We start from the raw sequence: 57671 nt of genomic DNA, 5'->3' as shown, positions 1-57671 counted from the left end.
CTGGATGTTCAAAAGCATTTCTCCCAGACGGCGCTCCTTCTCTTCCGCTTCCTGCCTTGCGTCATCAGCTTTTCGCAAGGAGGCTTGTCCGGCGAGACATAGATACGTGACGGCTCCCATCATCATGAGAATCGTGACAATACGCATAAGCAAATTGAGCTCCGAAAAATCACCTTCGAAAATCTCGTAGGTTCCCGTATAAAATCCAACAATCGTAACGATGATTTGGGCAATTCCCGCTGTAACTACCAGCTTCCAGTCCAAATAGGCTGCCAAAAAGCCCATGACGATAAAGGCGAGGAAGGTAACCTCCTGGTAATCGGTAAAGTGATCGAAGGAAATAGCATAAAACATAAGTCCGATTGCTACCAGATAACGAATGACATGACTATCTCTGCGAATGAAATAATACGGCGAAACAATTAAAGTGACCAGCAATCCCAAGGACGTCACTTTCCAGAAGTTCACATCCACTTGGTAGGCAATGAGTCCCGCCATCCACAAATGATTCCATAGGATGAAAATCATAAAGCCTTCTTTGTCAGTCAAGGTATTGCGAATCAATTGAATCATAATTGCCCCCCTTTTCCTTTTTACTTATGTATCGGATTCTTTCCCCATTATATAGCCAAACCTTTGCCAAATTTGTGAAAAAAGTGAGAACAGCCAAAAACAATTTCGAATAGGCTATTACACAACTCACACGTACAGGAGGCAAACGGAGAAAAGTGGAACTCAATCAATTGCCAGCTACCGTGCTGACACGGACAATTAGCCGTCCGAACACCACCATTTACTACCCGCAATTGGCAGGCCTAGCCAACCAGCAAGCGGAAAAAGATATCAACCGGGCGATTTATCAAACGGTTCAAGGCTTAATTCACGAGCAGCAACGGGTCCAGGTACCGGGAAATACAGAAATGCAAGGAAGCTACGAAATCAAGACAAACGAACGCGGCATTTTCAGTGTCGTGTTGAGCAACTACGCCTACACACCGCAAATGGCTCACGGCATGACCTTTCTCGGGTCAATCACCGCAGATATCCAAACAGGCAAGCTGTATACGCTGCGTGAATTATTCAAGCCAGGAAGCGATTACGTCAAGGTGATTTCTGAAAACATCAAGCGTCAAATCAAAGAAAGAAGCATCCCCACACTCAATGGCTTTACTTCGATTAAGCCAGATCAAGATTATTACCTAGCCGACAAAGCACTGGTCATCTACTTCCAGTTGTACGAAATTACGCCTTACTACGTCGGTTTCCCCATGTTCCCCATTTCGGTTTATGAACTGGAACCACTCATCAATGAAAAAGGACCGTTGAGTATCTTATCCGCAGATTAATGCATCACCATATTTTTCAGCCAGGTGAGTGTCTTCTTCCATGACACTCGCCTGATTCTATTTGTGTCAGAAAATCCATTATTTCGCCATCGAATAAACGTTTACTTATATGTCTGGAACTGCTAGTATGTTATTGTACATATTTACTTAAGCAATAAAGTGTACGATATATCGAACCAGCTTTCCTGGAGGTATATATTCATGCAATATTATGGTCATCGAATTAGCCAAACCGCAAGAATATTCAGTAAATCGTTAAATGGGACTATGTCTCCCATGGGATTATACAGTTCGCAATGGGGGATTATCCTTTGCTTGCATTACCGTGAATCGCTCACCCAGGTTCAATTGAGTAACTACCTGAATGTGGAAGCGCCAACGATTACCCGGACACTCACCCGATTGGAAGAGATGGGCTGGATTATTCGCTCAGAGGGTGATGACAAGCGTGAGCGCTATGTGTCCTTGTCTCCGCAAGCAGTCGAACGGTTCCCGGAATGGCTGGAAGCTGCCAAAGAGCAAGAGGAACTGGCACTCCGCGGCCTTGACGAAGCAGAACTCGCTATCTTTAACCGCGTACTGAAGAAAATGAACGATAATTTGCAGCCATTGTAGCAAGTAAAAAATGACTTCTCCCAAAAGCAGTTTGGTGAAGTCATTTTTTGTTAGCCATTTTTCCTTGAGCTATGGATGATGGTGTTGAGCTCTTGTTCCAATTGAATCAGTTCAAGCTGTATCTGTTGCTTTTGCAATTGTTTTTTCTGTTGCAGCACTTGTTTTTTCAAATCATTTGATTCTTTGTCATTTACCTCTTTCGCTGTAGAAGTATCCTGGTCTGGTTCCACCTGTCCAGTCGAGCCTATAGCAGCTAGGAAGGCACCCAAAACTGCGATCCACCCGCCTACTGCTACCAGCTCATTCGCCAGATTTTTTTCGATCATTCTTCTTCCCTCCGTTTTTGGATGGTTCCTCCTGTAAATTCTTCTTTATATCTTGTATACTGTCTCGTAATTGAGCAATTTGCTGTTCAATTCGTTTGAATTGCATATCTTCATCATTGTCATTGCCATTCTTATTCTTCCCATTGATTTGCTTGTTCAATTGAATGAGCGGCTGCATCAACTTCTCCTTGTCGCAGGCAGGCTTTTGACTTAATCTGGTTGTTTTATCGATGGCGAGTATGACAAAGCCAATCGAAATGATCCAAAGTGCTATTACAGCGGTATCGTCATTCTCATCACAAAAAAACATAGATACCTCCATGCCAACAAAAGGTCGTGGTTTGATTATTGGCCCTTCTATACAATACGCTTCTGCCTAGTTCCTCGTGACATCGGGACCATCACTTTCCTGATGTTGTTCTGTCATGCAAAAAGGCTCCCCACCAAGCACACTCGTGCCCAGCAAGAAGCCTATTTGTTCTGATCGTATTCGTTATTGCATGCGTTTCGCGATATTGCGAGCCATCCAGACCCCAGCAGCTCCGGCCTGTGCCAGACCACGTGTAATTCCGGCACCATCCCCGCCACAGAACAATCCCTTGATTTCTGTTTCGAATTCCTCCGTCAGTTTCGGACGTGCCGAGTAGAATTTTGCTTCCACTCCGTAGAACAATGTGTGCTCGGAGGCAATTCCCGGTGTTACCTTGTCCAGAGCTTCCACCATCTCGATCAAACTTTTCATCGTGTTGTAAGGCAACACGAGTCCCAAATCACCCGGTACCGCTTCCTTCAGAGTAGGCTCCAGGAAGCCTTCCTTAATACGCGACTCAGTAGAACGGCGACCGCGCAAGATATCGCCGTACTTTTGTACGATGACCCCACCGTTTGACAGATCATTCGCTCGCTTGCAAATTTCTCTCGCGTACTCATTCGGCTTATCAAACGGCTCTGTAAACGTATGCGATACCAAGAGCGCAAAGTTCGTATTCATCGAGCCCAGCGCTGGGTCTTTGTAAGAGTGCCCGTTTGCTGCCATCACTCCACTATGGTTTTCCACGACTACGTGACCGGATGGATTGCTGCAAAACGTCCGTACACGCGTTCCGACAGATGTATTGAAAATGAATTTTCCTTCGTACAAGTGTTCATTGATTTCGCGCATGACGACATCGGACGTCTCCACACGTACGCCTACGTCGACTTGATTGTTGTACATTTTCAGGCGACGCTTTTTCAGGATATCCGTCAACCAAGCGGAGCCATCGCGTCCTGGTCCGATTACCACGTAATCAGCTTCATACTCTTGGCCGTTTTTCAAGACGACACCTTTTACCTGATGTCCGTCTGCTTCTTTCACCGTAATGATGTCCTCGACCTCCGTCTTGAACATCATGTCGACATGCTTTTTCAAATGCTCGAAGATCGACTGGAGAATCTCCAGGTTTTGCTCCGTTCCCAAGTGACGTACCTGTGCTCGCAACAGCTTGAGTCCTGCTGCATAGCCGCGCTGCTCGATGCTCTTGATCGTCTCTGTGGTCGGGTCCGTAATCGAGTGGGTAGCCCCATGCTCCAAATTGATTTCATCTACGTATTTGATCAGCCCAAGTACAGTGGAAGGGCTGAGATAGTCTGTCATCCAACCGCCAAATTCGGTGGTGATGTTAAATTTGCCATCGCTATAGGCGCCTGCTCCACCAAAACCACTGGTAATCGAACAGGCCGGCAAACAGCCTGCGAATTCTTTTTTTCCTGCTGGCGGCGGGCAGAGCTTGATCTTTTCTTCCAAGATCGGACAGCGTCTGCTATAGATGTCATGCCCTTTATCAATCAACAGCACCTTGGCATTTGGTGCTTTTCGCATTACCTCGTAGCATGTAAAAATCCCTGCTGGTCCTGCTCCTACAACGATCACATCATACTTGTTCATTTCGTTCCCTCCCCAAAAAAATGCAAAAAATTCCCGGCCGACGAATAGGGTATACCAAACCTGCCCTATTCGTAGCCGGGAATTTACGGTTCCCTGTAGAGACCCTCAAACCATATTTCTGAGGATATACGAATACAAATCACTATTTCATTCGTCAAGCCTGTGTTGTTCTTCACAACAATATGTATAGTAGCTTATAAGGTGAATCAAGTCAACCGAAAACAGCCTATTTATTCGTCTTTTAAAGTTATTTTTATCGTAAACATGCCTTTACAATCCGCTAATACACCAAAATCCGAACATTTAAAAACGGACATTCGTTATTTCTATATATGACGCTCATCTGCTCAGGAAGGAATCAATCACAAACGAATAGAATAGAAAGAATTTTAAGAAATATTTTTTGATCATTATTTTTCCAAAAAAGGATGAGGCCAGTACATGCGGGATTATCGCTATTATCAGTCTGCCTTTGCCGGTGTTCCCAAGCCGTTCGCTTTCGTCGACCTAGATCTGCTGGAGGAAAATGCGGAGCAAATCAGTTTGCAAAGCAATGGAAAACCCGTTCGAATCGCGAGCAAGTCGATCCGAAGCGTTGCCATTCTCAAACATATATTGCAGTTGGACGATTGCTTTCGTGGTCTCATGTGCTATTCCGCTCCTGAGGTGCTTCACCTGTGCGAGGCAGGCTTCGATGACCTGCTACTTGGCTATCCCCTCTGGGAAAAAAGCTGGCTTTTGTCCATCGCCTCTGAGATTAAAAATGGACGCTCCATTACTTTGATGATCGACTCTCTCCCTCATGTCGAACAGCTCGAACAAATCGCCCGGGAAACAGGAACCAAACTGCCGGTCTGTCTCGATATCGACATGTCGTCTGATGTGTTGGGGCTGCATTTCGGCGTCTGGCGCTCTCCTCTTCGCTCTCTCGAGGCGTCCCTCTCCCTTGCCAAGCGCGTTGCTTCCTCCGATCATCTCTACCTAGATGGTGTCATGGGGTACGAAGCTCAAATTGCTGGCGTAGGTGATCGATACCCTCGTCAATTCCTGAAAAACAGCATCATTCGTCTCCTCAAGCAATATTCCGTGAAAGAAGTGGCTGCTCGACGTGCCACACTGGTGCATGCCATTCGCGAGCTAGGCATTTCTCTGCGCTTCGTAAACGGTGGAGGAACGGGCAGCTTGCACTTGACCGGGAAAGAAGACGCTGTTACAGAGGTGACAGCAGGCTCCGGATTTTTTTCGCCTGGGCTCTTTGACTACTTTCAAGATTTTCGGTTTCATCCTGCTGCCGGATTTGCTCTGGAGATTATCCGCAAGCCCACAGAGCATATCTACACATGTGCCGGCGGAGGCTACATCGCCTCTGGTTCTGCTGGGCGTGACAGACTCCCCAAGCCTTACTTGCCAACGGGAGCAAAGCTGTTCCCCAACGAAGGAGCAGGTGAAGTACAGACACCGATCCACTATCAAGGCATGGAAACGCTGGAGTTGGGAGACCCGATCTTTTTCCGCCATGCCAAAGCAGGAGAGCTCTGCGAACGTTTTACCCGGCTGTATTGCATCTCTGGCGGGAAAATCATCGAGGAAGTGACCACCTATCGGGGGGATGGATTATGCTCACTGTAAAGAAGCACGCGAATCACTGGACCAATTGGACAGGAAATGTACAAAGCCAGCCAAAGCAAATCGCGATGCCAGAGTCCGTAGATGAGGTCGTACAGCATGTCCTTGCTTGCCAAAAGGCAGGTACACGGATTCGAGTCGTCGGCTCCGGCCATTCCTTCACGCGGCTCGTCCAGACAGAAGATTGCTTGCTATCCCTGGATCATCTCCAAGGAATCGTCAGTGTAGATCCTGCCTCTGATACCGTTGAAGTCTGGGCAGGCACCAAGCTCAAGACACTCGGACACCTCCTGCATCAAGCGGGCTACTCCCAAGAAAACCTCGGAGACATTAACGCCCAGTCCATTGCAGGGGCCGTCAGCACCGGAACGCATGGCACAGGCATTCATTTTGGCAGCATCTCCACGCAAGTCGTCGGGCTGACAGTCGTGACCGCCTCCGGCGAAGTCTTGGAAGTATCTGAGCAATCCCGGCCGGAGCTGTTCAAAGCCATGCAAGTCTCTCTTGGTCTCTTGGGCATCATCGTACGCGTCAAGCTGCGTGTCCTCCCAGCCTATCGCCTGCGCTACCAAAGCCGTCGCATGCAGCTAGAGGAGTGCCTGTCCTCTCTGGAGACGTTTAAAACCGAGCATCGGCATTTCGAATTTTTTATCTTCCCGTATTCGGATACCGTTCAGGTGAAATTCATGAACGAGACCAACGATCCCCCCAGCGGCAATCAACGATGGAGCTATTTGAAAAAAATGGTGGTAGAAAATGGGCTGTTTTGGCTCTTGTCCGAGAGCTGCCGATTGCGCCCTTCTCTCACCAAAAGCGTCAGCAGGCTGTCCGCCCAAAGCGTTCCCTCTGTCCACGAGAGCGGCTACAGCCATCAGCTTTTCGCCACTCCTCGCCTTGTTCGTTTTTACGAAATGGAATACTGCCTACCCGCTGAGGATATGGGCGATGCCATACTGGAGCTGCGTCAGGCGATTGAGCAGGAGGGCTTTTCCGTTCATTTTCCGCTGGAATGTCGGTACGTCAAAAAGGACGACATCTGGCTCAGTCCCGCTTACGAAAGGGATAGTGCCTTCATTGCCGTCCACATGTACAAGGGCATGCCGTACGAAGCATACTTTGCCCGGATGGAGGAGATTTTCGCCCGATATGGCGGACGTCCACACTGGGGGAAAATGCACAGCATGACCGCCGAACAGCTCCATCAGGTCTATCCGCGCTTGCCCGCTTTCCTCGCCATTCGCTCTGAGCTCGATCCTGACGGCATGTTCGTGAACCCGTATCTAGCCGAGCTATTCCACATCTCCTGAAGACAAACCTTACGCCACAAAAATGCCCCGACCCTATCATCATGGCAGGGGCATTTTTCTATTGAGTAGGATGGCTTAGCCTTGCGTTGGGAGATTCGGTTGATGCGCCTTTTTGCGTCCATAGCGCACATAATAGAAGGTATAGAACAGCACGAGTGCACCAATTCCGTAGAAGAGTCCAATTCGCTGTGTCGGGTCAAACGCCGGGAAGATCAGAATGAATGTGCATAGCGCCAGACACAGGAGCGGCATCACTGGGTAAAACGGTGCGACGAACTGTAAATCTTCTATTTTTCCACCCTCACGCAAGTATTGACGGCGGAAATTGAACTGAGAGAGAGCAATTCCCATCCATGTGAAGGTAACCGCAATACCTGATACAGACATGAGCAGCACGTATACCGTATCCGCTGCAACTACGCTGGTTAACAGAGACAGAAGCGAGAACGCCAGTGTCGCCAAGAGTGCGTTCAAGGGCACTTTACGCTTGGTCAACTTCCCAAAAACAGGATGCGCCATATTGCTATGGGAAAGGGACCACAACAAGCGAGTGGCTGCGTACAAGCATGAGTTACCGACAGACAACAAAGCCGTCAAGATAACGAAGTTCATGATATCCGCTGCAAAAGGAATCCCCACTGCATCAAATACCGTCACAAACGGGCTCTCCAAGAGTCCCAGCTCACTCGATGGAAAGAGTGCGGACAAGATCGTGACTGACGCCACATAGAACACGAGAATGCGAAACACAACGTTGCGAATCGCCCGCGGAATGGTCTTCTGCGGGTCTTCTGCCTCCCCGGCTGCAATTCCGATCAGTTCAGAGCCTTGATAAGAGAATACGACGTTCATCATCGTCACAAAGACGATCGCAATGCCAAACGGGAATAGTCCTCCATCTGCCGAGAAGTTGGAGAGAAACGGAGCTGGCCTACCTTCCATACTGACAATACCGAATATAGCACCTAGTCCGACAATAATAAAAATAAGAACGGCTAATACTTTAATTCCGGCAAACCAGTACTCGGTTTCTGCAAACCCTTTTGTCGTGAGCGCATTGAAGGTAAAGAGCAAAACGATAAAGAGCGCGCACCAAATCCAGATCGGTGTATCCGGGAACCACCGTTGCATAACCATGCCCGCGGCAGTAAACTCTACCCCGGCCGTTGTAGCTGACCCTAGCCAATACATCCATCCCAGTGTAAACCCACTCGCCGGATCAATATACTTGCTGGCGTAGGCTTGGAAAGAGCCTGTTACTGGCATTTTTACAGAAAGCTCACCCAGGCACGTCATGACCAGATACAGTAAAATCCCGCCGATGATATAGGCGACAAGCGCTCCGCCAGGTCCAGCCTGATTGATCGTGAAACCAGCATTGAGGAAGAGCCCTGTCCCGATCACGCCACCTAACGACAGCATAAACATGTGACGACTTTTCATGGAGCGTTCTAGCTGTGTGTCTCTTTCATTCCCAGTGTTCATATGATTCCTCTCTTTCACCAGCTTATTAAGAGGTCTATCAGGGGTCTATAAAAGAGGAGAGAACTGCCTGCGCTAGAAACGCAGGGACAGGCAGCTCAATCCTCCGTCTTGTTTACGGAATTCAGACATATCCAGCTCAATCACGTTGTAGCCAGCGTCAGTGATTTGCTTTTTCGTGCTCTCAAAGCCTTTTGGAATGATGACGTAGTCGTTGATATGGATGCAGTTCGCAGAGTACTCAACTTCTTTTTCCACGATCAGATGCTTGTATTGGCTAAACACTTCAGAATCGATGAACTCCCCAGCCAGAACCAGCAAGTCATTGCCGAGGTAGGCAATACCTGTTTTCAGGTGGAAAAACTCTTTCAGTGGAACAATCGTGACCTCATATCCGTATTTGGAGAGAATCTCGCGGAACTGGATCGCTCCTTCTTCATTCGTGCGTGTCGACAGACCGACATAAAAATGGTTGTCTACTTGCATAACGTCTCCACCATCGAGGAAGCCAGGGGCCTGAATATATTCAATCGTGTCATAGAAACGAGGAAGCACCAATTTCATATCCTCAATTTCACCATTGCGGCTTTCTGCACCGGGATTGGTGATGACGGCGCACTTTTCCGTGAGGACAGCTGAATCTTCCACAAACGTAGAATCCGGGAAACGCTCGTCCGCTTCCAGAACGGTTACATCCAGACCTGTCTGTTTCAGCGCTTCTACATAAGCGGCATGCTGTTTAAGAGCAAGTTCAAAATCAGGTGTACCCAAATCAGAAGTCGTCAAACCATTTACATAGCTATTTCCCGGTTTTCTTACAATCGCACGTGAAAATTTCATGATGATAGATCTCCCTTCTGTTTTCGAATCTTGCTTTTGTCTAACAGTGGGCGACGGAGAAACGAGCATGTAAACGCTTCCGCTTCTGCTACTTTTGCTTGTTCATCGCCACCATGTTGCATTCATTCTCCTCTGAGCAATCACTCAGAAATATTCCGCATTGTGGAATCGCTTCTGCAATACAAAATTACACTCTTAATGTAAAATAGTTTCAAATTTTTTGTCAACGAATTTTTATCTGGTCTAAATTATATTGATTCGGCTGAAAAATTCTGATAGATTGAGGTCATATTAAGCTGGCGTGACAGTCGAAAAGCAGTCACTATGCAACAAAAAGCCAGGAGGTAACGTACGTTGGTACAATCGATTGACCGGGCGATGAGCATCATCTCCGTCCTGGTATCAGATCCAAACAAGCAGCATTGGTCCATCTCGGAAATTGCTGAACAAACGAACCTGCCACTAAGTACCGTACACCGTTTAATAAGCAGCCTCATCAAGCATGGACTCATCCTCCAGGTTCCTGAGAGCAAGCAGTACAAGGTCGGCTATACGTGGATGGAAATCGGGCTGCGTATCCTCGACAAGATGGACATGCGCGCTGTCGCCCGAACTGTCATGGAGCGATTGGCAGCAGATGTACGAGAAACCGTCTATCTGAACATTCCACAGGGCTCTCATGCCATCGTACTCGAACGAGTGGAAGGTCCCATGTCTGTCAGAAGCATGGATAATCTGGGCGAGCGTATTCCGCTACATATCGGTGCGGCAAACAAAACGATTCTCGCCAGCATGAATCCGACCGAAGCAGAGCAAATCGTGACCGATTTAATCCCGGATGCAGAAAAACGTCGCGAGCTGTTAGAACGACTGCCAGAAATCAGACAAAACGGCTATGCAGTCAGCTACGGTGAGAAAACCGAGGGTACCGCATCCATTGCCGCTCCTATCTTCGGTGTCAACCAAAAGGTCGTGGGCGCTTTGAGTATCGGTGTTCCGAGCTATCGGATCAACGAACAACTCTTGTCCTCACTCATTGAACAAACCCAACAAAGTGCCCAAGAAATTTCCCACAAGATCGGTGCCTTACCTTAATTTTTTTGCCCACTAACCGGAAACAGTTTTCACTATACGGAAAACGGAGGCGTTTTTTATGCAAAAATGGCAAACAAAAGAGCAGCTCGTTGATCTCTTGTGCAATTTGGTAAGCATTCCAAGCATTACAGGATCAGCTGCCGAGAAGGACTTGCCTAGCTACGTCGTCGATCAACTGCGTACCCTGCCTTATTATCAAGCCAATCCCGATCATGTGCGTGCGAATCCGACCGGGGACGGGCGCCATTTTGTCACTGCTCTGGTTAAAAAAGAAGGTGTACGGGACACCGTCATTCTCGTCAGCCATTTTGATGTGGTCGATGTCGAGGATTACGGTGCTTGGATGAAGCATGCTTTTGATCCGAAGACCCTCACTCCTCTCTTCCTGCAAAACCAAGCGGATATGCCAGCAGACGTTCAACAGGATATTCGTACCGGCAACTGGCTGTTTGGCCGTGGCACCATGGATATGAAGTGTGGACTGACGCTGCACATGTCGATGATTGAGCAAGCGATTGCGGGAGAGTTCGACGGCAACATTTTGCTTCTGACCGTCCCTGACGAAGAGGTGAATTCTGTCGGGATGCGTGCAGCAGTCCCAGCACTGTTGAAAATCGCCGAAGAGTTCGACCTGAGCTACACGACCGTGCTCAACTCCGAGCCGATGTTTACGCGCTATCCAGGGGATACGAATACGTACTTGTACACAGGCTCCATCGGAAAAGTGCTGCCAGGCTTCCTCTGCTACGGCAAAGAAACACATGTCGGCGAGCCTTTTGCTGGGTTAAACGGCAATTACATGGCCTCTCAAATTACATGTGAGCTGGAGCTGAACACATCCTTCTGCGAGGTCGTCGAGGGAGAAGCATCTCCTCCGCCGACGAACCTGATTCAAAAGGATCTGAAAAAAGAGTACTCTGTGCAAATTCCGCATCGTGCTGTGACACTGTTCAACCTGTTCCTGCTGGAAAAGCAAATGGAGGATGTCGTAGAGCCGCTGCTGGAATCCGCAAGAAATGTCGCAGAGCGCATGAAGCAAAACTACCTCAAGCACGCGAGCCAGTTTGCCAACTTTGCGCCTTTTAGCCCGCGCGATCTGTCCATTTCCGTCATGACGTACGAAGAACTGTATGCCTATGCGAATAAAACGTACGGGGAAGAAAAGCTGCGCCAGCTGGAAGCAGATGTCATCGCCAACCGCGGCGACAAGGACGATCGCGACACCACGATCGAGCTGGTGGATCAATTAGCGATTCTGTGCAAAGAACTGTCGCCGATGATGATCTTGTTCTTCGCTCCGCCGTTTTACCCGGCAGTCAGCTCGCGCAATCATCCTCTGATCCAGCAAACGATGGAAGAGATGAAAGCATACGCCAGAGATCAGCACCAGGTCAATTTGGTCAAACAAAACTACTTTGGCGGTATCTCTGACTTAAGCTACGTCGGACTCCAATATCCGGCGGCATCCATGAAGCCATTGGTAGCGAACATGCCTTTATGGGATAACGGCTACTCCATTCCGCTTCAAGAGCTCGAAGCTTTTGATGTACCTGTCATGAACCTCGGTCCAGTCGGACGTGACGCCCATCAGTGGACAGAACGTCTGGACATCGACTATGCATTCGATACGTTAAAAGACATGCTTCCTCGTTGTATCCAGTCTCTCTTGCATAATGGGAAAGCATTGAAAGAATAGCAAATAGGAAAAGGTTCCTGTACCGATAGATTACTGTCGCACAGGAGCCTTTTTCCTTATAATGAAGAAAAACCATTTCAAGGGAGGGTTACGCATGGAATTTCAAGCGAAAGAAAATGGCTTTGTCACACAACTGTCCTACGGTGAGCTGCACGTATCTGGTGATGAACAGTATGGCTTTCGCCCCTACCAGCTCTTGGTCTCTTCCATCGCTGTTTGCAGTGGCGGTGTTTTGCGAAAAGTATTGGACAAAATGAGAATGCCGTGCACGGACATGAAAGTAACAGCAGATGTGCAGCGAAATGAGGCAGAGGCAAATCGGGTTGAAAAAATTCACCTCCACTTCATCATTACGGGTGAAAATATGAAAGAAGAAAAAGTGCAAAAAGCCATTGAAGCCGCGAGCAAAAACTGCCCGATGGTCCAATCTGTCAAGGGAAGCATCGTCGTAACCGAGTCCTTCGAATTGGTATCATGATAGGAAATGCAGTGCTAATGCCCACTCCCTTGTTTCTACTTCAAGACATACAGCAGGTCACCTTGTCACCGACAGAAGCATGGGCGTTTTCCGGCGGATCTACCCATGCCGTGCTCATCGTGACAAAAGGATCGGGCCGGATGCTGAACGAGTTGGATCAAGCCACTCTATTAGATGGAAGTGTGCTGGTTCTTTCTCGAGAATCTGCGAGGCAAGTACGCGCTGATACAGATGATCCACTCCGTTTCCTCGTATTTTATTTTGATGCCCTGCAACAGTCAGATCAGGTCACCAACGCGTACAGCCCGAGCCTTTCCTGGCATCTGGACCGCAGCTCATGTTTATTTCACCAGGTCGATCACGGCACGGAGCTTGCCCTCACGCTGTTTGCCCATCGACAAACCAATGATCCGTTGGAAGCTTTTCAAAATCAAATTCGCTTTCAGCAATTGCTGCACCTGATTTGGAGCCATGCAGAACGACAGGCTACCATAGAAACATCAAACGTTGTCGATCAGACTCTTTCTTACATTCATACAAATTATGCGGAGCCAATTACCTTAGACGATTTGGCGAATCGAGCTGGCCTTACCCCTCGGTATTACTCCGAAGTCTTCAAGAAAAAGGTCGGAAAAAGCCCGATCGAATATTTGACGAGCTGCCGGATGGAGCATGCGAAGACGCTACTTCGCGAATCGAATAAACGATTGCGCGAAGTAGCACGCCTGGTCGGTTATGCCGATGAGTTTTACTTCAGCAGACGCTTCAAACAGCAGATAGGCGTGTCGCCAACTGTCTTTGTCCGCATGAATCAGAAGCAAATGGCGCCCGTCACCTTCCACTATGCCGAGTATTTATTGGCACTGGGAATCAGACCAGTTGGCGCTCCCGAAGAGCAGGTCACTTATTTACGCGAGCAATTGCGGATGAAAGAGGCAGATGAGATTGTCAGCCTGCCCGAGAACACGCCAGACTTGATCGAACCATTGCAACCGACGTTTATTTTGACCGAATCGACAGGAGATTGCGCTACTTTCTCCAAGATTGCACCTACTCTTGCACTTCCGTGGCTTGCGCATGATGTATTTGGTCATTTGAACATACTGGCCGATGTGCTTGGCATGAAAGATCAGGCACACATGTGGCTCAGGCAGCATGAACAGAAGGTTTTGAAGGCGAAGCGATGCATCGACGCTCATATCCAAAAGGAAGAAACTTTCTTGATCCTCAATGTGCGCCCACAGAGCCTATTTGCATACGGTGCCAGAAATATCGGGCATGTACTATACAAATCCTTGAAGCTGACGCCACCCAGAATCATTCAAGAAGAGTTGACACGCAACCCCAATTTTTGGGCGACTACAATCAACGAGGATCAATTAAGCCAGTACGCAGCAGATTGGCTGTTCGTTCATATTTTTGATGATGATCTCTCACGGGCACACTTCAAAGAGTTAATGAGACAGGATGTGTGGCAACGAATTCCTGCTGTACAAAAAGGGCAAGTGGTCATTCTCAACCCGATTTGGTTTTCGTATGATCCCCTCTCCCTCGAAATCCAGCTGGAAGAGGCCGTCCGAATTTTGACCCATTCTAACACCACCACATTGTCCAAAGAAATACGGAACATTCTCCATGGATGAAAAGAGTACATTCAGGGTAAGATGAACTTTGTTAATGAGAATCATTTTCATTCATGGAGGATTTACGATGAAACGATTACGCATACAAGCTTGGCTGCCCGGATTCATGATGCTTTCCTTGCTCTTGCTCACGGCATGCGGTCAGACAGCCAGCACCAATCCATCGGCACCTGCACAAGAGAACAAAGATAGCGAAACACGCGTATTGAAGCATGCGAAAGGCGAATCCACCATTCCCTTGAAGCCAAAACGTGTCGTAGCCCTGCAATATGTGGGCTCTATGCTTGCTCTAGGTGTGAAGCCAATCGGAGCATTGAAGGGACATATGGAAGGTGCGGACATGGCTCCGTTGGTCAGTGGCATCGAAGTCGTGGGAGATTATGATGCTTACAATCTGGAGAAAATCCTTGAATTGCAGCCTGACTTGATCCTGACAGGCTCCGATGACGAACAACAAGTATATGAGAAGCTGACAAAAATCGCCCCCGTTGTTGCAATCGATTTTGATCAATACGATGTCTTTGGTCATGTACAGAAGGTAGCAGAAGCACTAGGCATGGAGAAAGAAGGCAAGGCTTGGGAAGAAAAGTACAAAGCAAAGGTGGAAGAAGCTCGCAAGCTCGTACAAGCCAAGGTCGGAAAAAACGAAACCGTGGCAGCTATGAACGTCCGTGCGAAAACAATCAAAATGTACGGCGCTCGTAATATGGGGCATGTTTTGTACAACGATCTACAGTTGACGCCACCTGCACTCATCAAGACCGAGATTGAAAAAGACCCACTGTTCTGGTCAAATGACCTGTCGATGGAGCTTTTGCCAGAATATACGGCCGACCATATTTTCCTGATGCTGTTCCCAGGGGAAGATGCCACCCAATATCTAAAAGAAATCGAGCAAAGCAGTCTGTGGAAAAATTTGCCTGCCGTCAAAAATAACCATGTTTATGTTGTCGACGTGGACAGATGGCTAGGATACGACGCCATTCTGATTGAAAAGCAGCTGGATGAAGCTGTGCAGTATTTGACCGGAACGAAAAAATAACCATGCAAAAACAGCCCGGAAGCTCAGCTTCGCGGGCTGTTTTTTATCAATTGCTAACAGGCTGTTGCTGTGGAACCTTCCCTCTGTTCTTTTTTCCCTCTGGAATGAGCAGATTCAAAAGCACGGTTGCCAATGCCCCTACTGTAATGCCTGACGATAAAATGTAGTTCACGAAATCTGGTACTCCTGCGAGTGCATCTTTTGGCAGGACCGTTACCGCCATTGTCAGCAGAATTGGCAAACCAATCACCATCATTGTCCGATCATCAATCGTAATGTTTTGAATGACTTTGATCCCATTCGCCACAATCGCTACACACACGATCCCAAAAATCCCGTTGATGACTGGCTCCGGTATACAAGTAATCGCCGCCGACAGCTTCGGCACCAGCCCAAGGGCAATCAAGATCAATCCTCCGGCCATAATCGCCATCCGGCTTCCTACTCCTGTCACCGCAATCAACCCTGCATTGGAGGAATAGCCAGTCGTAGGTGTACCTCCGAACAATGCCCCGACAAAGCACCCCAAGCCTTCACCGACAGCACCGCGATTCAGTCTCTCCTCCGTCAATTCACTGTTCGTTACCGTAGAGACGACGAACCAAGTCCCTGTTGTTTCAATCATGATAATCATATAAACAAAAAGCATCGTCAAAACAGCACTGAGATCAAATACAGGAGCCCCATACGGAAACAGCTTCGGCATGGACAGCCACGGTGCTTGTCCAACCGGACTAAAATCTACCGTTCCAAAAAAAGCAGCGGTTACCGTTCCGACGAAAATCGCAATCAGGACAGATACCAGTCTAAAAAACGCACCCGCAACCTTTGCTCTTGTGCCAAGCAACATACAGATGACAAGCACACCAGCAGAAACGGCGGCAATCAAAATGTTGGTCCAAATATTTCCCGGGGAGTGATAAATGTTTCCCATCCCTGTTGGCATCAAAGCAATGCCTACGATGATGATCACCGTCCCGCCGACTAGCGGTGGAATAAACTTGCGAACCGCTTTGGCAAACCACTTCAATGGATACCCCATCAGGGCCACAAACAGCGCTCCGGGAATCATGCTGCCAATCATCGCACCCATCCCCAGCTTACTGCCGATCGCAGCCAGTGCACCGATGGGTACATAGGAAGGGCCTTGCACGACAGGCAAACGCAATCCAAATCCAGTCTGGATCAACGTCCCGATACCCGTCGCAAGAAAACACATTTGAATAAAGAAAGAAGTGCTTGAAGCGTCCATGGTCAGCAGCCCAGCAATAATAATAGGAGCAATGTACAAGTCCATAGCTAACACATGCTGCAAACCAAGTAAAAACGCCTTGCCCACACTGATTTTGTCATCGACGCCCACAACAAGCTGATTGCTTTCTCGATGTTGTTCCACTTTCAAAAGGCCTCCCTAGTGGTAGTTTAGCTAATTACGAACGATATAAGTGGGATTATACCGGATAAATCCGTTTTTAGGCAATTATTCACGTAATAAATAGGTAGTATCGCTTTATAATGTTCGTGTTTTCTGTTGACTTCCCTTCTACTCTCCCGCTACAATGAGTGAATAACCGAAGTATCGACAAAGGGAGTGTCTCATCAATGATCGTGCAAGATACCGTGCTGCGTAATGAGTGGATCGTCGCCTGTCGTTCGGTGGATGTGCAAGACCGCCCCATCCAGGTCACCATTATGGGCGAGCGGGTCGTCCTCTTCCGCAACGAAGAAGGAATCCATGCGTTTAAAGACCTCTGTATTCACAGAGGCGCTGCCCTGTCTCTGGGCTGTGTCCGAGATGGAAAGCTGGTCTGTCCGTATCATGGATGGGAATATGAAGCATCCGGCGCCTGTGTAAAAATCCCTCAGTTGCCTGCCGAACAAGCGATACCCGGCAAAGCGCGTGCTATTTTATACGGCTGTACAGAGCGATATGGATTCGTGTGGGTGAATCTCGCCAACCAATCTCCTGAGTTTTTTGCCCTGCCGGAATTTGAGGATCATCGTTTTCGAAATGTCATCTGGGGGCCACAAACCGTGATGGCCAAGCCTCCACGCGTCGTAGAGAACTTTTTGGATGTAGGCCACTTGGCTGTCGTTCATGAGGGTTATTTGGGTGTCGAAACGCATATGGAAATCGGGGATTACCGCGTTCACCGCGACGAGAACGGTGTTATTCGCACAGATGAGATCAAGATTTTTCAGCCTGACCCGGACGGTACTGGTCAAGCGAAGCACGTCTATTACACGTACGAAATCCTCCGTCCGCTCACGGTAAAATTCACGAAACGCGATGCGGAAAACGGCAATCTGATGTCTATTTTGCTTACTGTGATGCCGCTGGATGAAGCGCGAAGCGTAGCTTATGGCGTACTTTCTTTTAATTATGAGACGAACCTTTCCGATGAGGAAATCATTAGCTTCCAAAACCTCATCTTCGCTCAAGATAAACCGATCGTGGAAAATCAAAAGCCTGAGGACCTGCCACTTGATTTACAAGTAGAGCTATCCTTAAAATGCGACCGTGCGAGCATCGCTTACCGTCAATACTTGACGGAGATGGGTATCACATTCGGTACGGCATAAGCTTCTTAACGAAAATAAAAGGACCTGCCAACTCCGTGATTGCTCACGTAGGTTAACAGGTCCTCTTGTACTTTCTCGTACAGCTTTTATAAAAGCGGAGACAACAGCCGCGTCAACGATTCCAGCAAGCGTAAACGCAGTGGTCGGTTTACATACTCTCCCAGTGTCATCTCCCGGCAATCAGCCAGATCGGAGACAAACAATTCCTCCAGCTCCTCTGCCATCTTCGAATCGTACATAAACGCATTCGTCTCGAAATTCAGCTTGAAGCTACGAATATCAACATTGGCTGTTCCCACAGATGACAACTGGGTATCAACCACGATTGTTTTGGCGTGCATGAAACCTTTTTCGTAGAGGTAGCAGCGAACACCGCTCTTTAACAAATCACCGAGATAAGAGTGAGTCGCCCAGAATACCAACAAATGATCTGGCTTTCCTGGGACCATCACCCGTACATCTACCCCGGACATTGCCGCCATTTTTAGTGCGGTTAGCATACCTTCATCGGGAACGAAATACGGCGTCTGCAAGTAAATCTTTTTCCGTGCCTTGTAGATCATCTTCAAAAATGCATGCTTAATTTGCTCTTTTTCCGAGTTTGGCCCGCTCGATACGATCTGAACGCCAATCGTACCCTCGGACTCATGAATCTCCGGAAAATACGCCAGTGACTCATGCATTCTTTTCGGAGCGGACAAATTCCAGTCCAGGAAAAAGCGTGCTTGCAGCATGTACACCGCTCTTCCCTCTATCAGCAAATGGGTGTCACGCCAATACCCCAGCTTCTTATCCTTACCCAGGTATTCATCCCCAATGTTGAAGCCTCCGATATAGCCAATCTTTCCATCAATAATCGTCAGTTTACGATGATTCCTGAAGTTAACCCGAAAATTAAGGAACGGAATCTTCGCCGGGAAAAAGGAGGCGACTTGTCCCCCCGCCTCTACCAATGGGCGCAGGAACCGGGAGGAGACACCAGAGGAACCTACCGCATCATAAAGCAATCGAACCTCGACGCCCTCCTTAGCCTTCTTCGTCAACAGTTGAATGAGCTGTTTCCCTAGATCATCGTCATTCAAAATATAGTACAGCAAATGTATATGCTCGCGAGCTTCCTCCATCTGTTTGAACATGAGGTTGAACAGACTATGGCCTTCCTTAAAAACCTGAATGGTATTATCCTGCGTATAGTACGCTCCATCACTTACCACGTTCATGAAAATCATGTCGCGGTGTCTCTCCATCTCAGGGTCGTTCACCTGTAGTTCACCATGGGCAAGCAACTGCTTTTGTCTATCGACCGCAGCTCGAAAATGAGAAAATTCCCCTTCCTTGAGCCGATACAGCTTTTTCTTGCTTAGCTTATGTCCAAAAATCAGGTAAACGATAAACCCGATGCCCGGCAAAAACAGCAGAACCATCAACCAGGCCCAGGTTGCCGCGATGTTTCGCCTCTCCATGAAAATAAGAACGGCAGCCAAAATCAGGTTACCTATTGTTATAATCGCAAATATTTTTTCAAACATTGCCATCACACCACATCCACCTCTAGGATTTCTCCCATATTACAACATTTACTATTGGGATTCATCCTTCCTATCCATCTAGTTTGTCCTATGTTGTCAATAGTTTTCCGCTCTTCATGATACATTTATCGTCCAAATACACATCCGGCTCTTTGACAACCAGATCAATATGTACCCCTGCAACAAGTGTCCCGCCAAACGTGTTGTTGCTACCAAAGGCTACATGAATCGTTCCGTACACCTTCTCGTCCTCTAACACAACTCCCGTGATACGCGCCTTATCATTCGTTCCGATTCCGAATTCACCCAGCATCCGCCCGTCTTGGTCCCCAAGCATTTGCAGGAGGCGTTCACCCGCCGTTCCTTCTGCCTCTGTGATCCGACCATTTTGGACCGTCAATAGCAGAGGCGAATCAATTTTTCCGATACCGGCGATGGAGCCATCGACAAGGATTTGTCCCTCTGCTGTCCCTTCCAATGGGGCGATATACGCTTCTCCGGAAGGAAGATTGCCCGATTCTCCAGGATTGACGTACATGCCCGTACTCGGCACCCCATTGCGATCTGCGATGGAAAACGTCAGTGACTTGCCCGCTTTTTCGATCCGCACGGTACTTGCCCGCGTCAGCATTTCGGTCACGCGCTCGGTGAGTGCCTTTACTTGTGTATAGTCAGCGGAAATCGCTCCCGCAAGGAACATGTCTTCCGTAATAGCTGGCATGGTAGCCAGTCTTGTACCATTTGCTGCTGCTTCTTTTCGTGCTTTTGTATGAGTCAAAGAGTGCTGGGTCACACATACCACCACATCTGCGCTCTTCATCGCCGCTGCAACAGCCGCAGGAGGTTCTTGACCGGACTTTTCCCGCTCCTTCATGACCATCAGCATCGCTTCTGCCCCGAGCTGTTTACCCGCTTCCCAGAGCGCCTCACCGATGTCCCGCTTCCGCTCGTCGGCCACCACCAAAAATGTCTCATTCGCCTGTAATGCCAAGCAATTCATCAAAATGCCTTTGCTGGATTCTATCAATGTCACGCCGCATCATCCTTCTCATCTATCTATGGTTAGATTATATCCACTTTTTTCTTGCAAACTCTTCTGTCTTCGCTAGATTAGATCGTTAGTCCTGCCCTTATCAAGTTTATCGGAATCTTCTTGCTTTTGCTGTAAGATTTAGTATGATTAGAATACAAATGAAAACGCTTAAGACAATGAGGTCTTCTACCCGCGCTTTGCAAAAGGCGTGGGGAAGACCTTTTTCTTTTGAAAGAAATGATAACGTTTTCATTTGGGGATCGAGAAAAAGAAAAAGGGGATGACAACAATGTCACACAGAAAAGTACAACCCAAAACGTGGTGGCTGACCATGCTGATGATCGTCGCTCTACTCGCGATGCAAATGCCAGCTTTGGCCAAGGACACCAACGTGCAGATGCTCGACAAGGGGAAATGGGCACCTGCGACTTATCAAGCCGTCCATGAATTGATTGAGAAAAACGGCGTCAAGAGCGCTACCTACAATGCCAAGAAAAAGCCGTATGTCGTTTTTGACTGGGACAATACGAGTATCATGCATGACACCGAAGAAGCTCTGTTTGTCTATCAGATCAACCATTTGGCTTACAAGCTCACACCAGAAGAATTCGGGAAGGTCATCCGCACGAATGTACCAGAGGGACCGTTTTCCGATTCGTATAAAAATGTTGACGGCAAGCCTGTCACACTCGATGCCATCGCGACTGATCTCGTAGCCGACTACACGTACTTATATCAAAATTATCAAGGTCTTAAAGGAACAAAGTCGCTGGAAGAAGTGACAGCAACAGAGCAGTTCGCAGATTTCAAAGCTAAGCTGTTTTTCTTGTATGAAGCAATCAACGATACACACAGCAACTCGATTGGCTATCCGTGGGTGCTCTACCTCTTCACGAACATGAAAGTGGAAGAAGTACAACAGTTGGCGGAAGCATCCAATGATCTCAGCCTCGGTATGTCGATTCAAAAAGTAACCTGGACGAGCCCGAAATCGTTGGCAGGCAAAGCAGGCGTGGTGAAAGCCTCTCATACAACGGGCCTGCGCCTCACTTCCGAAGTCGCAAACCTGATGAACACGCTGCGTGCCAATGGCATCGATGTGTATGTCGTGAGTGCCTCCTTGGAAGATGTCGTTCGTGTCTTTGCCACTCTCCCGAAATACGGCTACAATCTCCCAGCGGAGAACATCATCGGCATGCGTCTGAAAACAGAAAACGGACGGATTACGAATGTGTACCAGCCTGACTACCCGATCACGGTAGCCCACGGCAAGACGGAAGTAATCCAGGATGTATTGGTGAAAAAGTATGATCATGGCCCTATCTTCATCGCAGGCGATAGCAATGGGGATTTCGAGATGATGACTGAACTCGACAGCGTGCAACTCGTGCTCGTCGTCAACCGCGTCAAGGGCGGCAAAATTGGGCAGCAAATTACCAAAGGTGCCGAACAGATGGGCAAAGCAAAACCTACGGTTGTCCTGCAAGGACGTGACGAGAACACAGGCATGTGGATTCCGAGCGAAGCGACGATCCGACTTGGGCAGAAAGAGCCGCAGTTGGTCGCGAAATAACGTAGAAAAACCGCCCTTGTACCGGGGCGGTTTTCTTCTTTATTGATTGGTAACTGGAATTCTCCACTCTAGCGGATATTTTTTCTGAACAGCATCCAGTCGTAGGGTGAGCTTCTCCGGGAGCTTGGTTATTTCTCCTCCTTCCCAATGACTGCTGTCCTCCAGCCGAATTTTGTACGTCGCTCGCTCGCGTCCTGACTGATCAACGGGTCCCTTGGATTGATGACCCATTTTAGCCCGGTAGGTTGTCCCCTGCCCATCTTGAAGTACCCACCAAGGCAAATAAATCCTCGTAATATCTCTGGATTGTATCTCGATCTCCATTTCCATTTGCTGTTTTTCCGAATCATCATCTTTTGCCAGCTTGATGCTTTTCAACGTAAAGATATCTTCTCCCACTTGTTGGATCACTGGCTTCTTGTTCAATTCATCCGGATGGAAGGTGACACTCATATCGTACGGGATTGCCTTATGGAGGCTATTTATGACGAGTGTCGCTGCTTTGCCTTTTGGCAACGGATCGTCGTCATTGATCCAACGGAAATGCCCATAGCGATCCATGGAATAAGAATTATAGATGATTCTTTCCTTCCCCTTGCTACCATCTGCTCCCTCGTAGTAATATCCCAGCCCATATTGCTGATACGGAAGAAATGGAGCGTAATCGGGGTTCGTCGTCTTTCCGGTTAGCTGTTTTGCTTCTTGTTCCAATTGTTTTTTGGCCGCCTCTGTCCATTGTGTTTCCAGCTCAATTCGGGTGGCCGTTGGTGTGTGGACGATCTGGTGCAGGGTCATCTTTAATCCATGCTTCGTCATTTGCGTTTGATTGACAGGCAACACAGTGGTTGCCGCTGTTGTTTTTGCCATCGTGATCGGAACTTGCAGCTTCCAGTTTCCTTTTCTATCACCGATTTCATCAAAATGTATCGACAACGTCTTCGGAAGGGGCTCTTGTTCTTTTTCCCCGAGGATAAACCGGACGACTCCCACATTTTCTTCAAAGGTAGTTCCCCACTTGTCAGTCATGACCTCCCCTTTGGCATCCAGCAATTCAACGGCAGTGGATTCTGCGTTTGTCGCTGACGGATTAGGGAGCAACGGCTTGCCATCCGACTGCTTAATCATTAAAGCAACCATTACCTGCACCGGATCAGCAATGATTTCCTTTACCTCCAAGGTAATCCCCTGATCCGTAACAGAAAGATTCGATGTTTCAGAGAAGCCTTGTCTCGCCGCCTGTTGCACTCCTTCATCGAATCCGTCTTGAGCAAAGATCGATTTGACATAGGCCGCAAATGTTGGGGACACTTGCATGCTTGTGAGCAGAGCGACTACGACTGCGGAAGCGATGCCGATGGATGTCCATTTTTTGCTTCGGAAAACTGAGCGTCTTCTCACTTGCACTACGTGATTCTTGCATGGCATGTGAAAATTCGGCGTCTCGACAACTCCCGCTACTTTCCTAAGCGTCTCTTGGATTTGCCGTTCCTCGTTAGTCATGAGTCATTGCCCCTTCCCGCAAAAAATCAGATGGAATGCAACTCTTGTCCAATTGCTGTGCAATCAGCTTCCTCGCCTTATGCATGCGCGATTTGACTGTCCCCTCGAAGGAACCCGTAATTTTGGCGATCTCCGACACGCTGAAGCCCTCGTAATAGTAAAGAATAATGACCGCGCGATGCTCCGCCTTCATGCTGCGAATCGCCTGCCATATTTGCCGCTGCTCCTCCCGCTGGATCACGTTGTCCAACGGTGTTGTCGCTTCTTCCGGGATCATCTCTTCGTATTCCACCACGGGCTTCTGCTTGCGTACCAGATTCAGAGCCCGAAACGTAATGATCCGGTATAGCCAATTGCGAAAGACCATGCCCCGTTTTTTATCGAGTCGGTCTATGTGCTGATACGCTTCGATGAGCCCTTCCTGAACGGCGTCCTGCGCCAGATGCTTGTCATGAATGATCAAATACGCTGTCCGGTATGCCATCGCCAGATAAGGCTTGACCAATTGTTCAAAGGCTTCTGGCTCGTCCTCTTGGCATTTGGCAATCAACTCCCACTCATCCACAGCAATTCCCTCCCTTCGTTTTTGCTCTACTGTATATTCACGAGAATGCTGAGTTTGGTTCACGTTACATAGGCGAAAAAATACTGAACATGGAAAAACCCGTCCCCTGAACAGAAACGGGTGGATACTATGCGTAAGCAGCTAAAATAAGAAATACAAAATAATAGTGACTACATACAATTGCCATACTTTTATTTTGAACTTGATACAAAACTTTTCCAATACGACAGATAACCATTCGCACCCTTTTAGTAATAGCATAAAAACTCCCATACCGACAACTAAGGCGAAATCTAGTGGGCTAAGTATACTCTCGATATAGTTATACACTTTAGTGATTAGCAGGAAAAGCACAAAGACGAAAAAGGAATAGTATGTCACTGAGGAAACCTCCACTATGTCATTACAACGAAAATAGGGAGCACTTAGCTCCCCGTTTCTTTTGTAATTATCCGTTATCTCCTTTTTCTGTCTACTTCGTAATGATCTTGCTGTTGAGAAAGACTTTGGGGAGCTAATTAGGAGAGGATGCAATGAGTTGTTCAACTTCGTTTCTAAGCTCAGAGATATTTTCTCCTGAATAATTTTCTTGCAGGAAAAAAAGATTATTATGTTTATTACCATGTTCTATTACTTCCAATGAAACTTGGGATACAAGGGTTTCCTCGTCATTAATCTTTATTTTTCCTTGAACTGACCCTACTATGTTATAGACGTCATCTTTATCTTCTGTTAAGAAAACAAAATATTTATTTCCTTCTTTCATAGGAATACTTCCTTCAATCCCTACCGATGTCATTCTGGGTTCACCATTATCATCATTCACTAATTTAGATCCTGGCTTTCCTGCGAAATATTTGGCCGCCTCTCTTTCATCGAATTCCCCTCCAGTTTCCAGTACAGATACTGTATCATCTATCTCTACATCACCTTTATAGACTTTCGTTACTCTTAATTCAGAGACTGTATATACATCTAGTCTTTCATAATTAGGGTTATTTTCTTGAGAAATAACTTCAGCTTCGGCTATGATATCTGCATTTTCAGCTAGACCCTCCACGTCAGTGAATGTCTCGGTAAACATTGCTTCACCAGAAACGATTCTATAATCTGAATCACTGGAATAAAGAAAACTCTGTTTTTTCAAGTCGCCTATATAGTAAAAAGCAAATCCTGCAATTGTTATAAAACCAATAGTAGCTAATGCTATTTTTTTTGTGGATTTTAAATTCTTAATGCTAATCATTCGTATTCTCCTTCCTACAAAATGATAGACAAATTCCTTCGCTTGATGGGCATGGGGTCTGCTCACGATGCAAAAAAATAAGATATGAACCGAACCTTTTTCCGCTAAAGAGGCAATATAGTGTGTAAGCTGCTTATTCAGAGAACAAATAGAACAATCCTATTCTCATTATTTACAACAAAAAAGGAGCGAATTAACTATGAAAAAACGATTCATTGGTGGAATGGTTGCTACTGCGATTTTGATTCCAGCTGCAGCATTTGCGGCTTCTGCCGTGATTGACATGCCTACAAGAACACCGATGACTACTGAACAAGTCAAGGTGGATGAGGTTGGCAAATCAACGCTTGAGAAGCTGTATCTCGCATTTCCTGAAACAAAATCGTTTGAGATTATCGATGCAAGCAACGTTCAAGGTGATGTATCCAAAGGGAAAAATGTAATCAACGTGAACCAAACAAGCATTGTACTACAGGAAAAAGGAGGAACCGGCAAAAAGATTACCCTCCATACAAACGGTAGTACGGGTGAGATCGAACACGTGATTCAAGAGAATTGGGAGCCAAAGGAGAAGTCACTCATTACTTTAACCGATCAGGAAATCAAGGCGAAAGTGAATGATCTTATTGATAAAATGTATGGCAACGTCGAACAGTACGAGATTGCTATAGAGCAAATGGAGAATCCAAATCAAAAAACATGGATGTTGAATTACACCAATGAGATGTTCGAAGAACCGATCTACCAGGTCTTTGTTCAGGACAATACCATTAGTGTTACTAAGATCGTAGGTATTCCTACAGGTCCAAAACCTTCAAACATTAAAGTAGAAGGCCTATTCTCTTTAAATGGTAAGCCTGATTATAGTGCTGATAACTTTTTAAACGATGAAAAACTGTTTGCTTTACTAAAAATAAGCCCGACAGAATTAAAACAAGAATTAGCAAAAGGTAAAACTGTTGTGGAGATTGCAGCATCTAAAAATGTCTCGAAACAACAAGTAATTGATGTGATTGCAGAAACACAGTCTAGAGCACAACTTCAAGGTGATGGAGTACCGATCTCCGAGCATTCACTGAAACAAATGATGAAAGCAATTGAACCAAAATTATTGCCAATCATTGAACACAAAACGGAAACGAAATGGTAGAAAAACCGAGTCAACTGGGTTACACAAATAAAAGAGAAGAGGCGGGAGAACCGTCTCTTTTTTTATGGACTAATTTTTCAGAATTCAGGCCAAAATAAGCCAGATAGTCTAGCTTATTGGACTCGAAGGGTAACATACTTTACTGGACTTTCTTTTGAATCAAACGCAAATCTTAGTAGATTTCCACTATTTTCATATTCCAATATAAACGTATTGTCACCTGTGTCATCCATAAACTCTCTAGAGGGTTCCCCTAAGTTTTTTTTGATTTCCTCAGGTTTTCCAGTCATTCCAACAGTCTTTGGTTCGGCATTCATTAGGACGACTTTACTCGTATCCTTTACTTCATCAATTGAATTAGCATAGTCTTCGAATTGTAAATCAAAACCATCATAATATACTGTGAATCCATACTCAGAATTTCCACTCTCGATGGGGTTTCCGATTTTATCTAGAACCTCTTTTTTTGTTGCTCCAATGCCTATTAAGACACCTTCTAATTGTCCATTTTTTACTTTCTCCAAAGTGTCCGATTGAGCAGAATTAACAGGAATATCTTCAGTTTTTTCAGAAACATTGGAGCAGCCAAATAAAGTTATTGAGCTAAGAACTACAACAAGTAAAGTATTACGACATATTTTAGGCAGATCAATCACACTCCTCATAAATTGATTGGTCAGTGGTAGGAGTGGATCGTAGGCTAGTGATTTATTGGAAATTATTTAAACGCACTTTAATATGGATGCCACAAGAAAAACGAACATGTGGGTTTACAAGGTTAAGGAGTGCTAGACACAAAAAATAGCTGGTTATACTGCTAGTGTTAACCGGCTATCTCGAAGCAAATTCGAGATTATTCTTCCTTTTCGTAATCCCATGTTCCATTGCTTGCATTAATCTTAAATTAAAAGTAACAACAAAATACTTTGATTATATTTTTTTGTTGTATTGTTTAAATTCAACTAATGTATTAGGCATATTTAATGGCCACATTCTTCCCTCAATGAAAATATAGCTAAAAACATACTTACCATTTTGTTCGATTTGATCATATGCCTCTTTAGCACTAAGTCTATTACTCTTTACAGGAGAGGAGCTTAACAAGCTTACCTCATCTCCAATTCTAATCGTCTTCTCATTGCTACAAAATTCAGTTTCGTTATTTAAACAAATATGCTTGATACTAAGAAAATATTTGTCATTTTCTACCCATTTGTTTGTTACTACAACCCACCCATACGTTTTGCTATGTGCCTGAAAATTCATATATAACCCAATCATACTAAGCAAAAACAGGAGCATAATACCTAGTACTACTTTTTTTTCATGATAAATCCGCCCCTTACTAAAAATACAATAGGAAGGGAAGGAAGCCCTCCCTTCTTATTGTATTAATTATTCGGTCGATCATCACCAATTTCAAAACTTTCATCCCATTTCCACTTATAATCAGCGGCATCATTAAATGTAATTCCTGCTGGACCAGTTTTTTACCGAATACCTAGATAATAGTTAATGGAAGGGTCTTGGGAGGCCTTGAGGTGTGAGAAGGACTTACTTTTCCGTTTTCAATCTGTTTTGTGCAATGACAATATATTTATCCAATTGTTGGCTTACAGCCAAAACCTTATCATGTGAGAGACCGTACTTCCCCGCCAATTCCATCATTTCCAGTCGTAGATGTTCGATTCTATTATCCAACTCTAAGTGGCAACCGATTTCCTTTACCATGCCCCGGATCGTACACCTACTTTTAGGGGCTGATGCAGCTTCTCTTTTGGGGGAGCTTTCAGGGTGAAAAGAAACATCCCTATCTAAAATATTTGCGATAGCAGTAATATCCAACGCCCCCTCTCTTTTACAATTTATTACATATAATTACTATACATGGATGTGCAGAAATTCACCGATTAAGAAAAATTGAATAGAAAAAAACATCCCCTTTAGGGATGCTTTTAGGAGTGCAGAAACTAAAATAACAAATCTATGGCTGCAATTTCTCTAGCCATCACTTCCATGCTGATATGCCTTAGCCTTAATTAGACCATCATGGATTGGTTCAAAAGGTATACCGCCAATTAATCCAATCGTTAGTAAAAATGCAAGAATAAGAGCCTTCATTCTCCCATCCCCCTTTTTCTAATTTGTAGCCTCTTTCATGTAATGGTCAGGGTTTATAATTAAGCCCTAGGCATCGTTGCCATGCACTAAAATAACCTAATAAATGACTGTTATATAGTCGCTTCATTTTACCTATTTTGAAAAAGAAGATTAGCAACCATTCCCGTTACAATTCCTTGGTATTGTTCCTCTTGTGCTGTTGATACGTATTGACGGTGCTCTTCAAATAAAGCTACGCATTTAAGAGCATCTTGATATCTGTTCATAGAGTCAGCTAGAGAAAGGCAGCACAAGGTTTCTTCAATCCCGTTCTCTATACGTCCTTTATTAAATTCATAAATGGCAGTTTGAGACCGGAACTGGAGTTGCCTGTCCAATCCAATTGCTTCGTTAAATTGATCAAAAGTAGCAATATGCGAAGAAAAACGTTTAAGTATTTCATCCACACAAAAATGGTAGGTATTCGCCGATTTCATAATGGAAATTAAACCCGCGAGTATTTCATTCGTTGGAAGACTATCAAGATAGTCTGTATACTCTTCTATGATGCTTGTATTGCCACCCAATACTTCTAACGTGTACATGTTAGCCTTCGCCCAGACGCTGAACTTCTCAACCTCTTTGTATCCAACTTCATCAAGCAGTTCAAACCAACTTAGATCTGCATAACCTTGTACATACGTTTTTGCTTGTTCGTATAGCCCTTGCATCTCCAATGCCAAACCTTTAAATAAATGTCCCATACCATAATAAAAGACGAAATGACGTTCTGTTTCCAGAGGTTCACTCTTTTTGTTTCTTTTCAACCTGTCCAACTCATGTATGTAAACCGTTTCTGCAAGAAACCGTAATTCATCTGCATACTGCTCTGATTTCTTCCATTTCTGTAAAGCGAAACAAACCCGCGTTAATTGAAATAAGGCGTCCAACTGGTAGTTTTCAGGAAGCCTATTCCGATAGGGGGAAAACCGAATAACTGCCTCCCCATTTTCTTCAGAATTGGTCCCGAGTGAAGCTCGAAATAATCGATACTGACTCCTTACGAATTGCTCAGAATGTCCATCCTTCTCGCTATCCACGACAGCCTGATAAAAAGGTATGGATTCTTTTTGTTTCCCGCTTTCATATAGCTGTTCCGCCACTAAAAAGAGGGTCGAAATATTTTTAGGGTTGTCCAACAATTTAGGAACAACCTCATCTATACAATCCTGCCGCCCAAACTCTGCACATCGAATCAAATATGGTATCAACCGAGGGCGCGATATTCTCCCCTCTGATATACATTCTTCCGTATACAATTCGTACAACCAACCTGGTTCGCGACCAAACACCGCAGCGAGCGCGTCTAATTGACCAATGGTCATAGCCCGCGGTGGATTTCCGTTCAGAATCTCGCTTAAACTCCCATGGTTGATGCCCGTTAATTCACCTAATTTACTCAAGGTATAGCCGCACTCTCTACGGTGTCTTTCAATCTCTGACCGCAGCGACCAGTGCAATGTCCCTTGCAGCCCCCCCATAAAGAATCATCCCCTAAATTTTTCCTTAATTTTACAATAAAATATATTTTTTTGGAAGATTCGGCTTTACATTTCTTCATATTTCATTAAATTAGTTCGTCACTTTTCGCACAATTCCTCCAATGTCTTACAGGTGTTTGCACTTCGTGACAATTACGCCCTCTTGAATCAGCTTTTATGCGAATACAGCCCCGTAGGAAGAAGCGGATTTCCAGTCCTAGCGCCTCTGGAGCCCTACCCAGCTCCGAAATAAATAGCGGGGGTTTTCAGCTTCAACCTCTGAAAAAACATCCTCCAAGCTCTACTTTTGAAGCGCTCCCGCTATTTATTTCGGAGCGAACAGTACCCGCCCTCAGCAGGGCGTAGGCCGAAGCGTAGACTGGAAATCCGCTTCTTCCCTCCACTATCCACATTGTAAAAAAAGCTCCGCCAAAACATCTGGCGAAGCTTTCATTTTAAACTCGTGCTTATGGCATAGCTACTTTCATAACTGCACGAACGGAATCTGCGGATTTATCCAATGCTGCTTTCTCAGCAGCAGTCAGATCCAGCTCGATGACTTGCTCGATACCGTTTCCACCCAAGAGAGTTGGTACACCCAGGTAGATATCGTTGTAGCCATACTCACCTTGGAGCAGAGCGATGGAAGGCAGGATGCGCTTTTTGTCTTTCAAGATCGCTTCTGCCATTTCTACCAGAGCTGCCGCAGGTGCATAGTAAGCGGAACCGTTACCCAAGAGAGCTACGATTTCGCCGCCACCTTTACGTGTACGCTCTACGATAGCATCCAGACGATCTTGTGGGATCAATTTTTCGAGTGGGATGCCACCTGCGTAGGAGTAACGCAAGAGTGGTACCATGTCGTCGCCGTGACCGCCCAATACGAAGCCTGTTACGTCATTAACAGATACATTCAGTTCCATTGCTACGAATGTACGGAAGCGAGCTGTATCCAGTACGCCGGATTGACCGATTACGCGGTGTTTCGGGAAGCCGGATGTTTTGTAGAATGTATACGTCATCGCATCTACCGGGTTGGACAGGATAAGTACGATGGAGTTTGGTGCATATGTTTTCACTTGCTCAGCAACAGAGCGCATGATAGCTGCATTCGTTGCTACCAAGTCGTCGCGGGACATACCTGGCTTACGAGCAATACCTGCTGTGATGATTACGATATCGGAGCCTTCGATGTCTTTGTAGTCAGAAGTACCTGTAATGTTAGCATCGAAGCCGAGAACTGGGGAAGCTTCCATCATGTCGAGTGCTTTACCCTTCGTTGGGTTTTCCAGTTGAGGGATATCGACCAAAACGATGTCAGCCAGCTCTTTTTGCGCCATGATGAACGCAGTTGTCGCTCCTGTAAAACCACTACCGATGACGGCTACTTTTTTTCTACGAAATGTCATGCTGAATCCTCCTCGTCATGTTACAAGACTAGTTTCACACCACTTGCTTTTTGCTCCAGCATTTTGGAGAGAATGGTCCCGATGTGGGCCCCCGCCTCAACCGGAGAAGTACCTTGACGATGAATATTCGAGATCACTGTACGCTCTGATTCTACCATACCTTTGCGTGGACGGTAGCACATGTACGCACTCATGGAATGCGCCGTAACCAATCCTGGACGCTCTCCGATCAGGAGCACCAATACTTCTGGCTCCAAAATCTCGCCGACGTGATCCATGCTGGCTACGCGTCCGCCTTGGATAAAGAACGGTGTGCCGCAGGTCAGTCCATAGCTTTTCAGAGAGTCCATCAGGGATGGAAGCACGTCTTTCAGGTTCGCATCCACCGCAGCGGCACTCAAGCCGTCCGAAACGACGATTTGTACCTGCGGTTTCTTTTGGCAGCGCTCTTGCAGCAAGCGCACGCCTTCCTCCGTGAGGACGCGCCCCATATCCGGACGCTTTAGATAGTTTTCGGTGTTGTCATACTGCGTTTCCACTGTGAACAAGGAGTACTGATCGAGCACCGCTTGACTGACTTCACCGTATACAGCATCTACAGCCGCAGCATGGTCGCGACGCAATTCGAGCATCGTTTTAGTCAAAGGTCTCACACCTGTACGCCAAACTCCGATGCGCGCTGGCGTGCTGGACAGCAGTTCATCCAAGCCTTCCTTGTACTTCGGATTCGGTACGTGTGATGTTCTCTCAGGCTCTGCTGATGGAGCAAGTTGCTCATTCACCGCTGGAGCTTGCGTCGGAGCCGTCGCCGCACTCGTTACTGGCTCTGCCTTTGGTTCCGATCTCAGTTGAATCAAGCCCGTCTCTGCTTTTGGTGACGGAGCTTGTTCTGTGGCCTCACCCAGCTTCTTTTGCAGCTCTGCTACTACTTTATCTACCAAGAAATCTAATTGTTGTTCCATCCGTCTTTCACCTCCTGATCTTACATGAAGATTGTCGGATCGCCTGCTTTTGCAGTCAGCCTACCGTTTTCCATGATGCCCATTTTCTCCAGCCATTTTTCAAAATCTGGTGCCGGGTGCAGTCCCATCACTTCACGGAACGCGGCAATATCATGGAAGCTCGTCGATTGATAGTTGAGCATGACATCGTCAGCCATAGCTACCCCGATGACGAAGTTAACTCCTGCCGACGAGAGCAAGATACCGAGATTGTCCATATCGTTCTGATCGACCTTCATGTGGTTCGTGTAGCATACGTCACAGCCCATTGGCAAACCGTGCATTTTGCCCATGTAATGGTCTTCCAAGCCTGCGCGGATTACTTGACGGCTGTCGTACAAATACTCAGGTCCGATAAATCCAACTACCGTATTCACGATAAACGGATTGTATTTGCGAGCCAAACCGTAGCAGCGCGCTTCCATCGTTACCTGGTCCATGCCGTGATGCGCCTCGGAAGACAGCTCTGAGCCTTGGCCTGTCTCGAAGTACCAGAAGTTCGGTCCATAGGAAGTACCTTCTTTGCGCATCAGCTCGTCTGCCTCATCCAACAGCGCTACATCAATACCAAATGCATTGTTTCCTTTTTCACTACCCGCCAAACTTTGGAAAATCAAGTCTGCTGGTGCCCCATTACGGATGGCACGCATTTGAGTAGATACGTGAGCCAATACACAGTTTTGGGTCGGGATATCGAATTTGGTCATCACGTCTTTGGTCATGTTCAAAATATCCTTGACGCTGTCCGCTGTATCGATAACCGGGTTGATCCCGATAACCGCATCGCCGATTCCGTAGCTCAATCCTTCGTACAGAGACGCCTTGATGCCTTGTACGTTATCGGATGGATGGTTCGGCTGTACACGAGAAGCCAATACGCCCTTTTGACCAATTACGGTGTTGGCATGCGTCACAACTTTAATCTTGGACGCAGCCGTAATCAAGTCCAGGTTGCTCATGAGCTTGGCAGTCGCTGCAATCATCTCACTGGACAAGCCGCGGCTGATGCGCTTGAGTTCATTATCGCCTGCTTGATGGCTCAAAATGTACTCGCGGAGTTCTGCTACACTCCAGTTTTTGATTTCGCTGTAAATTTTTTCGTTGATGCCTTCTTCGATCACACGGGATACTTCGTCTTCTTCTGCCGGAACCATCGGATTGTTGCGGATATCCGCCAGCGTCAGATCAGCCAAAACTTGCTTGGCAGCTACACGTTCCCGGGAATCAGCAGCGGCGAGACCAGCCAACTGGTCGCCTGATTTATCTTCATTAGCCTTCGCGAAAACTTCTTTCAAATCGCGAAATTGATAGGTCTGTCCAAGCACAGTCGTTTTCGTGTTCATCACGTCCACCCCTTCTTACGTTACGGCCTTTCATCAAACGCGAGTGTTTTGACGACGACGGGAATGATCGTTCCCGAGATCGGCTCACCGAGATCGATGTAATCGCCGTATTCCACACGCACCTGATCGATGCAAATGATTTCCGGTGCCCCTTTACAACGCAGCGCCAAGGCCTGCCCGAGCGCTTTCGCCATATCTGTTTCACAGATCACGACCATGGTTTGACTCTCGGGGAAACTTGCCCGGTATTGCTCCGACAGCTCCTGGGAAAGCGTCTGTAGCAGAGCGTACGAGCAATACCCGATGCCGGAGATCGCGAGTGCGAAAGGAATCCCTGTCGTTTTTTCAAACAGGCGCTCACCCAGTTGGTAGATCGAAGCCACTTCCTGTCGCAGTCGTGTGGTATCTGCCAATTGTTCCTCGGTAAGCTCTAGCTTGAGAATCGGAATATTTTTAATCGGCAACAGTTCCGGCTTAATATGCACGGTTGAACCACTAATCTCCGTACTCTGCATCCCCGCGCCAATTACCGTTGCCCGTACTGTCTGATCCGGGTCTAGCCACTGTACTGGATACGTTCCTTTTACGCGCTCCTGCTGGAGTACATATCCGAGCAGCGGGCCAAAATCGCCATATCGGCTCGCATCCGAAATATTTTGGACGGGAGGTCCGCTCATGAGCAGGCCTACACCACCTGAGACGGTCAATTCAGCAACAGGGATGGAATCGCGCAAATGCGGCCCCAAGACGAGCAAGCCTGATACTTGTCGCTCTTTCCCCGTCAAATAATCGAGCATGCTGCGTCCCAACTGTTCGGCAACCTCTGTGAGCTGCGCGAATCCGATTTCCTGTCCGACTTGAATACGCAATCCTTTTGCCGACAGCCATTGTTGAATGTTCGGCGACACGTATTGAACGACACCTTGCGGACTGAGTCGGATCAGTCTTCCTCCGACGTGGAACGTAACCGTCGCAATCGCTCGACCACGTTGGAAGTAGGCTGCATTCGCTGTTCCTCCGCCAATATCGACATTGACGATCACACCTTGTATGGCTTGCGAGCGTTTTTCTGCGCCAGCGCCCTTGCCCGCCAGCACGCCTTCGAGGTCAGCACCTGCTGTCGCTACCACGAAATCCCCGGAGCGTTCAGCCAGCAGATGAACGATATGCTGTGCGTTCTTTTTGCTGGCTGTTTCTCCGGTGATGATGACCGCCCCGGACTTGATTTGAGACAAGCTGATTTGTGCCTTGTTGTACTCGGCTGCAAGAATCGATCCGATTCCGTCAGCGTCGATTTCATCAAATCCGATGAGCGGTGTGGAATGTACTTCACTCGCATACAGCAATTGTCGCTCCACGATCTGATAACGCGGCAGCGAAAACGTGCTGGACATGCGACCCAATCGCAATCGGCTAACGATCATTTTGGTTGTGCTTGTTCCCACATCGATCCCGACGCTTTGGATCCATTGTTCGTCCATATGAACCTCCTTGAACCATTGGCGTGTCAGACGGGCTTACGAAAAAACGCTTGAACAGCCGGTACCTTGCTCCCGGTCTGATTCAAGCGCCTTTGCTCTCTTCGTATCTACTTGTCACTGCTTTTTATGATAACGTCAGTACTAGCCTTGTGTGGAAATGGCCTGCTCGCCCGACAAAATCTCTTCTGCCAGCTTCACAAGCGGCATGCGCCGTTGCATGCTTACTTGCTGCATCCATTTGTAAGCCGCTTCCTCTTCCAAGGATAGGGCACTCATCAGCTTTCCTTTTGCTTTTTCCACTGCTTTGCGATCCTCGATCTTTTGCTTCAGATCATTGATATCCTTCTTCAGTGAAACGACTTTTTCCTTTTGACTGAGTGCGATTTCTACTGCGGGAATCAAGTCATCCTCCGACACCGGCTTCACCAAGTAAGCCGTCACACCCGCTTTTCTGGCATCCTGGACGAGTTCCTTTTGGCTATAAGCCGTCAAGAGAAGAATGGAACTGTCTGAAAAGGAACGAATGATACTGCTTGCCTTGATTCCATTCAAGACAGGCATTTTCACATCCATGATGATCAGATCGGGCTTGTGACGATGGGCCTGTTCGACTGCCTCTTCTCCGTTTTTCGCCTCGGCAACCACTAAATACCCTTCATTTTCGAGCATCTCGCGCAAATCCATGCGAATAATCGGCTCGTCATCAACCACCATAATCTTCGGCTGTGTCATCTTCATCCTCCTTTTGGATCGGATAGAGGATGGTTACCTCTGTTCCGTTCCCAGTGTTGCGGAAATGCATCGTGCCTTCGAGGTCTTCCCTGACCAGCGTATCGACAATTTTCAGGCCGAGATGGCCCTTTTTGTGGATTTGCTCCATGTCCTCGATGCCTACTCCGTCATCTGTCACAGACAGACTAACGAAGTCTTCCTTGGCAACCAGTGCAATAGAGATTTTCCCTTCATGCAGGTCATGAAAACCATGAATCATGCAATTTTGAATCAGCTCGGTGACGATCAAGGCAAACGATGTTGCTTTGTTGGACGGCAGATATACCGATTCGCCCGTCACCACGACGTGTATAGCTTGCTCAGAACGTCTCATCGAAGAGACGATTATTTTCGATATTTTGGTTAAAATCTCTTTGAAGTCAATCTGCTCCAGACCATCCTGTGCCAAGTATTCGTGAATAATGGCGATGCTGTTGATGCGATTGATGCTTTCCCTGTATACCTTTTCAATCTCGTTGGACTGCGAACGCCGCATTTGCAGGCGCAGTAGGCTAGAGATGGTTTGCAAATTGTTTTTGACCCGGTGGTGAATCTCTTTGATCACCGCGGATTTGATCATTAATTGCTTTTCTTTTTCCCGAATGTCCGATATGTCTCGCAGGAGAATGAATCCCCCAATGATGTCTTGTTTGCGGACGGACGAAACCGCTTTCATCATGATAAAGTGTTTGCCTTTTGACAGCTCCTCCTGAATATAACCCCCGTTGCGTACAAAATTCTCCGGGGAAACTCTCCAGGAAAAAATACGTTCAATGCTCTCGCCCTTTTCCGGCCGTTCAAAGCCAATCAAAGAGAGCAGCTTGTGGGCACGGCCATTGGCGTACGTGATAACCCCACTCTGATCAAACAAAATCATGCCCTCGTGCAAAAGCGACGAAATGGGCAGATCAGGCACAGCGAACTGGATGAGCGTCTCACTTAACTGCTCCGTTGTTTCCTTGAGCATTTCGACGTTTTTTTCCTGTTCCACCTGTTTGGATATATCTTGTTCAGTTATCAAGGTCCCGATTGTTTTTCCAGCCGCATTCGTGATGGGTACGACACTTTGTCGCATCACGACTTGCTCCTGTGAAACCCCACGTGAACCGATGACGGGCTTGCCTGTCGTCAGACAATACATAACGGCCGGCTCATTAATCGCCGTCGCCAAATGCCCTACGACCGATCCACTGTACATAGAGCGTGCCGTACTCGGTGCAGCTTGTGCGACTACCATCGCAGCGCTCCGATCTACCGTCGGACAATCAATAAACATGTCCGCTTGAGACAGATCAGCAAAAATCTGAAGCTTGGAAGCCAGATCCTCCACAATCCGAATGTCGTCATCACTCAACGTCGTGGACGCTTTGCACACTTCTCGTATTGATTGCATGTGAACCTCTTTTCACCTGCTAGGAGTTGATATGACCTCATTTTCTCACAGACGCGCTACGGCGGAAAGGGGTGTAATACTGGTTAATCAAGCTTACTCATTGACAATTTCTTGCAAATGCGTTCGCAATTCTGATACTCCCTCACTTGTGAGCGAGGAGGTCCGGAAAATCTTCGCATTGCCGAGCGATTGACGCAGGAATTGTTCTGCTCTCTCCACATTTGCATCAGGATGATCCGTTTTGGTAATGACCCCGATGCACGATTGCGGAAACCCTTGTGAGAAGCCAGGAGGGAAATAATTGCGCTCCCGCGTAGCATCCTGCACCATCACAATGATCTTCGCCTCAAGAGAGGTAGCCATAAGTGTGCGGTAAAACATCGGGTTTTCGCTGTACTCACCCGGAGTGTCAATTGCCCAGTCCCGATATTCGAGCGCTTGTGTCTTTCTGGCAGGCTGTTCGTCATTGAACAGCGCCCGCACCAGAGAAGACTTTCCTGCTTCGATTGCACCGATAATCATTACACGGCCGGTCATGATTTCGTCACCAATGCCGGTGTAAACCGCAGTTTTTCGCTCAGTACCTGATTGACCGCTTCGACTGCCATTTCAACAGCGGATACATCTCCTACGACAATCAGTGAACCTGTAAAACGATCGAGAAACCCAAGCTCGACGCCAGCAGCCTTCGTCGCAATATCCGCGGCAATAATGGCTGTTTCGGTAGGCGTCAAAGTCAAGATGCCGATCGCACCGGCCTCATTGATACCTAGCTTGGTATAGAGCATTGGGTCAGGGTTTGCGATTACATGAGCCAACGTGACCTGTTTCCCTGGTACGAATTCCTGGATGACTCGTGAACGTTCCTGTTCCATTCCTATTCCTCTCTTCCTGCGGCACCCGGCACCTCAAACGAATCCACAATGCCTACGATGATCGCATCGATCGGCACACTGGTGCCGGAGAAAAGGATTCGGGCAGGCGTCCCACGAGAGACGATAACCTGCTCCCCGATTCCCGCACCGATCCTGTCCGCTGCGATAACGGTTTGTCCGCCTTCTTCGCCACGCCAATCAATCGGCTGAACCACCATGAGCTTGAGATTTTCCATGCCTGCTTCTTTTTGCGTGGCCCAGACGCTGCCGATCACTTTTCCCAAAAACATGCGATCACCCTTTTCCTAAATAGCTGACCGTAATGCCGCGTTCTCTCATGCTGTCATAAGCAAGCGGAGAAACAATTGCACCTTTTTTCACGATCAAAGTCGTATCGCGAAGCTCAGGCTGAGATCTGATCCAATCCGCTGTCAACAGCTTCCCGGAAAAGACAGCTTCTTGCTCATCCAAAGGAGTCAATGTCGGTTGTTCTGTCTTGGTAGTAATCTCCACTTTTTGCAACTGAGACTTCAGCTTAGAAACCACGCGATCAGCCAGACGGCGTTGTTCTGCAAACTCCACACCCAGTTCTTTCATGCTCTCAACGTGACGGTTGAACAGCTTTTCATAAGCAGGTGTCAGTGTCAATGTTTGCAGGGTACGACGGTCTGCGCGCTTGATTCCTGGCACATCGGAACCAGCGATGACGAATTTACCCGTCACCAATGCGGAAAAGACGATTTCCGCTTTGATTGTTCCTTTTAGACCGGAAGCAATTCTCGCTGCATTATCCAAATCGATTTCAGGAATCACGATACCGACATAATCTTTCGGCACTTCCAACGGGGCAGGAGCGTACTCATCTGCTGTAAGGATTCTGCCTGCTCCCCCACATTCGATCTTGTGCATGCCAAGCCAAGAGGAGGTTTCTCCATCCAGGAAGAGAATGTCATGGCAGATCCCGTGGTTTTTCAGTTGGATAAAATGATCCTGATAAGCCTCATGAGCCTGGCTGTCACAAAAGACGTACAGGACACGAGGCGATTCGCTTTTCTTTTCTGTATTCATCGATTGCAAAATTTCTTTCGTAATCGACGCCACCATTTCTCTGATGTCCATCAAGCTCTACCTCCGTTAGCCGGAGTAAAATTGCCCGTTCTTGCCGATCACTTTTACCCGGTCTCCCGTTTTCAAATTAGCGGCATTACCTTCATCCGTATCAACGTGGAAATCAAGTGCGAATTGCGGATGCACACGAACGACTACATCTGGATAGATGATAGGACGATCGCTTTGCGTCGCCAGGATCAGCGTATCGCCATCCTTCACTTGATATTGCTCGGCATCTGCAGGAGACATATGAACGTGGCTCTTCGCTACGATTACGCCTTTGTCCATCACGACTGTCCCTTTTGCCGTAACGAGTACCATACCTGGTGTTCCTTCAATATCTCCTGACATACGCACAGGTGCTTGAACACCTACTGCAAAGCCGTCTGTCCGGGAAATTTCCACTTGTGTCGCGCCACGAGCTGGTCCCAAAACGCGAACCCCGTGGATGCTGCCTTTTGGTCCCACGATGGTGACTGTTTCTTGGCAAGCAAACTGGCCCGGTTGCGACAAATCACGCATTGGCGTCAATTGATGTCCGGCTCCGAAAAGCTTCTCGACATCTGCTTGCGACAAATGAATGTGACGGTTAGATACGCCTAAAGGAATTTCTCGCACTGCCTCGGCAGCTTGATTGGTGGAAGGCTGCTGGTTCTGATCAACTTGTTTCACTTGAATCCCTCTTCCTTTCAAGAAATCTGCCGCTGCTGGTGTTATTTTATCCCCTTTCTCAACGAGAAAGGGGTTTGGAATACCTGACTTATGCATTGCTCTCAAGGATGCTTCTGTAATCACTGCCATAGGGAATTATTATCCTTCGAGTTTAGGCAGGATCAGTTCAATGTCTCCATGAGGGCGTGGAATTACGTGAATAGATACGAGCTCTCCTACTTTTTCAGCAGCAGCGGCGCCTGCGTCAGTGGAAGCTTTTACTGCACCTACGTCACCACGTACCATAACAGTCACGAGACCGCCACCTACGTGTACTTTACCAATCAGTTTTACGTTAGCTGCTTTTACCATTGCGTCAGCAGCTTCTACTGCTCCTACCAAACCTTTTGTTTCTACCATTCCCAATGCGGACATTTCTCCAGCCATTTTCATTTCCTCCTTAATTATATCTCCAAAATTTTAGTGTTTTACGACTCTAAGTCGTCATTTCTGTTAACACCGATTTGATGATGTTTTTGATCTCATCGCGGCTCAAACCGACATTCATGGAAGAGACAGCCTGTAGGACAGCTTCTTCCGCTTGTGTCGCAGGAGCTGCTGATACTGGCGTTGATTGCGGCATTTCTTTGATGCCAAATGCAACACGCTTGATGTTGAACATGTGCTTCGCACCGATGTTATCGGAAGTGATGTTGCCCCCTAAAGAACCGCATCCAAGCGTGAACGCTGGTTGTACGCCAGTCGTTGCACCAATTCCTCCGAAGGTCGTACCCGTATTTACCGGAATTCTGGATGCTGGCATTGCTTGACCATACGCTGCGATGACATTGTCATCCTGGGCATGAATACCCGCTGTATGTCCAAGACCACCATGTTCCAGCAATTCGCGGCAACGAGCAAACGCTTCGCTGTCGCCTTGAACCGTGTAAAGGGCAAGGATCGGTGCCAGTTTTTCAACGGACATCGGATACGCTTTGCCTACATTGTTCTCCTCCGCAACCAGGACACGCGTATCAGCAGGGATGGTAATACCCGCCATTTGAGCGATCACATGTGGAGAGCGGCCAACGATTTTCGCGTTCAGCGAGCCGTTTATCGTGACGATGGCAGCTACCTTTTCCTTTTCTTGCTCGTTCAGGAAGTAGGCGCCTTCACGCTTCAAGGCTGCAATCAATTGGTGTTTGGTGGATTCCTCCACTACCAATGCTTGCTCAGAAGCGCAGATTGTACCATAGTCAAACGTCTTGCTCTGCACGATGCGTCTGGCAGCAGCAGCAAAGTCAGCAGTGTGGTGGATGTAAACCGGTACGTTACCAGGTCCAACACCGTATGCCGGCTTACCGGAGCTGTATGCTGCGCGTACCATCGGAGTTCCGCCAGTCGCGAGAATCAGATTGGTCAGCTTGTGCTTCATCAGCTCATTTGTCCCAGGAAGCGTAGGCTTCGTAACGCAATGGATCAACCCTTCTGGTGCTCCAGCCGCTACTGCCGCCTGTGCCATCAGTCGCGCTGCTTCCAGCGTGCATTTGGCTGCCGACGGATGCGGGCTGAATACAATCGCATTTCTCGCCTTGAGGGAGACCATCGATTTATAAATAACCGTGGACGTCGGATTCGTGGAAGGTACAACCCCTGCTACGATACCAAATGGCTGCGCCACTTCCCACACCTTGTTCTCTTCGTCCTTACGGATGATGCCAACCGTTTTTACATCTTTTACAGATGCGTACACATCTTGTGCAGCAAACAGGTTTTTCATCCGCTTGTCAGCGACGTTACCAAAGCCTGTTTCCTCCACAGCCATTGCTGCCAGTCGATCAGCATTTTCTACGCCCACTTTGGACATAGCTTCGATGATCCGGTCAACTTGCTCTTGGCTGTAGGTAGCGAATTTGGCCTGTGCTTCCTTCGCTTGTGCGAGGTAGGTACGCACTTCCTGTATGGAATACAGATCAGCGTCGAGTGTCATTAGGCTTTGTCACCTCCGCCTTGTTTCTCTTCCAACAGACGAATGAGATCTTCTTTCTTCGCCATGTTAATTTCGTTCGTTGTCAGCGGGAAGTCCGCATACGAACGCGCCATTTTGCGCAGGTCATTGATGGACTGATCTTGCAATCCTGACACTGGCGCTTTAGCCGGCTCTGCCTTACCCTCTTCTTTTACTTCCGGTTTCAGCAGGTTTTTAATCATTTTTGGAATATTTTCGTCAGGACGTGGAATCACGTGCGAGTGCAGCAATCTTCCGACACGTCTCGCAGCGTCAGCGCCAGCATCTACTGCCGCCATAACCGAAGATACATCCCCGATCACGTATACAGTGACGATTCCTGCGTCCGCTCCTTCATAAGAGACGACTTTAACGTCTGCCGCCTTAGCAGCAGCGTCTGCGGCAGCGATGAGAGCAGGCAAGCCCAGCGTCTCGATCATGCCGAGTGAATATGTTGTAGCGCGCATTTACATTACCTCCCCTTCAAGAGAGAAAATCCCTATTATCGTTTGACAGGCTGTTGGGCGACACTTCTTACGGCCTCGGCAAAGGCATCGGCGGCTGCCGTGCATGCCGACTGGCTGCCAGTGAGTAGCGCTCCCCCAAAGTTCGTTTCTGTCGGTGGACCAAAAAATTGAACCATTTGTACATCTGCAGCCTTGAGGGCGGCATCAATACCATACATGGCCTCCAGCGGCGGAGCGATCAAGTAAGCAAGCGGCTCACCTTCGCGGATTCCGGCGGTTTGAGACAAGTAGCTGCCCGTCCGCGACACAACATGGGCGTAATACGCATGCGTCCCTTCATCATTCAAAGAGTAAAAGCATGCTCCGCTTTCCATAAATGCAACGGCTGCATCCAGTCCGCTCTGCACCTCCGATGGCGTCGCGCCTCCGATCATCCCGATGAACTCGCCGGACAACGGTCCAGACGCATGGCCTGAGCCTGCATAAAACGACTTGGCATACACAACTTCTACCGCTGCCTTTTTGGTCGCTTCATCAATGGCCGTATACCCCACATCGTCAATCGTAGAGGTCAATAGCCCCAGACTTCGGATATGAGAAGGCAGGTTCAGCTTCTCCGCAAATTGTGGATCGACATTGGGAATCAGTCGGATCGCAAGCGGCGTCGCTCGAATTGGTTTTTCCATGCGTGTCACTCCTTTCAAGACAACATCCCTGATCAAAAGTAAAAAAAGGTGCCTAAACACGAAAAAATAAGCCGTGTTCAAGGGCACCTTTGCCTTTTGATTATTCACTTGTGGGTAGAAGATTACACGCTATTTACGTGGTCTTTTACCTGTCTCTAATGTAGAACAAGGCACAGAAAAATGCAAGCGTTTTCGGCATTCCGTCACTTTTCCATATTCCGGTCATATTACGGACACACACCCACGTTAAATTTGTGTTGTAGCCGAGACGGGCAAGCCCGCAAGCAAGGCTCACCACAATCTAAAGACCCCCAAGGAGGAATTTTACAATGAAAAAGAAAATGGCAATGACAGTTATGGCTTTGGCAGTATCCGCAATGGCAGGTTCCGCGTTTGCGGCAAATGAACCAGCGAAGACGACTGGTTCTTCTGCTCCACTGAAAATGGTGACCAAAGATGGTACAGATGCTCTTCAAAAACCGATTTTTAACCTGGAGCAAATGGCAAAGGAAAAGGGCATCACTGTGGAAGAGTTGATCAAGCAGCTTGAAAAAGAAGGCAAACTGACGAAAGGAGCAGCTACTATCACGAAAGACGGCGATCTGACAACTAGCTTCTCCTTCATGAAATTCGATGCCAACAGCGATAACATTAAGACGTTCAACCTAGATGAAATGGCGAAAGAAAAAGGGATCTCTGTAGAAGAGTTGATCAAGCAGCTTGAAAAAGAAGGCAAACTGACGAAAGCAACAGCTACCAGCAACCCAGACGGCACCATTCCGGGCTTCGCAGTCATTTCTCTCGATCCTGAAAACAAGGACGGCGGAGCATTCATCGCTCTGGACTCTACTATGAATCTGGAAGAAATGGCGAAAGAAAAAGGCATCTCCGTAGAAGAGTTGATCGAGCAGCTTAAAGAAGAAGGCAAACTGGCAACGAATGTTTCCATGACAACAACTATCAATCTGGAAGAAGTAGCAAAAGAAAAAGGCATCTCTGTGGAAGAGTTGATCAAGCAGCTTGAGAAAGAAGGCGCGATCTCCACTGGTGAAGCAGCTTCCTTTACTCAACCTGCAATCAGTTTGGAGCAAATGGCAAAAGAGAAAGGAATCACCGTTGACGAATTGATCAAACAGCTCGAAAAAGAAGGCAAGATCACAAAAGGTGCAACAGTCTCAGTAGCTGCCATCAAAAAATAAGCGTTGCCTTTCAAGCACACACAAAAACCTCTGACAGGAAACTGCCAGAGGTTTAGTTATGCCCTTCGCCATTTAACGGACACATAACTCCATTATGCTAAACAACTGAACAAGAACATTTTTTACAAATGATGTCAATCAAAACGATGTCTATCATTGCTATGATAAGTACAAATTGACTTGAGATAGATAGGAGGTGTTTCTTCGTGAAACGAATTCTACTCATCGAGGATGAAATGCCGATTGCCCGACTTGTCCAGGTCTACCTGGAACGGGCGGGCTATGAGGTAAAATGGAATGAGGGTGATCACGAGGCAATCCCGACTTTTTTCTCCTGGAAACCAGATCTTGTCCTGCTTGACCTGATGCTGCCCGATCATGACGGCTTGAATATACTCGATCAGATTCGCCAATACGGCAGTTGCCCTGTCATTATCATTACGGCGCGCGGTACCGTACCAGACAAGCTCCAAGGGCTGGCACAAGGTGCAGATGATTACATCGCCAAGCCATTTGATCCAGAAGAAGTGCTCGCCCGTGTACAAGCTGTGCTCCGCCGTTCCTCTTATATCGCCGAAGCAGATACGATCAGACTCGGGACACTTTCCATAGATGTTACGGCCCAAAATGCCTTGATCGGGAAAACACCCCTTGCCTTGATGCCACGGGATTGGCAGCTGCTCGTTTTCCTGGCGCGACATCCGAACCAATGCTTCAGCCGAGATCAGTTGCTGGATCAGGTGTGGGGAATGGATTTTGAAGGGGGCGATCGCTCTGTGGATACCGCAGTGAAGCGCTTGCGCAAAAGCTTGCTTCCGTGGCCGACTTCCGAAGGGGAAATCAGCACAATCAGAGGAATGGGGTATAGCCTGCGTGTTTACTAAACGAACTACTTCTACTAGAACTGCTGTGCCGCTCTTGCGTTACTGGACGTGGCGCTATGCCTTGATTTTATCGGTCATTCTTTTTGGCATTGGCTTTTTTGGCATCTATTGGATTAACAAAGCAGCTACAGAACAACAGTTTCAGGTATTGGAAGCAAGAACAGAGTTGCTCGCTGATTCGTATACCAAGGTGTTGCTTGCCAAGGACACCTCGACTTCTCCTGTAAAGATAGAGGATTTGGCACAAACAACTGTTGGTATCTCCAATCAGGCTGTCACTGCTGTGACTGGCCCTGCGTCTCCGGCTATTCCTTACACCGCAACACCCGCAGCCAATACCGCCATGATCGCATTTCGAGTCATGCCGACTGTCCCAATCGATCACGTGGTACAGATTTACGATGATGCGGGCAAGACGTTCAAGAAGGAAATGGTGAGTCAGACGACGACCGCTACCATTGCGCAGTTACCTACCCCTGCCCAACCGGTGGACAAAACTAAAGAAATACGGGAGGTTGTTGCCACAAAGGGAGCTACCTGGCTGCGTGTGGGTGTCCCTTACTATGAACACAATACAGTCGCAGGCACCTATTACGTCAGTACCCCCCTTAACAATGATTTGGTTCACACTTATATCACGATCATGGTTTCTATCGGAATCATCACTTTGTGCGGTTGGGCCATCGTCTATGTACTTTCTCGCTCGTTAACACAGCCCCTGCGGCAGTTGGCAATAGCGGCAGAACAAATATCCAGCGGGAATTATTCGCCTTCCTTGCCCAATTCCTCCAAAATCAAAGAAGCAGAAATCAGTCAGCTGGTTCATTCCTTTGACGAAATGGCGAAAAGACTTGGACAACTAGAGCGGATGCGCACCGACCTTTTGGCTGGTGTTTCCCATGAGCTGCGTACCCCTGTCACCTCGATTCGCGGAATGATTCAAGCGGTGAAAGACGGCGTCGTAAAAGGTGCAGATGCGGATGAATTCATGCAAATCAGCATGGACGAAGCCAAGCGACTCCAGACAATGGTCAATGACCTCCTCGATTTCTCCTCCATGGAAGCAGGTGAAGTTTTCGTCGAGAAGCAGTCCATTCAGATCGACAGTACGTTGGATCAGATAGTCGCACAGGTGCAAACCTTGCCCTCATTTGCCAACGTATCTGTGACAGTTAACCCGACTGGACAAGAAATCGTATGGATCGGCGATGAATCACATGTCAAACAAATTTTGCTCAATTTATTGGGGAACAGCGCTGCCGCAAACGCAACGCAAATCAAGATCGACGTTCACAACCAAAGCAGCTTCCTCTTCATCGATGTAACTGACAATGGAAAAGGAATTCCTGAGTCAGAGGTTCCTTTCATTTTCGAACGGTACTATCGTGGGGATAGCAAACGCAAAAAGAAGCAAGGCCTGGGGCTGGGCTTGACGATCTCCCGCCTATTGGCAAAGGCACACGGTGGAAATGTCGAATTGGTCCAGACTTCTCCAGAAGGAACAACCTTTCGTCTTACACTCGCCCATCCAGACTCGTCCGCTTGAAATGAAAAAGAGGAAGCAGCACGTACCGCTCGTGCCGCTTCCTCTTTTACGTATGGGCACCCTCCGGCACATGCGTGCGGATAAGATCCATGAAAATGTCCAATGCTTTAGTATGAAACTCGTCGGATTTCGTGACGAGCGAAAAATCACGGGTAACCGGTGTCCCCGTCACCTTCAATGTACAGAGCGTGCCGAGCTTACGTTCTTTGCGTATGGCCCAATAAGACAGTAAGCTGATTCCCAGGCCAGCCTCCACTGATTCCTTGATTACCTGTGTACTGCCGAACTCCATTCGCTTTTGCGGTGTGAATTGCAGCTGGCGAAACATTTTTTCAGCCGCTTCCCTCGTGCCTGACCCTTCTTCCCGCACAATCCACGTTTCCTTCATTAGTTCGTCAATGCTGACCTCTGTCTGCCCGGCCAATCGATGCTCTGGCGAAGCAATCAAATACATACGATCATCAGCAAACGGCTCCACGCACATTTTTTCGTCCACATACTCCCCCTCAACAATCCCGACGTCGAGTTGTCGCTTCGCCACCAGCTCAGCAATGACTGTGGAATTGTGAATCGTAATCGTCGGGGTAATCATTGGGTAATACTGACGAAGACGTGCAATGACATGAGGTAGCACATACTCTCCGTATGTGTAGCTGGCGCCAATCGTCAAATTCCCGCTTGGTGTATTCATCAAATCATCCACGAGGCTCTGCATCCGCGTGTACAAGCCCAAGATCTCCCGAGCGTGATGATAGACAATCTCCCCCGCTTTATTCAAGCGAACATATTTGTTGCTTCGCTCCAGGAGCTTTGTCCCTATCGTGCGCTCGAGCGCATGAATATACTGGCTAACGGCAGGCTGCGTCATATGGAGCTCTTCTGCGGCTCGGGAAAAGTTCTGTCTGTCTGCAACGGTCACGAACACAAGCAAATGCTGATCCAACTGCCTTCACTCTCCTTTCCACCACTAACCATTCATTTCACTTATGATGATCATCGCAATGATTTATTTTTCTTATTATAACAGTTGCCGTATGCTGAGTTTGTAAAACTTTTCGAGGAGTGATGGCAATGGCAACTCCAATTAAAAGCAGCGTGCCATTGAATGAAAGCAATGCCAGTGTACAGCCCGCAAAAAACAACGAAAGCAACCCTGTATCCTTCTCGCTGTGGATAGCTGGAATCGCTTTTACTTTTTTCATCGCCCTGACAGGCTACGGCTTAGCAAAAATACCTGGCTTTCAACAAGTTGGCCCCCTCGCCTGTTCGATCCTGATCGCGGTCGCATACCGGCATTTTCGTGGATATCCGGAAGCATTGCGATCAGGGATTCAATTTTCCGCCAAACGCTTACTGCGTCTGGCTATTATTTTGTACGGTCTTAAGCTCAATATCGACGTCGTCTTGAATCAAGGCCTCGGGCTTCTCGTCTATGACGCTGGTGTTATTATTTTTGCCATCGCGGTTACGATGCTGATAGCCAAGTGGCTGAAAGCAGACACTTCCCTCTCCCTTATGCTCGGAGTCGGTACAGGCGTCTGTGGAGCAGCGGCGATAGCAGCCGTCTCCCCTATCGTTGCTGCCAAGGATGAAGATACCGCCATTGGGGTAGGAATGATCGCACTCGTCGGAACCTTATTTGCTATTTCCTACACGATCTTGCGTCCATTCCTTCCCCTGTCCGCGGTCGAATACGGCATGTGGTCTGGAATTAGTCTGCATGAGATTGCGCATGTCGCATTGGCTGCTGCACCGGCAGGTCAAGATGGGCTAGCGATTGCACTGCTGGCAAAATTGGGACGTGTGCTTCTGTTGGTCCCGCTCTGTTTTATCCTGATGGTTTGGATGAAACGTTCCGGGAAGTTACAAAGTGGTACCAAGATCGAATTCCCTTGGTTCCTGATCGGCTTCCTCGCCATGAGTGTTTTTGGAAGCTACATTCTCGGTACAACGATTCCTGTCTCAGAAGCGTTCCATAATGGCGTCGCCAATGTTACAACCTTTGTGCTCACCATGGCGATGGTCGGGCTTGGCCTAAATGTCGATCTGCGGGCACTTCGAACAAAAGCGGCGCGCCCACTGATTGCTATGAGTATTACCTCGATTCTTTTGTCGGTGCTCTCCTTTGCATTGGTATAAAAAAATTGTGGATAACCAGACATGCGGGTTCGAATTCGCCGATTTCTTGATGATCGGCGAGTTTTTTTGTGGATAAGGACAAAGATTATCCCCATATGTTGATAAAGATGTGTACATCTTTGCCGAGGGGGATCTATATGTCGAGAAAATGGTTGCGGAGACGGCCGAACATCTTATTTATCATTGTGGATCAGGAACGATTTCCCCCTGTTTATGAAGGGCCTGCGATACGTGCATGGAGTGAGGATACACTCCATGCTCATGCTTTTTTGCGAGAGCATGGGTTGGAGTTCGAGCGTCATTACGTCGGCTCTACAGGCTGTTGCCCAAGCAGAGCCACCTTGTTCACCGGTCAGTACCCCTCTTTGCACGGCGTCACCCAGACCAGCGGCGTGGCTAAACGATCTCCCGACAGCGACATGTTCTGGCTCGATCGCAATACCGTTCCGACGATGGGAAATTTTTTTCGTCAAGCGGGCTATCGGTGTTTCTATAAAGGCAAGTGGCATATATCCGATGCTGACATTTGGGTACCGGGTACCCATTTTCCCATCCCCAGCTATATTCCTGTAACGGGAGTTCCTGATCCGGATAAAGAGCGCTTATACTTACTTGCTGATCGGCTAGACGGCTATGGCTTCTCCAGTTGGATAGGGCCTGAACCACATGGGATAGCGCCTCACGACTCCGGTTCGTCCGCAGCCATCGGCGTAAACGGTCGTGATGTGGTGTACAGCAGTGAAGTCATCGAGCTACTCCATGCATTAGACCAGGAGAAGAACTCCGTTGAAAGCTACCATCCTTGGCTGATCGTGGCGTCTTTCGTCAATCCACATGATATCGCCATCTATGGGGATATCTCTGCGGGCACACCGTTTTTTCGCTTCCATGTGGATAAGTCCGTTCCCGCTGTTGCCCCGCCCCCTACTCAACACGAATCCCTTGCGACAAAACCGCGCTGCCAAGCGAGTTATCGGGAGGTATATCCACAAGCGTTCCAGCCCATTTCGGACCAAACCCATTATCGAAGACTGTACTATCAGCTCCAGAAAAACGCCGATCGGGAAGTCATGCGTGTTCTTGAAGCACTCGTCGCAAGCTCGTTTTATCCCGAAACACTAGTCGTGTTCACATCCGATCACGGCGAATTGTTGGGGGCTCACGGCAAGCTGCATCAAAAATGGTACTGTGCCTATGAAGAGGCGATTCACGTTCCCCTCATTATCCACAACCCACTCCTTTTTCCACACGCAACCTCAACAAAGCTGTTAACCAGTCATGTGGATATTCTTCCGACACTGCTCGGTATGGCTGGAGTAGACACAGACAGGCTTGGTGAGGAACTGACCTTCACGCATAGCGAGGTACGACCTCTTGTCGGTCGTGATCTTACTCCCATCATCTTGTCTCACGATACGGAATCTATCTCCACTGAACCGATCTACTTCATGACGGACGACGATGTGACAAAAGGACAGCATCAAGTGAGCGTGCAACACCAACCCTATGACTCTGTCATTCCTCCGAATCGGATAGAAACGGTCCTCTCCTACATGCATTCTGCCGGGCACAGCGCTTTATGGAAATACTCCCGCTATTTCGCCGAGGATGTATACAACCCCACCATGATTGATTACGAATTGTACAATCTCACGAACGATCCTTTGGAAACACGGAATTTGGTAATCCCCCTCTACAAAACCACACACTCAGAGCGCATCCGCCTGAAAATGGAGCTGCTTTTAGAAGAACAACGAGCCCAAAAGCGATTGACACCCTTTTCTCACCCTTTCGCACCCTTTCTGTCTACGTGAACTTTTCCGGAACAACAGAAAAACCCCTCGAATTTGAGGGGCTTTTCATCATTTCTCTTCTCTTCACTATTCCTGTTCGGTCAATGCTTTTTCCAATGCTGTCATCGCTTCTTGTTCATCGGCACCATCCGTAATCAGGGTAATTTCTTCCCCTTTTCCAATCGCTGCTGCCATAATACCCATGATGCTCTTGCCATTTACATTTTTCTCATTTTTGATGATTTTAATTTCACTTGAAAATGACGTGGCCACCTTCACAAAGTTCGCAGCAGGACGTGCATGCAGGCCGTGCGCCAATTGAACCACTAATTTTTTCTCTACCATTCTGATATGCCTCCTTTGCTATACTCTCTCCAGCCATTCCTTCACGAACGCCTCTACTTGCGCAGAAGTGCTCATTTGTAAAATCGTATCAATCTGTTTCGCTGCGTCCTCTACGCGCAAACGACTCAGCTGTTGGCGCGCAGGCAAAATGCTCCCTGCACTCATACTAAATTCATCCAGACCTAGTCCCAACAGAATCGGGATCGCGATCGGATCGCCCGCCATCTCCCCGCACATGCCGACCCATTTGTTCTGCGCGTGCCCTGCTTTAATGACGTTGTGCAGCAAGCGCAAAACGGCAGGGTGATAAGGCTGGTAGAGATAAGCGACCTTCTCGTTCATACGGTCGGCTGCCATTGTGTATTGAATTAAATCATTAGTTCCAATGCTGAAAAAGTCAACTTCGCATGCAAATTGATCGGCCATCAGTGCCGCAGCAGGGATCTCAATCATGATACCCACTTCGTATTGATCGGATACTACAATTCCGCGATTTACCAAAGATTTTTTCTCTTCTTCCAGAATCGCTTTCGCCTGGCGGAACTCCTCCAGTGTCGCAATCATCGGAAACATGATTTTCAAATTGCCGTGTACACTTGCGCGCAATAGTGCCCGTAGCTGTGTACGAAACAGTTCTTGGTTGTCGAGACACAGCCGGATGGCGCGATGTCCAAGAAACGGGTTCATTTCTTCTGGCAAAGCCAAGTAAGAGAGATGCTTGTCCCCGCCAATGTCCAATGTGCGAATAACCACCGGGCGGTCGCCCATATGCTCCAGCACATGCTTGTACGCAACGTACTGTTCCTCTTCCGTCGGAAAATCATTGCGTCCCATGTACAGAAACTCCGTGCGGAACAGCCCGACACCTTCAGCACCATTGGCAATAGCCCCAGCGACATCTTCAGGACTTCCGATATTGGCGGCAAGCTCGACATGATGTTTGTCCAACGTGACCGTTTTATCGTTCACAAGCTTCGACAGTTCGGCTTTTTGCTCTTCGTAATCAGCTTGCTTGCGTTTGTAGACAGCGATCTCTTCTTCACTCGGGGCAATAATCGCGATCCCTTCATGCCCATCGAGAATGACGAGTGTCGCGGGCTGAACCGAACGAGTAATCCCTTGTGTTCCGACAACAGCAGGAATCTCCAGAGAACGTGCCATAATCGCAGAATGCGAGGTTCGTCCACCAATGTCCGTAACGAAGCCTTTGACATAGCGACGATCTAATTGGGCCGTATCGGAAGGCGTCAAATCATCCGCTACAATGATCACTTCCTCTGTCAGCTCACCGAGTCCTGCAAATGGTACCCCGAGTAAGTAAGAAAGTACACGCTTAGTCACGTCACGAATATCTGCTGCTCTCTCCCGCATGTATTCGTTGTCCATTTGCTCGAAAAGTCCGATGAATGCTTGGGCGACATCATTCAAGGCACTTTCAGCGTTTGTCTTTTCGTTTGAGATTTTATCTTTGACGGTATCGACCAGTTCCGGGTCTTCCAAGACGAGCAGGTGAGCTTTGAAAATGTCTGCATGGTCCGTGCCCATCTCCTGCTCCACTCGCAGAACGATGTCCTCCAAATCATTTTTCGCTCGAGCCAATGCCTCTTGAAAACGTTGGATTTCACTCGCCGGATCTTCAATCGCTACGGTATTAATCTGTAAATCGGGCGTTGTCAGTAAAAACGCCTTACCAATGGCTATACCTGCTGAAGCTTTTACACCTGTGATCTTTTGGGACATCGTAACACCAGCCTCTCTCAATGGCTACCTGACCATTCCTTCAATCTACGTGCCTGTTCGCGCACGATCTCCTCAAGAGGATGCCCTGCCGGAATGCCGGTACAATTGTGTAATGTATTTTCCCATCCAAACTCTTTCAGGCTTGCTTGTATCCGTGCGGACTCCGCATCCTCGGGATAGTCGAATGCCAGTGCCGCTGCAATCGCCAGACCCAAATGCTCTGGGTTCATTCCTTTTTCCATGCATTGCAGCGCTGGGCCGACTAAACGATCATGCTGCGACAGCTTGCGGATCGGCGAACGTGCCACCCTAACAATATCGTCAGACAGCAGCGGGTTGGTGTATCTGCCGAGAATTTTTTCTACATACTGCCCATGCACTTGCGGGTCAAATCCGTACTTGGCAGAAAGCAGTGCACCTGTCTCCTGGAGAGCCCCGCGTGTCGCCTGAACAATCCGGTCGTCTCGCATCGCTTCATCAATCGTTTTCATCCCCAGCTGATACCCCAGGTACGCGATGACCGCATGACCTGTGTTGACGGTAAACAGCTTTCTTTCGATGTACGGAGCAAGATCCTCGACATAGGTAACGCCCTCTATGGAAGGGATTTCTCCAACCATCTGCGACGAATCTACCACCCATTCGAAAAACGTTTCAACCATAACCAGCAGCTTGTCATCATGCTGCTGCAAAGGAACGATCCGGTCTACCGCTGCATTGGGGAATCCGATCCATTGTGCTGCCTCGGCTTGAACCGATTCCGTCAGATGCGCATACACATGCTCCTTCAGCTTCTCGCTGCCGCCAATCATGTTTTCACATGCAATCACATTGAGTGGCTTCGCATGAACAGAAAGTCTCCGGGTAATGCCGGCTGCGATGGCCCCTGCAATATGCGGAAGAATGTTGGGACCCACTGCCGTCGTAACCAAATCGGCAGTTGCGATCGCTTCAGCTACCGCCGCTACATCCTGACCATTTATCGCTCGAACTCCTTCCACGACCGACTCCGGTTTTCCTGTTGTTGCTAGTTGCACACGATACATTTTTCGCTCATTCAGCTCATCGACCAAAGCCGCATTGACATCCACAAACGCAATTTCATAGCCAGCCTTTTGCAAAAGTTGTCCGATAAAGCCTCGCCCAATGTTACCTGCTCCAAAATGTACAGCTAACATAGGGAATTACACCTCCTCGGAGAACATCGTGATGATTTCTTGCGCCGAAGCCGCGTTTACAATCCGCTTGACGTTTTCCTCCTCGGAGCAAAGAATCGCGATGTTCGAGAGCACCTCCAGATGCTCGTCTCCAACAGCTGCAATGCCCACCAGCAAATAAGCTGTGTTGCCCTCTCCAAAATCTACGCCCCCTGGAACCTGAACGATGGAGATCCCGGTAGATTGAATCTCTGCCTTGGATTCGTTCGTTCCGTGCGGGATGGCTACGCCGCTTCCGATGTATGTCGTCGCCAACTGCTCGCGCTCTTGCATTTTCTCTAGATACGCCTCTGTTACATGGCCTGCACGCACAAGCAATTGTCCTGCCAGTCTGATCGCTTCTTCTTTATTGGCTACCTTTGCATTCAACATGATTTTTTCTGCTGTCAGTATGTTTTTCATTTTGTTCTCTCCAATCCTATCTTTTTAAGGCAAAACGCATACATTTTGCCTGCTATATAATCAGCAATTTGCTGTGTTTCTCCTGTTTTCAAAACCGCTTGCATGTCTTCTTCAATCAAAAGGGAGCTGATCTCACTGAGTACTTCCAGCCCTTCCTTCGGCACTTCTTTCGGCCCTAACAAGAGCAGAAGCATATCAATGGATATCACTTCTTCATCCATCGAGCGAAGAAGGACCGGCTCTCGTAATTGGTGAAACGTAAAAGACGCCTTGTTCACCGCTTCATTTCTTCCGTGGAAAAGGGCCAAGGATGTTCCCGGAATCCCCAAACCGCCGAGCTTTTCCCGCTCGATCAACTGCTTGACTACCGGTTCGATCTCCTCGATCGTTCCACGTTCTTTCAGCCTCATGCTGATTTGTCCCAAAAGCTGGGCGATGCCCTGATCACGATTATCCCATCTCATTCCCCATAGCCCATCGTAAAGCTCATTGGCATACGCAGCGTAGTATTGCATGGCCCTTAGTTGTTCGATGGACTGCTGTCCTGCGGGAACCAGCTGACTTTTCTCCTGATGGGATCGTTTCTGACTCGTCGTGTGCAATTGATATTTAATTTTTTGGATATCGTCTGGCGGAAGCAGCGGGCTGACCACGACATATTCCGCTGGATCGAGCGGCAAGGGAAGGGTGGAAATGACCAAGTCATAATCTGTTGCCGGAACCTCTTCCAGATCGAACATGGACAGATTTTTCAAGCTGACGATCTCCGGTATTTCTTTTTTAATACGCGTTGCCAAAATCTTGGAGGAGCCGATCCCGCTGGAGCATACTACCAATACCCGGTACCACTGCTGCTCATGGCGCGTTCTCTCCAATGCCGCACCTAGATGCATCACTAGGTACCCGATCTCTTCCTCTGGAACCTGTAGCTCTGGCAAAATCGTATGGACCGCTTCACTTGTTACAGCAAACAGCTCTGGATAGTTTTGCTTGATCTGCTCGAGAATCGGATTACGTATCTCCATCTTCCGCTGCAATCGGTACAACGCTGGCTCCAAATGCGTCAGCAGACCATGGAACAGCGAGGCGTCATTGCCAAGCGGAATGTCCAAGCGTTCTTCGCAGGCTTGAATGAAGCGTTTCGTAATGACCATGAGCTCTGTATTTTCTGGCCATACTTGGTCATCCGGGGAATGCCGCAGCTTGGCCCCCCGCAAATGCATCGTAATATAGCCGATCTCATCTGCTGGGATCTCCATTTGGAAAATCTGCTTTAGCCGCTCCATGATGTTGCTGGCTATTTCGTACTCGGGTGTTCCAATCAATTCACTGAGGGTATTCTCGTCAAAATGAATGCCTTCCCCTTTTTCAATCCGTTCCATGGCCAATGCCAAATGTGTGACCAATCCGAGATAGGCGCTGTCTGCCAAAGGATAGGGAAGCTCCTCGTCCAGATGGCTCAATGCATTTTCGACCTTGATCAGCTTTTCCCGGTCAATCAAACCGAGTAGCCGTTCCGAAATCGAGTCGATGTCTCGCAGTGCCTTGTTTTGAATATTTTCTTTGATAATCCCAATCAGCTCGTGATCGTCCAGATGCTCGGCAATCAGTCTGCTGATCGCCCGCCGCTTGGACGACTCTGTACCTTGCAACTCCACGCCATACCCTCGTTTTCGCAAGAGTGACAGATCGTATCGAGCGAGCATCGTCTCCAAATCATCCAGATCATGGCTGATGGTTGCCGTTGTCACTTTCAAATCGATCGCCAGCGAAATCAGTTTGACTGGCTCCGATGCCTCCAGGAGTGCGCACAGGATGATTGCCTTTCGTTCCTGCGCGGTGAATTCCTTCGTCATGTGATGCAGGACAGACATTCTGAGTGCACGCTTTTGCTCGTCAGTCCCCACCACTTCAAGACCTGAACCTGTTTTTCTGACCAGCTCCAGTTCAAATTCATCAAACAAGGAAGTCAGTGCATCCAATTCCCGGTGAACGGTACGACCGCTTACACCAACCTGTTCGGCGATCGAACCCACGGTAACTCCTTTTTGTTCCTTCAATAAAATCTCGATAATGGATCGCTGTCGAGAGGATACATGCATGTCTTCGTTCCCTCCTTAACGCCAAAGAGGGAAGACGCTAGCTCCCACTAGCGTTGATTCCCTTTACCCCAGGCGTTTGACCAACTTGTCATACTCGGGACTATTCAAGAAATTTTCAATAGAGATATGCTCCGCAGAAGGCGCTTTGACCTGCGCTCTCTCTGTTAAAGACTTGTGCGTAATAACGATATCAGCGTCGCTTGGAATGTCGTTGATCGCCGTATTGATGACCGTAATCTCGGTCAGGCCCGCATCCTTGAACTTTTTACGCAAGGACGCCGCTCCCATCGCACTGGAGCCCATTCCCGCATCGCAAGAGAAGACCACTTTTTTCACGTCAGCAGCAGCTACCTCATGCTTCACTGGAGCTTCTACCGCTTCTTGTTCCTGCGCTTTTTTGCCTTTCATCTCTTGCATTTTTTCTGTCGCTTTTTCCAGTTCATCCTCGTCTGTCTTCGCGCTCATTTTCAAGAGAGCAGATGCGATGAGGAAGGACACGACAGTCGCTGCCAACACACCAGCCAGTACCGGGAGCAAACCACCACGCGGTGCCATTGCAATCAAGGCGAAAATACTACCTGGAGACGGTGGCGCCACCAATCCTGCGCCGAGCAGCGTGAAGGTAAACACACCAGCCATCCCGCCACCAATGGCCGCGAGAATCAGACGCGGATTCATCAGCACGTACGGGAAGTAAATTTCGTGGATACCCCCGAAGAAGTGAATGATGACAGCACCCGGTGCCGATTGCTTGGCACTGCCTCTGCCAGCAAGCCAGTATGCCAACAATATTCCCAGACCTGGTCCCGGATTGGATTCAAGCAGGAAGAAAACGGACTGACCCAACTTCGCCGCTTCATCCAGAC

At 47.9% G+C, this 57671-nt stretch carries 55 protein-coding genes and 1 riboswitch (2 of these 56 running past the window's edge); of the genes, 17 read left to right on the top strand and 38 right to left on the bottom strand.

What is annotated here, in order from left to right:
- Positions 1-573, bottom strand: partial view of a methyl-accepting chemotaxis protein gene (locus HPY28_RS14695; RefSeq protein WP_174230826.1) — the beginning only. It extends 903 nt beyond the left edge of the window; only the first 573 of its 1476 coding nucleotides appear in the window; its start codon is at positions 571-573; its stop codon lies off the left edge, out of view.
- Positions 574-728: 155 nt separating this feature from the next.
- On the opposite strand from HPY28_RS14695, the gene HPY28_RS14690 reads away from it, so the two are divergent.
- Positions 729-1346, top strand: a complete 618-nt coding sequence (locus HPY28_RS14690; RefSeq protein ID WP_017252478.1) for a DUF3298 and DUF4163 domain-containing protein — start codon at positions 729-731, stop codon at positions 1344-1346.
- A 201-nt stretch (positions 1347-1547) separates the two neighbouring features.
- A complete protein-coding gene (locus HPY28_RS14685; protein WP_007720039.1) occupies positions 1548-1961 on the top strand; it encodes a MarR family winged helix-turn-helix transcriptional regulator in 414 nt (137 codons plus the stop codon).
- Positions 1962-2011: 50 nt separating this feature from the next.
- Here the strand turns inward: HPY28_RS14685 and HPY28_RS14680 are convergent, their stop codons facing one another.
- From HPY28_RS14680 to HPY28_RS14670, 3 genes are all read right to left on the bottom strand, one after another.
- Entirely contained in the window at positions 2012-2287 is a 276-nt protein-coding gene (locus HPY28_RS14680; protein ID WP_174230825.1) for a hypothetical protein, read from the bottom strand.
- Positions 2262-2597 (bottom strand): hypothetical protein, encoded by a 336-nt coding sequence (locus HPY28_RS14675; RefSeq protein ID WP_017252482.1) that lies wholly within the window; start codon positions 2595-2597, stop codon positions 2262-2264. Before HPY28_RS14675 ends, HPY28_RS14680 begins: the two co-directional genes overlap by 26 nt.
- A gap of 183 nt (positions 2598-2780) precedes the next feature.
- Positions 2781-4214: an NAD(P)/FAD-dependent oxidoreductase gene (locus HPY28_RS14670; RefSeq protein WP_017252483.1), complete on the bottom strand. Its 1434-nt coding sequence runs from the start codon at positions 4212-4214 to the stop codon at positions 2781-2783.
- Between the two features lie 52 nt (positions 4215-4266).
- A riboswitch (purine riboswitch) is annotated at positions 4267-4366 on the bottom strand.
- Between the two features lie 289 nt (positions 4367-4655).
- Between HPY28_RS14670 and HPY28_RS14665 the strand changes: the two genes are divergently transcribed.
- Positions 4656-5843: an amino acid deaminase/aldolase gene (locus tag HPY28_RS14665; protein ID WP_017252484.1), complete on the top strand. Its 1188-nt coding sequence runs from the start codon at positions 4656-4658 to the stop codon at positions 5841-5843.
- Positions 5831-7147, top strand: coding sequence for a D-arabinono-1,4-lactone oxidase (locus tag HPY28_RS14660; RefSeq protein WP_174230824.1), 1317 nt, complete (start codon positions 5831-5833; stop codon positions 7145-7147). The genes HPY28_RS14665 and HPY28_RS14660 overlap by 13 nt, the downstream gene beginning before the upstream one ends.
- A gap of 75 nt (positions 7148-7222) precedes the next feature.
- Here the strand turns inward: HPY28_RS14660 and HPY28_RS14655 are convergent, their stop codons facing one another.
- Positions 7223-8632, bottom strand: coding sequence for an amino acid permease (locus HPY28_RS14655; protein ID WP_174230823.1), 1410 nt, complete (start codon positions 8630-8632; stop codon positions 7223-7225).
- 72 nt (positions 8633-8704) lie between these two features.
- On the bottom strand, positions 8705-9469 hold the full coding sequence (locus HPY28_RS14650) for a dimethylarginine dimethylaminohydrolase family protein (RefSeq protein WP_106834715.1): 765 nt from the start codon (positions 9467-9469) through the stop codon (positions 8705-8707).
- A gap of 354 nt (positions 9470-9823) precedes the next feature.
- Between HPY28_RS14650 and HPY28_RS14645 the strand changes: the two genes are divergently transcribed.
- The 5 genes from HPY28_RS14645 to HPY28_RS14625 all read left to right on the top strand — a co-directional run bounded on the left by HPY28_RS14645 (position 9824) and on the right by HPY28_RS14625 (position 15423).
- Positions 9824-10564 carry an IclR family transcriptional regulator gene (locus tag HPY28_RS14645; protein WP_069851198.1) on the top strand — a complete coding sequence of 247 codons (741 nt, stop codon included), beginning with the start codon at positions 9824-9826 and terminating at the stop codon, positions 10562-10564.
- 58 nt (positions 10565-10622) lie between these two features.
- Positions 10623-12260 (top strand): M20/M25/M40 family metallo-hydrolase, encoded by a 1638-nt coding sequence (locus tag HPY28_RS14640; protein WP_174230822.1) that lies wholly within the window; start codon positions 10623-10625, stop codon positions 12258-12260.
- A gap of 94 nt (positions 12261-12354) precedes the next feature.
- Positions 12355-12738, top strand: coding sequence for an OsmC family protein (locus tag HPY28_RS14635; protein WP_007720051.1), 384 nt, complete (start codon positions 12355-12357; stop codon positions 12736-12738).
- A gap of 17 nt (positions 12739-12755) precedes the next feature.
- Entirely contained in the window at positions 12756-14381 is a 1626-nt protein-coding gene (locus tag HPY28_RS14630) for a helix-turn-helix domain-containing protein (RefSeq protein ID WP_254613125.1), read from the top strand.
- A 67-nt stretch (positions 14382-14448) separates the two neighbouring features.
- Positions 14449-15423, top strand: a complete 975-nt coding sequence (locus HPY28_RS14625) for an ABC transporter substrate-binding protein (RefSeq protein WP_173623275.1) — start codon at positions 14449-14451, stop codon at positions 15421-15423.
- A gap of 46 nt (positions 15424-15469) precedes the next feature.
- Here HPY28_RS14625 and HPY28_RS14620 read toward each other — a convergent pair whose 3' ends face one another.
- Complete coding sequence (locus HPY28_RS14620; protein WP_174230820.1) at positions 15470-16819, bottom strand: uracil-xanthine permease family protein; 1350 nt, start codon at positions 16817-16819, stop codon at positions 15470-15472.
- Positions 16820-17025: 206 nt separating this feature from the next.
- Between HPY28_RS14620 and HPY28_RS14615 the strand changes: the two genes are divergently transcribed.
- Positions 17026-18006, top strand: a complete 981-nt coding sequence (locus tag HPY28_RS14615) for an aromatic ring-hydroxylating oxygenase subunit alpha (protein ID WP_173623273.1) — start codon at positions 17026-17028, stop codon at positions 18004-18006.
- An 86-nt stretch (positions 18007-18092) separates the two neighbouring features.
- Here HPY28_RS14615 and cls read toward each other — a convergent pair whose 3' ends face one another.
- Both cls and HPY28_RS14605 read right to left on the bottom strand, forming a co-directional pair.
- The gene (gene cls / locus HPY28_RS14610) at positions 18093-19541 is read right to left on the bottom strand and encodes a cardiolipin synthase (protein WP_173623272.1); all 1449 of its coding nucleotides are present in this window, start codon (positions 19539-19541) and stop codon (positions 18093-18095) included.
- Positions 19542-19623: 82 nt separating this feature from the next.
- Positions 19624-20568, bottom strand: a complete 945-nt coding sequence (locus HPY28_RS14605; RefSeq protein WP_174225262.1) for an aminopeptidase — start codon at positions 20566-20568, stop codon at positions 19624-19626.
- A gap of 289 nt (positions 20569-20857) precedes the next feature.
- Here HPY28_RS14605 and HPY28_RS14600 point away from each other — a divergent pair, with 289 nt between their 5' ends.
- Positions 20858-22141 (top strand): haloacid dehalogenase-like hydrolase, encoded by a 1284-nt coding sequence (locus tag HPY28_RS14600; RefSeq protein ID WP_174230819.1) that lies wholly within the window; start codon positions 20858-20860, stop codon positions 22139-22141.
- A gap of 39 nt (positions 22142-22180) precedes the next feature.
- On the opposite strand, the gene HPY28_RS14595 is transcribed toward HPY28_RS14600, so the two are convergent.
- From HPY28_RS14595 to HPY28_RS14585, 3 genes are all read right to left on the bottom strand, one after another.
- Positions 22181-23641 (bottom strand): DUF4179 domain-containing protein, encoded by a 1461-nt coding sequence (locus HPY28_RS14595; RefSeq protein WP_174230818.1) that lies wholly within the window; start codon positions 23639-23641, stop codon positions 22181-22183.
- Positions 23634-24206 carry an RNA polymerase sigma factor gene (locus HPY28_RS14590; RefSeq protein ID WP_017252499.1) on the bottom strand — a complete coding sequence of 191 codons (573 nt, stop codon included), beginning with the start codon at positions 24204-24206 and terminating at the stop codon, positions 23634-23636. Before HPY28_RS14590 ends, HPY28_RS14595 begins: the two co-directional genes overlap by 8 nt.
- A 514-nt stretch (positions 24207-24720) precedes the next feature.
- Positions 24721-25452: a hypothetical protein gene (locus HPY28_RS14585; protein WP_174230817.1), complete on the bottom strand. Its 732-nt coding sequence runs from the start codon at positions 25450-25452 to the stop codon at positions 24721-24723.
- A gap of 199 nt (positions 25453-25651) precedes the next feature.
- Here HPY28_RS14585 and HPY28_RS14580 point away from each other — a divergent pair, with 199 nt between their 5' ends.
- Positions 25652-26602 (top strand): hypothetical protein, encoded by a 951-nt coding sequence (locus tag HPY28_RS14580; protein WP_174230816.1) that lies wholly within the window; start codon positions 25652-25654, stop codon positions 26600-26602.
- A 113-nt stretch (positions 26603-26715) separates the two neighbouring features.
- On the opposite strand, the gene HPY28_RS14575 is transcribed toward HPY28_RS14580, so the two are convergent.
- The 19 genes from HPY28_RS14575 to eutL all read right to left on the bottom strand — a co-directional run bounded on the left by HPY28_RS14575 (position 26716) and on the right by eutL (position 43438).
- The gene (locus tag HPY28_RS14575) at positions 26716-27267 is read right to left on the bottom strand and encodes a DUF4309 domain-containing protein (protein ID WP_217444799.1); all 552 of its coding nucleotides are present in this window, start codon (positions 27265-27267) and stop codon (positions 26716-26718) included.
- Positions 27268-27532: 265 nt separating this feature from the next.
- A complete protein-coding gene (locus HPY28_RS14570) occupies positions 27533-27868 on the bottom strand; it encodes a hypothetical protein (RefSeq protein WP_174230814.1) in 336 nt (111 codons plus the stop codon).
- A 288-nt stretch (positions 27869-28156) separates the two neighbouring features.
- The gene (locus tag HPY28_RS14565) at positions 28157-28447 is read right to left on the bottom strand and encodes an aspartyl-phosphate phosphatase Spo0E family protein (RefSeq protein WP_174230813.1); all 291 of its coding nucleotides are present in this window, start codon (positions 28445-28447) and stop codon (positions 28157-28159) included.
- Between the two features lie 404 nt (positions 28448-28851).
- Positions 28852-30243 (bottom strand): helix-turn-helix domain-containing protein, encoded by a 1392-nt coding sequence (locus HPY28_RS14560; RefSeq protein ID WP_174230812.1) that lies wholly within the window; start codon positions 30241-30243, stop codon positions 28852-28854.
- Positions 30244-30710: 467 nt separating this feature from the next.
- Positions 30711-31652 carry a malate dehydrogenase gene (gene mdh, locus HPY28_RS14555; RefSeq protein ID WP_017252508.1) on the bottom strand — a complete coding sequence of 314 codons (942 nt, stop codon included), beginning with the start codon at positions 31650-31652 and terminating at the stop codon, positions 30711-30713.
- A 20-nt stretch (positions 31653-31672) separates the two neighbouring features.
- Positions 31673-32614: an ethanolamine ammonia-lyase subunit EutC gene (gene eutC, locus HPY28_RS14550; protein ID WP_017252509.1), complete on the bottom strand. Its 942-nt coding sequence runs from the start codon at positions 32612-32614 to the stop codon at positions 31673-31675.
- Positions 32615-32634: 20 nt separating this feature from the next.
- Entirely contained in the window at positions 32635-33996 is a 1362-nt protein-coding gene (locus tag HPY28_RS14545) for an ethanolamine ammonia-lyase subunit EutB (RefSeq protein WP_174230811.1), read from the bottom strand.
- A 20-nt stretch (positions 33997-34016) separates the two neighbouring features.
- The gene (locus HPY28_RS14540) at positions 34017-35477 is read right to left on the bottom strand and encodes an ethanolamine ammonia-lyase reactivating factor EutA (RefSeq protein WP_174230810.1); all 1461 of its coding nucleotides are present in this window, start codon (positions 35475-35477) and stop codon (positions 34017-34019) included.
- A gap of 141 nt (positions 35478-35618) precedes the next feature.
- Complete coding sequence (locus tag HPY28_RS14535) at positions 35619-36215, bottom strand: ANTAR domain-containing response regulator (RefSeq protein ID WP_483297548.1); 597 nt, start codon at positions 36213-36215, stop codon at positions 35619-35621.
- Positions 36181-37641, bottom strand: coding sequence for a sensor histidine kinase (locus HPY28_RS14530; protein WP_017252513.1), 1461 nt, complete (start codon positions 37639-37641; stop codon positions 36181-36183). Before HPY28_RS14530 ends, HPY28_RS14535 begins: the two co-directional genes overlap by 35 nt.
- Before the next feature lie 93 nt (positions 37642-37734).
- A complete protein-coding gene (locus HPY28_RS14525; RefSeq protein WP_173623266.1) occupies positions 37735-38178 on the bottom strand; it encodes a EutP/PduV family microcompartment system protein in 444 nt (147 codons plus the stop codon).
- Entirely contained in the window at positions 38175-38516 is a 342-nt protein-coding gene (gene eutS / locus HPY28_RS14520) for an ethanolamine utilization microcompartment protein EutS (RefSeq protein ID WP_007720097.1), read from the bottom strand. The genes HPY28_RS14525 and eutS overlap by 4 nt, the downstream gene beginning before the upstream one ends.
- Before the next feature lie 2 nt (positions 38517-38518).
- Positions 38519-38806, bottom strand: a complete 288-nt coding sequence (locus tag HPY28_RS14515; RefSeq protein WP_007720099.1) for a EutN/CcmL family microcompartment protein — start codon at positions 38804-38806, stop codon at positions 38519-38521.
- A gap of 4 nt (positions 38807-38810) precedes the next feature.
- Positions 38811-39635, bottom strand: a complete 825-nt coding sequence (locus tag HPY28_RS14510) for a hypothetical protein (RefSeq protein WP_017252515.1) — start codon at positions 39633-39635, stop codon at positions 38811-38813.
- A gap of 15 nt (positions 39636-39650) precedes the next feature.
- Positions 39651-40427, bottom strand: coding sequence for a phosphate propanoyltransferase (gene pduL / locus HPY28_RS14505; RefSeq protein WP_041749711.1), 777 nt, complete (start codon positions 40425-40427; stop codon positions 39651-39653).
- Between the two features lie 9 nt (positions 40428-40436).
- Positions 40437-40724, bottom strand: a complete 288-nt coding sequence (gene eutM / locus HPY28_RS14500) for an ethanolamine utilization microcompartment protein EutM (RefSeq protein WP_007720104.1) — start codon at positions 40722-40724, stop codon at positions 40437-40439.
- A gap of 49 nt (positions 40725-40773) precedes the next feature.
- Positions 40774-42267, bottom strand: a complete 1494-nt coding sequence (locus HPY28_RS14495; RefSeq protein ID WP_174230808.1) for an acetaldehyde dehydrogenase (acetylating) — start codon at positions 42265-42267, stop codon at positions 40774-40776.
- On the bottom strand, positions 42267-42752 hold the full coding sequence (locus HPY28_RS30830) for a BMC domain-containing protein (protein ID WP_017252518.1): 486 nt from the start codon (positions 42750-42752) through the stop codon (positions 42267-42269). Before HPY28_RS30830 ends, HPY28_RS14495 begins: the two co-directional genes overlap by 1 nt.
- Before the next feature lie 35 nt (positions 42753-42787).
- Positions 42788-43438, bottom strand: coding sequence for an ethanolamine utilization microcompartment protein EutL (gene eutL, locus HPY28_RS14485; RefSeq protein WP_017252519.1), 651 nt, complete (start codon positions 43436-43438; stop codon positions 42788-42790).
- A gap of 329 nt (positions 43439-43767) precedes the next feature.
- On the opposite strand from eutL, the gene HPY28_RS14480 reads away from it, so the two are divergent.
- The 3 genes from HPY28_RS14480 (at position 43768) to HPY28_RS14470 (ending at position 47067) form a co-directional block, all read left to right on the top strand.
- Positions 43768-44637, top strand: coding sequence for a hypothetical protein (locus HPY28_RS14480; protein ID WP_174230807.1), 870 nt, complete (start codon positions 43768-43770; stop codon positions 44635-44637).
- A gap of 206 nt (positions 44638-44843) precedes the next feature.
- The gene (locus HPY28_RS14475; RefSeq protein ID WP_017252521.1) at positions 44844-45521 is read left to right on the top strand and encodes a response regulator transcription factor; all 678 of its coding nucleotides are present in this window, start codon (positions 44844-44846) and stop codon (positions 45519-45521) included.
- Positions 45511-47067 carry a sensor histidine kinase gene (locus HPY28_RS14470; protein WP_017252522.1) on the top strand — a complete coding sequence of 519 codons (1557 nt, stop codon included), beginning with the start codon at positions 45511-45513 and terminating at the stop codon, positions 47065-47067. The genes HPY28_RS14475 and HPY28_RS14470 overlap by 11 nt, the downstream gene beginning before the upstream one ends.
- 46 nt (positions 47068-47113) lie before the next feature.
- Here the strand turns inward: HPY28_RS14470 and HPY28_RS14465 are convergent, their stop codons facing one another.
- Positions 47114-48010 (bottom strand): LysR family transcriptional regulator, encoded by an 897-nt coding sequence (locus HPY28_RS14465; RefSeq protein ID WP_017252523.1) that lies wholly within the window; start codon positions 48008-48010, stop codon positions 47114-47116.
- Between the two features lie 128 nt (positions 48011-48138).
- Here HPY28_RS14465 and HPY28_RS14460 point away from each other — a divergent pair, with 128 nt between their 5' ends.
- Both HPY28_RS14460 and HPY28_RS14455 read left to right on the top strand, forming a co-directional pair.
- The gene (locus HPY28_RS14460) at positions 48139-49206 is read left to right on the top strand and encodes a YeiH family protein (RefSeq protein WP_017252524.1); all 1068 of its coding nucleotides are present in this window, start codon (positions 48139-48141) and stop codon (positions 49204-49206) included.
- A gap of 137 nt (positions 49207-49343) precedes the next feature.
- The gene (locus HPY28_RS14455; RefSeq protein WP_174230806.1) at positions 49344-51020 is read left to right on the top strand and encodes a sulfatase family protein; all 1677 of its coding nucleotides are present in this window, start codon (positions 49344-49346) and stop codon (positions 51018-51020) included.
- 66 nt (positions 51021-51086) lie between these two features.
- Here HPY28_RS14455 and HPY28_RS14450 read toward each other — a convergent pair whose 3' ends face one another.
- The 6 genes from HPY28_RS14450 to HPY28_RS14425 all read right to left on the bottom strand — a co-directional run.
- Positions 51087-51344 carry an HPr family phosphocarrier protein gene (locus tag HPY28_RS14450; protein WP_173623261.1) on the bottom strand — a complete coding sequence of 86 codons (258 nt, stop codon included), beginning with the start codon at positions 51342-51344 and terminating at the stop codon, positions 51087-51089.
- 18 nt (positions 51345-51362) lie between these two features.
- Positions 51363-53084 (bottom strand): phosphoenolpyruvate--protein phosphotransferase, encoded by a 1722-nt coding sequence (gene ptsP, locus HPY28_RS14445; protein ID WP_174230805.1) that lies wholly within the window; start codon positions 53082-53084, stop codon positions 51363-51365.
- Between the two features lie 17 nt (positions 53085-53101).
- The gene (locus HPY28_RS14440) at positions 53102-54262 is read right to left on the bottom strand and encodes a mannitol-1-phosphate 5-dehydrogenase (protein ID WP_017252528.1); all 1161 of its coding nucleotides are present in this window, start codon (positions 54260-54262) and stop codon (positions 53102-53104) included.
- A 6-nt stretch (positions 54263-54268) separates the two neighbouring features.
- Entirely contained in the window at positions 54269-54703 is a 435-nt protein-coding gene (locus tag HPY28_RS14435; protein WP_017252529.1) for a PTS mannitol transporter subunit IIA, read from the bottom strand.
- Positions 54700-56805, bottom strand: coding sequence for a BglG family transcription antiterminator (locus HPY28_RS14430; RefSeq protein WP_174230804.1), 2106 nt, complete (start codon positions 56803-56805; stop codon positions 54700-54702). The genes HPY28_RS14435 and HPY28_RS14430 overlap by 4 nt, the downstream gene beginning before the upstream one ends.
- Before the next feature lie 63 nt (positions 56806-56868).
- Positions 56869-57671: the 3' portion of a PTS mannitol transporter subunit IIBC gene (locus HPY28_RS14425; RefSeq protein WP_017252531.1), read on the bottom strand. Its footprint extends 628 nt past the window's final position; only the last 803 of its 1431 coding nucleotides appear in the window; its start codon lies off the right edge, out of view; it ends in the stop codon at positions 56869-56871.

The organism is Brevibacillus sp. HB1.2, from assembly GCF_013332495.1.
GTDB classification, from domain to species: Bacteria; Bacillota; Bacilli; order Brevibacillales; family Brevibacillaceae; genus Brevibacillus; species Brevibacillus porteri.
Note: the sequence above shows the minus strand (reverse complement) of the source record. Positions and strands in the feature narration are given on the sequence as shown.

Excerpts from the sequence above, each read along its gene's own strand:
- HPY28_RS14640 (WP_174230822.1), top strand. The coding sequence starts at position 10,623 with ATGCAAAAATGGCAAACAAAAGAGCAGCTCGTTGATCTCTTGTGCAAT.
- eutC (WP_017252509.1), bottom strand. The coding sequence starts at position 32,614 with ATGGAACAACAATTAGATTTCTTGGTAGATAAAGTAGTAGCAGAGCTG.
- HPY28_RS14630 (WP_254613125.1), top strand. The coding sequence starts at position 12,756 with ATGCCCACTCCCTTGTTTCTACTTCAAGACATACAGCAGGTCACCTTG.
- HPY28_RS14515 (WP_007720099.1), bottom strand. The coding sequence starts at position 38,806 with ATGTTTTTGGGAAAAGTGATCGGCAGCGTCTGGGCCACGCAAAAAGAA.
- HPY28_RS14585 (WP_174230817.1), bottom strand. The coding sequence starts at position 25,452 with ATGATTAGCATTAAGAATTTAAAATCCACAAAAAAAATAGCATTAGCT.
- HPY28_RS14525 (WP_173623266.1), bottom strand. The coding sequence starts at position 38,178 with ATGACCGGCCGTGTAATGATTATCGGTGCAATCGAAGCAGGAAAGTCT.
- HPY28_RS14435 (WP_017252529.1), bottom strand. The coding sequence starts at position 54,703 with ATGAAAAACATACTGACAGCAGAAAAAATCATGTTGAATGCAAAGGTA.
- mdh (WP_017252508.1), bottom strand. The coding sequence starts at position 31,652 with ATGACATTTCGTAGAAAAAAAGTAGCCGTCATCGGTAGTGGTTTTACA.
- HPY28_RS14675 (WP_017252482.1), bottom strand. The coding sequence starts at position 2,597 with ATGTTTTTTTGTGATGAGAATGACGATACCGCTGTAATAGCACTTTGG.
- HPY28_RS14655 (WP_174230823.1), bottom strand. The coding sequence starts at position 8,632 with ATGAACACTGGGAATGAAAGAGACACACAGCTAGAACGCTCCATGAAA.
- HPY28_RS14495 (WP_174230808.1), bottom strand. The coding sequence starts at position 42,267 with ATGACACTCGACGCTGATCTGTATTCCATACAGGAAGTGCGTACCTAC.
- HPY28_RS14460 (WP_017252524.1), top strand. The coding sequence starts at position 48,139 with ATGGCAACTCCAATTAAAAGCAGCGTGCCATTGAATGAAAGCAATGCC.
- HPY28_RS14615 (WP_173623273.1), top strand. The coding sequence starts at position 17,026 with ATGATCGTGCAAGATACCGTGCTGCGTAATGAGTGGATCGTCGCCTGT.
- HPY28_RS14540 (WP_174230810.1), bottom strand. The coding sequence starts at position 35,477 with ATGGACGAACAATGGATCCAAAGCGTCGGGATCGATGTGGGAACAAGC.
- eutM (WP_007720104.1), bottom strand. The coding sequence starts at position 40,724 with ATGGCTGGAGAAATGTCCGCATTGGGAATGGTAGAAACAAAAGGTTTG.
- HPY28_RS14575 (WP_217444799.1), bottom strand. The coding sequence starts at position 27,267 with ATGAGGAGTGTGATTGATCTGCCTAAAATATGTCGTAATACTTTACTT.
- eutS (WP_007720097.1), bottom strand. The coding sequence starts at position 38,516 with ATGGAACAGGAACGTTCACGAGTCATCCAGGAATTCGTACCAGGGAAA.
- HPY28_RS14670 (WP_017252483.1), bottom strand. The coding sequence starts at position 4,214 with ATGAACAAGTATGATGTGATCGTTGTAGGAGCAGGACCAGCAGGGATT.
- HPY28_RS14455 (WP_174230806.1), top strand. The coding sequence starts at position 49,344 with ATGTCGAGAAAATGGTTGCGGAGACGGCCGAACATCTTATTTATCATT.
- HPY28_RS14665 (WP_017252484.1), top strand. The coding sequence starts at position 4,656 with ATGCGGGATTATCGCTATTATCAGTCTGCCTTTGCCGGTGTTCCCAAG.
- HPY28_RS14600 (WP_174230819.1), top strand. The coding sequence starts at position 20,858 with ATGTCACACAGAAAAGTACAACCCAAAACGTGGTGGCTGACCATGCTG.
- HPY28_RS14480 (WP_174230807.1), top strand. The coding sequence starts at position 43,768 with ATGAAAAAGAAAATGGCAATGACAGTTATGGCTTTGGCAGTATCCGCA.
- HPY28_RS14595 (WP_174230818.1), bottom strand. The coding sequence starts at position 23,641 with ATGACTAACGAGGAACGGCAAATCCAAGAGACGCTTAGGAAAGTAGCG.
- cls (WP_173623272.1), bottom strand. The coding sequence starts at position 19,541 with ATGGCAATGTTTGAAAAAATATTTGCGATTATAACAATAGGTAACCTG.
- pduL (WP_041749711.1), bottom strand. The coding sequence starts at position 40,427 with ATGGCAGTGATTACAGAAGCATCCTTGAGAGCAATGCATAAGTCAGGT.
- HPY28_RS14635 (WP_007720051.1), top strand. The coding sequence starts at position 12,355 with ATGGAATTTCAAGCGAAAGAAAATGGCTTTGTCACACAACTGTCCTAC.
- HPY28_RS14510 (WP_017252515.1), bottom strand. The coding sequence starts at position 39,635 with ATGGACATCAGAGAAATGGTGGCGTCGATTACGAAAGAAATTTTGCAA.
- HPY28_RS14580 (WP_174230816.1), top strand. The coding sequence starts at position 25,652 with ATGAAAAAACGATTCATTGGTGGAATGGTTGCTACTGCGATTTTGATT.
- eutL (WP_017252519.1), bottom strand. The coding sequence starts at position 43,438 with ATGGAAAAACCAATTCGAGCGACGCCGCTTGCGATCCGACTGATTCCC.
- HPY28_RS14570 (WP_174230814.1), bottom strand. The coding sequence starts at position 27,868 with ATGAATTTTCAGGCACATAGCAAAACGTATGGGTGGGTTGTAGTAACA.
- ptsP (WP_174230805.1), bottom strand. The coding sequence starts at position 53,084 with ATGTCCCAAAAGATCACAGGTGTAAAAGCTTCAGCAGGTATAGCCATT.
- HPY28_RS14530 (WP_017252513.1), bottom strand. The coding sequence starts at position 37,641 with ATGCAATCAATACGAGAAGTGTGCAAAGCGTCCACGACGTTGAGTGAT.
- HPY28_RS14430 (WP_174230804.1), bottom strand. The coding sequence starts at position 56,805 with ATGCATGTATCCTCTCGACAGCGATCCATTATCGAGATTTTATTGAAG.
- HPY28_RS14560 (WP_174230812.1), bottom strand. The coding sequence starts at position 30,243 with ATGGGGGGGCTGCAAGGGACATTGCACTGGTCGCTGCGGTCAGAGATT.
- HPY28_RS14650 (WP_106834715.1), bottom strand. The coding sequence starts at position 9,469 with ATGAAATTTTCACGTGCGATTGTAAGAAAACCGGGAAATAGCTATGTA.
- HPY28_RS14440 (WP_017252528.1), bottom strand. The coding sequence starts at position 54,262 with ATGTTAGCTGTACATTTTGGAGCAGGTAACATTGGGCGAGGCTTTATC.
- HPY28_RS14545 (WP_174230811.1), bottom strand. The coding sequence starts at position 33,996 with ATGAACACGAAAACGACTGTGCTTGGACAGACCTATCAATTTCGCGAT.
- HPY28_RS14660 (WP_174230824.1), top strand. The coding sequence starts at position 5,831 with ATGCTCACTGTAAAGAAGCACGCGAATCACTGGACCAATTGGACAGGA.
- HPY28_RS14625 (WP_173623275.1), top strand. The coding sequence starts at position 14,449 with ATGAAACGATTACGCATACAAGCTTGGCTGCCCGGATTCATGATGCTT.
- HPY28_RS14535 (WP_483297548.1), bottom strand. The coding sequence starts at position 36,215 with ATGAAGATGACACAGCCGAAGATTATGGTGGTTGATGACGAGCCGATT.
- HPY28_RS14680 (WP_174230825.1), bottom strand. The coding sequence starts at position 2,287 with ATGATCGAAAAAAATCTGGCGAATGAGCTGGTAGCAGTAGGCGGGTGG.
- HPY28_RS14685 (WP_007720039.1), top strand. The coding sequence starts at position 1,548 with ATGCAATATTATGGTCATCGAATTAGCCAAACCGCAAGAATATTCAGT.
- HPY28_RS30830 (WP_017252518.1), bottom strand. The coding sequence starts at position 42,752 with ATGCGCGCTACAACATATTCACTCGGCATGATCGAGACGCTGGGCTTG.
- HPY28_RS14450 (WP_173623261.1), bottom strand. The coding sequence starts at position 51,344 with ATGGTAGAGAAAAAATTAGTGGTTCAATTGGCGCACGGCCTGCATGCA.